The sequence below is a fragment of the Rhodovulum kholense genome (assembly GCF_003053725.1).
GTDB lineage: Bacteria > Pseudomonadota > Alphaproteobacteria > Rhodobacterales > Rhodobacteraceae > Rhodovulum > Rhodovulum kholense.
In genome coordinates this window covers 1-56,711 of sequence record NZ_QAYC01000008.1, presented here as the reverse complement: position 1 = coordinate 56,711, position 56,711 = coordinate 1, and the positions used below count along the sequence as shown (strand labels likewise).

Below are 56,711 nucleotides of genomic sequence, written 5' to 3'. Positions count from 1 at the left end.
AGGTCGCGGATCATATCGACCCCGCGATCCTGACCGAGCCGCCGATGAAGGCCCATACCTCGGGCGACCGTCAGCTCGACCGGCGGAACCTGCGCCAGGCCTCGCAACTTCTGGACGAGGCGGGCTGGGTCGCGGGCGATGACGGGATGCGCCGCAACGCCGATGGCCAGATGCTGAGGCTCGAGATCCTCGACGACAGCCCGGTGACCGAACGGATCGCGCTGCCCTTCGTCGACAACCTGCGCGCGCTGGGCGTCGATGCCAGCTTTTCGCGGGTGGACCCCTCGCAGTTCACCAACCGCCGCCGAGCACGCGACTACGACATGATCCTTGCAAGCTACCAGACCAACCTGGTCCCGGGGCTGGGCATGCAGCAGCGGTTCGGGTCGGCCGATGCCGAATACAGCCTCTTCAATCCGGCGGGCTTTGCCAATGAAGGCGCCGATATCCTGATGCGGCACCTCGTCTCGGCCAAATCCGAGGACGAGTTCCGCGCCGCGACCCGGGCGCTCGACCGGATCTTCCGGCACGCGTATTTCGTGGTGCCGACCTGGTACAAGGACGTCCACTGGGTGGCCTATTTCGACATGTACCGCCATCCCGACGCGCTGCCGCCCTACGATCTGGGCTATCTCGATTTCTGGTGGTACGACGCCGACCGCGCGGCCGAGCTGCGCGCGGCGGGCGCGCTGCGCTGACAGGGACAGACCGGACCAGATGGGCGCCTATATCCTCCGCCGGCTGCTGCTGATCGTGCCCACGCTGATCGGCATCATGATCATCAACTTCACCCTGACGCAATTCGTGCCGGGGGGACCGATCGAACAGATCATCGCCCAGATCGAGGGCGGCGGCGACGTCTTTCAGGGCTTTGCCGGGGGCGGAGCCGACGCCCAGAACCAGCAGATGAGCACCGCGGCGGGTGGCGGCAGCGACAAATATGTCGGCGCCCGCGGCCTGCCGCCCGAATTTATCGAGGAACTTGAAAAGGAGTTCGGCTTCGACAAGCCGCCCTTGGAACGGTTCCTGACGATGATGTGGAACTATGCCCGGTTCGATTTCGGCGAAAGCTACTTCCGGTCGGTGTCGGTCGTCGATCTGGTGCTGGAAAAGATGCCGGTCTCGATCAGCCTCGGGCTCTGGTCCACCCTGATCGCCTACATGGTCTCGATCCCGCTGGGCATCCGCAAGGCGGTCCGCGACGGGTCGGGCTTCGACACCTGGACCTCGGCCGTCATCATCGTGGGCTACGCGATCCCCGGGTTCCTGTTCGCGGTGCTGCTTCTGGTGGTCTTCGCGGGCGGGTCCTACCTGCAATGGTTCCCGCTGAGGGGGCTTGTCTCGGATAACTGGGCCGATCTCAGCTGGCCTGCAAAGATCCTCGATTATTTCTGGCACATCGCCCTGCCGGTGATCGCCACGACGATTTCCAGCTTTGCGACGCTGACGCTCTTGACCAAGAATTCCTTCCTTGACGAGATCAAGAAGCAATACGTGGTGACCGCCAAGGCCAAGGGCCTGTCCGAGTCGCGGGTGCTGTACGGGCACGTCTTCCGCAACGCCATGCTGATCGTGATCGCGGGTTTTCCGGGCATGTTCATCGGCGTCTTCTTCGGCGCCTCGATCATCATCGAGACGATCTTCTCGCTCGACGGGCTTGGGCGGCTCGGTTTCGAGGCGGCGGTCGCGCGCGACTATCCGGTGATCTTCGCGACGCTCTATGTCTTCGGGCTGATCGGGCTTCTGGTCGGCATCCTGTCGGACCTGACCTATGTGCTGGTCGATCCCCGGATCGACTTCGAAAGCCGGGAGACCTGACATGGCCTGGCTGTCTCCCCTCAATCAGCGGCGCTGGCGCAACTTCAAGCGTAACCGCCGGGCGCTCTGGTCGCTGGTCATCTTCGGCGTGCTGTTCGGCCTGTCGCTCTTTGCCGAACTGCTGGCCAACGACAAGCCGATCTATGTCAGCTATCGCGGCGAGAGCTTCTTTCCGATCTACCGGTTCTACCCCGAAACCGCCTTCGGCGGCGATCTGCGGACCGAGGCGGTCTATCGCGACATCGAGGTGCAATGCCTGATCCTGACCGGCGGGCTCGACGCCTGCTGGGACGACCCCGAGGGCCTGATCGCCGATGCCGCCGACGGCATGGTCGCGGGCGAGCCCATCGCGAAGGGTCAGATGATCTGGCCGCCGATCCGCTACAGCTACAACACCGTCAACGACATCCAGGGCACCGCGCCCTCGGCGCCGGACGCCCAACACTGGCTGGGCACCGACGATACCGCGCGGGACGTGCTGGCGCGGGTGATCTACGGGTTCCGGCTGTCGATCCTCTTCACGCTGATGGTGACCGGCATCGCCTCGGTCATCGGCATCGTGGCGGGCGCGGTTCAGGGCTTCTTCGGCGGGCTGACCGACCTGATCTTCCAGCGGGTGATCGAGATCTGGACCTCGACGCCCCAGCTTTACATCATCATCATCCTCTTTGCGGTGCTGGGGCGCAGCTTCTGGCTGCTGGTGTTCCTGACCGCGCTCTTCGGCTGGCCCGCTCTGGTGGGTGTCGTCCGGGCCGAGTTCCTGCGCGCGCGCAACTTCGAATATGTCCGCGCCGCCAAGGCGCTGGGCGTATCGAACTGGACGATCATGTTCCGCCACATGCTGCCCAACGCCATGGTCGCCACGCTGACCATGCTGCCCTTCATCATCACCGGCACCATCGGCACGCTGGCCTCGCTCGACTTCCTGGGCTTCGGGCTGCCGTCCTCGGCGCCGTCGCTGGGCGAACTGACGCTGCAGGCCAAACAGAACCTGCAGGCGCCCTGGCTGGGCTTCACCGCCTTCTTCACCTTCGCGATCATGCTGTCGCTGCTGGTGTTCATCTTCGAGGGCGTCCGCGATGCCTTCGACCCGAGAAAGACGTTCCAATGGGCCCGGTCCTGAAGGTCGAGAACCTGCATGTGTCCTTCCAGCAGGATGGCCGGCAGGCCCCAGCCGTCCGGGGCGTCAGCTTCGAGATCGGGCGCGGCGAGACGGTGGCGCTGGTGGGCGAATCCGGGTCGGGCAAGTCGGTGACGGCGCTGTCGACGGTCGGGCTCTTGCCCGGGTCGGCGACGGTGTCGGGCGCGATCGTCTATGAGGGCGAGGATCTGGCGGGTGCTCCGGAAAAGCGGCTGAGGCAGGTCCGGGGCAACGATATCAGCTTCATCTTCCAGGAGCCGATGACCTCGCTCAATCCGCTGCACACGCTGGAAAAGCAGATCGCGGAAAGCCTGGCGCTGCATCAGGGGCTGACCGGGGCGGCGGCGCGGACGCGCATCCTGGAACTTCTGACCCGGGTCGGCATCCGCGATCCCGAAAGCCGCCTGGGCGCCTATCCACACCAGCTGTCGGGCGGCCAGCGGCAGCGGGTGATGATCGCCATGGCGCTGGCCAACGGGCCCGACCTGCTGATCGCGGATGAACCCACCACGGCGCTCGACGTGACCATCGAGGCGCAGATCCTCGACCTGCTGGCCGAACTCAAGCGCGAAGAGACCATGAGCCTTCTCTTCATCACCCACGATTTGAACGTGGTGCGCCGGATCGCCGACCGGGTCTGCGTGATGAAGGATGGCGAGATCGTAGAGACCGGCCCCACGGCCGAAATCTTCCGTGCGCCGCAGCACCCCTATACCCAGAAGCTTCTGGCCGCCGCCGCCGTGGGCGGGCCCGATCCGGTCAAGCCCGACGCGGCCGAGATCGTGCGCACCGACGCGCTGAAGGTCTGGTTCCCGATCCAGCGCGGCTTCATGCGCAAGACCGTGGGCCATGTGAAGGCCGTCGACGGCGCCGACATCTCGGTCCGGGCGGGCGAGACGCTGGGGGTCGTGGGCGAGTCGGGGTCCGGCAAGACGACGCTGGCCCTGGCGGTCATGCGGCTGATTTCCTCGGAGGGGCGGATCGTCTTTCAGGGGCAGGGCATCGACGGGCTGAAATCGCGGCAGATCCGGCCGCTGAGGCGCGACATGCAGATCGTCTTTCAGGACCCGTTCGGCAGCCTCAGCCCGCGGATGACGGTCGAACAGATCGTGGCCGAGGGGCTCGGGGTGCACGGGGTCCGGCCGGGGCGGACGGCGCGCGAGGATGTCGCGCAGATCCTGACCGAGGTCGGGCTCGATCCGGCGATGATGCACCGCTATCCGCACGAGTTTTCGGGCGGGCAGCGCCAGCGGATCGCGATCGCGCGGGCGATGATCCTGCGGCCGCGCATGGTGGTGCTGGACGAACCCACCTCGGCCTTGGACATGACGGTGCAGGTGCAGATCGTCGACCTGCTGCGCAGCCTGCAGCGCAAATACGACCTGGCCTATCTGTTCATCAGCCACGATTTGCGCGTGGTGCGGGCGATGTCCCACAAGGTCGTGGTCATGCGGATGGGCCAGATTGTCGAGGCGGGAGAGGTCGAGGCGGTCTTCGAGGCGCCGAAGACGGACTATACCCGCACCCTGATGCGGGCGGCTTTTGCGGCGTCCGGGGAAACCCCGGGCGCCGCCTGAAAGCGTCAGATCGCCGAGCTGTGGCCGGCTTTCGACAGGTCGTAGGCGTCGAAGCCGCGGGCGATCATCCGGGTCAGCGGCTTGCCGTGTTCCGGCACCGTCAGCCCGTCATTGTTCAGATCGATGAACCCGGCGAAGCGGTCGGCGACTTCCTGGAACATCGCGTTCAGGTCGGCCTTCGAGATGCCGAAGGTTTCGGTGATCTCGGCGGTCGAGATGTGGAAATCGCACATCAAGGCCTCGATCATCCGCGAGCGCATCTTGTCCTCGTCGCTGAAGACATGGCCCCGGCCGGTCGCGAAGCGCCCGTCGCGGACCCGCGCGGTATAATCCGAGGTGCCCGAGAGGTTCTGGGCATAGCCCTGCGGGAAGCGCGAGATCGACGAGGCGCCCAGACCGATCAGCGCGGCTGCGGTGTCGTCGGTATAGCCCTGGAAGTTCCGGCGCAGCTTGCCCGCGTCCAGCGCCCGGGCCAGCCCGTCATCGGGCCGCGCGAAGTGGTCGATGCCGATTTCGCGGTAGCCGTCCCACAGGAACAGTTCCTTGGCGGTCTCGTAAAGCTTCAGCCGGGTTTCCGGGGTCGGCAGCGCCTCGGCCGGGATCATCGACTGGCGCCGGGCCATCCACGGCACGTGGGCATAGCCGTAAAGCGCGACCCGGTCGGGCGACAGCGACATCAGCTTCTGCACCGATTCGGCGATCCGTTCGTTCGACTGGTGCGGCAGGCCGTACAGGATGTCGGCGTTCAGCGAGGTGATACCCTTGGACCGGATCAGATCGACCGCGTCGCGGGTGATGTCATAGCTCTGGATCCGCCCGATCACCGACTGGATCTGCGGGTCGAAGTCCTGGATGCCGATCGAGGCGCGGTTCATGCCCGCTCGGGCCAGCACGTCCAGCCGGGCCTCGTCGATCTCGTTCGGGTCGATCTCGACCGAGAACTCGCCCTTTTCGTGCATCGGCGCGACGGCGAAGATCGCCTCGGTCAGCTGTTTCATCATGTCGGCCGACATCAGCGTCGGCGTTCCCCCGCCCCAATGCAGGCGCGACAGCGTCACGCCCTCGGGCAGCCGCTTGCCCAGCATCGCGATCTCGGTCTTCAGCGTCTCGAGATACGCTTCGACCGGCGCGTCGGACCGGGTGCCCTGGGTGCGGCAAGCGCAGAACCAGCACAGCCGGCGGCAGAACGGCACGTGGATATACAGGGAAATCTGCGAACCGGGCTCGATCTGGCCGATCCAGCCGGCGAAGTCTCCATCGTCCACCGACGCATTGAAATGGGGTGCCGTCGGGTAACTGGTGTACCGGGGCACCTTGGCGTCGAATAGACCGAGACGGGTGAGTTGCGATTCTGTGCTCATTCGACTAGCGTTAGGTCCACCCAAGGAACCTCTCCTTGATCGAAGTCAAAATTGGAAACGGAATGGCCGTTACCGACACGCCCGTTGCTCATATCGAGTGCTTTGATTGTCCGATTCGTCACCGCGCGGTCTGTGCCCGCTGCGAGACGGACGAACTCGAGGCGCTCGAGGCCATCAAGTACTACCGTACCTTCGACGCCGGTCAGACCGTGATCTGGTCCGGCGACCGGATGGATTTCGTCGGCTCGGTCATGGAAGGCATCGCCACGCTCAGCCAGACGATGGAGGACGGCCGCACCCAGATGGTGGGGTTGCTGCTGCCGTCCGATTTCGTGGGGCGCCCGGGGCGCGAAAGCGCGGCCTATGACGTGACCGCGACGACTCAGCTCACGATGTGCTGCTTCCGGCGCAAGCCGTTCGAAGAGCTGATGATCCGCACGCCGCATATCGGCCAGCGGCTTCTGGAAATGACGCTGGACGAACTGGACGCGGCGCGGGAATGGATGCTGCTTCTGGGCCGCAAGACCGCGCGCGAGAAGATCGCGAGCCTGCTGGCCATCATCGCCCGGCGCGACGCCACGCTGAAGCTCGGGCCGACCCGAGGGCGGATCGTGTTCGACCTGCCGCTGACCCGCGAGGCGATGGCCGACTATCTGGGCCTGACGCTGGAAACCGTCAGCCGCCAGATCTCGGCGCTGAAGCGCGACGGCGTGATCGTGCTGGAAGGCAAGCGCCATGTGACGGTTCCGGATTTCGATCGGTTGCTGGGCGAGACCGGCGATGACAGCGACGGCGGCATGCCGGCCTGAGGGCGTCCCCCAGGCCGGGCCGTCCGCGGCGCGTCAATGCGCCATCAGGACCGGGATCGTGGTCTTTTCAAGCATGCTGCGGGTCGCGCCGCCAAGGATCGCCTCGCGGAAGCGCGAATGGCCGTAGGCCCCCATGATCATCATGTCGGCGCCGATATCCATCGCATGGCGCTGCAGCACGTCCGAGACCCGCGGCGTGGTCTTGGCCAGTACCGAGATTTCGGTCTTGACGCCATGGCGCGACAGCATCTGCGACAGCGCACCGCCGGGGTCCGACCGGTCGGGGCCGTGCTTCGGCGGATCGACCACCGCGATATTGACCACCTCGGCGGCCTGCATCAGCGGCATCGCCTCTTTCAGCGCGGCCATCGCCTCGTCGCTCTGGTTCCAGGCGATCACGATCTTGCGCCCGATATGGGCGGTGTCGGCCCCGGCCGGCACCACCAGAAGCGGCGCATGCCCGTCGAACAGAACCGCCTCGGTCGCCGCCTCGTCCTCGATGCCGCGGCCCTCGCCATAGGGGCGGGGCATGATCACCAGATCCGAGAACCGCGCGCGCTGCGCCACCAGATGGCTGAGCCCGGCGATCTGCGCCACCGCGGCCTCGCTGCTCCAGGCGACGGTTTCGCGGCCCATGCGGGCCTTCACGGCGCTCTCGATGGCGGCGGCATCTTCCTGGGCCTTGTGCAGGGTCTCCTGCTGGATGAAGGCGTTGGTGCCCGCGTAGTAATACCCGGTCTGGGTGCGGTCCACGCCGAGGCAGAGGATGTCCAGATGCCCCTCTTCGCGGGCGGCGAGGGTGATCGCCGGTTCGAGCGCCGAGTCGGAGATATCCGTGTCGGTGATGATGGTCAGGATGGTCTTGTAGCCCACCGCAATACTCCTTCGCGTCGTTGGTGACGTTGCGCAGACCATAAATGACCACGATGTTCCAAGGCTTTGACCAAGATCAAGCTTGAATTGGACAAGCTAAAGAGAGATTGACTTGGATCAATGCATATCTGTGCATACCATAGAATACGTCACGGCATCGTGAGGGAGTCGGCCGAAGGCGGTTCGGTCGGTGAAAGACGAAGGGACTATCAATGTGGGACTACGTTAAGATCGCCGTCCTGGGCGTGATTGCGGTGTTCGCCGCGGTCGCCGCGTTCATGGCACGCGACATGGCATACATGGTGCACGCGGTGATCATCCTGCTCGTCACGGGCGGCCTCGCCGCCTGGACGGTGCGGGGGCTCGGCGCGCCGAAACCGGCGGTCGACAGGACCGGCTACATGGACGATGTCATCCGGGCGGGTGTCATCGCGACCTGCTTCTGGGGCGTGGTCGGCTTTGCCGCCGGCACGTTCATCGCCAGCCAGCTGGCCTTTCCCGGCCTGAACTTCGAATGGGCCAGCGGGTACATGAACTTCGGCCGGTTGCGTCCGCTGCACACCTCGGCCGTGATCTTCGCCTTCGGCGGCAACGCCCTGATCGCCACCTCGTTCTACGTGGTCCAGCGCACGAGCGCGGCGCGGCTCTGGGGCGGCAACCTCGCCTGGTTCGTGTTCTGGGGCTATCAGCTGTTCATCGTGCTGGCGGCGACCGGCTACCTGCTGGGGTCCACCCAGTCCAAGGAATATGCCGAGCCCGAATGGTACACCGACATCTGGCTGACGGTTATCTGGGTGACCTACCTGGCGATCTTCATGGGCACGATCTTCAAGCGCAAAGAGCCCCATATCTACGTCGCCAACTGGTTCTACCTCAGCTTCATCGTCACCGTGGCGATGCTGCACCTGATCAACAACCTCAGCCTGCCGGTCTCGATCTGGGGCTCGAAATCCGTGCAGGTCTTCTCGGGCGTGCAGGACGCCATGACCCAGTGGTGGTACGGCCATAACGCGGTGGGCTTCTTCCTGACCGCGGGCTTCCTGGGCATGATGTACTACTTCGTGCCGAAACAGGCCGAACGCCCGGTCTACAGCTACAAGCTCAGCATCATCCACTTCTGGGCGCTGATCTTCCTCTACATCTGGGCGGGTCCGCACCACCTGCACTATACCGCGCTGCCCGACTGGGCCGGCACGCTGGGCATGGTCTTCTCGGTCATGCTGTGGATGCCCTCCTGGGGCGGCATGATCAACGGCCTGATGACGCTGTCGGGCGCCTGGGACAAGATCCGCACCGACCCGGTCATCCGCATGATGGTCGTGGCCGTCGGCTTCTACGGCATGTCGACCTTCGAAGGCCCGATGATGTCGATCCGCGCGGTCAACTCGCTGTCGCACTACACCGACTGGACCATCGGCCACGTCCATTCCGGCGCTCTGGGCTGGAACGGAATGATCACCTTCGGCGCGCTCTACTTCCTCGCGCCGCGGCTGTGGAACCGCGAGCGGCTCTATTCGACCACGCTCGTCTCCTGGCACTTCTGGCTCGCCACCATCGGGATCGTGCTTTACGCCGCCTCGATGTGGGTCACCGGGATCATGGAAGGCCTGATGTGGCGCGAAGTCGACGCGCAAGGGTTCCTGGTGAACTCCTTCGCGGACACCGTCGCGGCCAAGCATCCGATGTATATCGTCCGCGCGCTTGGCGGGGGCATGTACGTCACCGGGGCCCTGATCATGTGCTACAACATCTGGAAGACCGCGACCTCCGCGCCCGCCAAGCAGGCGACGCCGGTTGCGGCCCCTGCTGAATAAGGACGGAAGCCATGTCCATTCTCGAAAAACACAAGATCCTTGAGAAGAACGCATCGCTTCTGCTGGTGTTCAGCTTCCTCGTCGTGACCATCGGCGGTCTGGTCGAGATCGCCCCGCTGTTCTACCTTCAGAACACCATCGAGAAGGTCGAGGGCATGCGCCCCTACTCGCCGATGGAACTGGCGGGGCGCGACATCTACATCCGCGAAGGCTGCTATGTCTGCCACAGCCAGATGATCCGCCCGATGCGCGATGAGGTGGAACGCTACGGCCATTACAGCCTGGCGGCCGAATCGATGTACGACCACCCGTTCCAGTGGGGGTCCAAGCGGACCGGGCCCGACCTGGCGCGGGTCGGCGGGCGCTATTCCGACGCCTGGCATGTCCACCACCTGCGCAACCCGCAATCGGTGGTGCCGGAATCGGTGATGCCCAAATACGCCTTCCTCGAACGGCGCATGGTCGACCCGACCTACATGGCCGACAAGATGCGCACCCATGTCGCGGTGGGCGTGCCCTATACCGACGAGATGATCGAGAACGCGGTCGCGGATTTCAACGCCCAGATCGACCCCTATGCCGATGGCGTGGACGGTCTTCTGGAACGCTATCCGGGGGCGCAGGTGCGCAACTTCGACGGCAATGAGGGCATCTCGGAAATGGATGCGCTGATCGCCTATCTGCAGATGCTGGGCACGCTGGTCGACTTCTCGACCTTCGAGCCGGATGCGAGCCGCTGAGGACGGGGGCATGGATACCTATTCCGTCATGCGCGAGTTCGCCGACAGCTGGATGTTGCTGGCACTCACGGTGTTCTTCGTCGGCGTGATCGTCTGGGCCCTGCGCCCGGGCAGCGCCAAGGACCACCGCGACACGGCCAACATCCCGTTCCGGCATGAAGACAAACCTGCAGGCACCGAGGATGGTGCGACGTGCCGAAAGGAGGCGCGGACATGAGTTCGAGCGATCACAACACCAAGCCCGGCGAAGTCGGCACCACCGGTCACAGCTGGGACGGCATCGAAGAGCTGAACAATCCCTTGCCGCGCTGGTGGCTCTGGACCTTCTACGCCTGCATCGCCTTCGCCTTCATCTACTCGATGCTCTATCCGGCCTGGCCGCTGGTGACCGGGGCGACCCCGGGGCTTCTGGGCTATTCGACCCGGCATGCGGTCGAGGCCGAGATCAAGGACTACGAGGACCGCAATGCCGAACTTATTGCCCGGGTCGCGGCGGCGCCGATGGAGGACCCGGCGGCGATCGAGGCGGACCCCGCGCTTTACAACTACGCGGTTCAGGGCGGCGGCGCGGTGTTCCGCACCTATTGCGCCCAGTGCCACGGGTCGGGCGCGGCCGGCGTGCAGGGGCAGGGCTATCCCAGCCTGCTGGACGACGACTGGCTCTGGGGCGGCAAGCTCGAGGACATCTACTACACCGTGACCAACGGCGTGCGGAACGAGGACAACCCCGACGCGCGCTGGTCGCAGATGCCCTCCTTCGGCACCGACGGGCTTCTGTCCGGCGAGGAGATCGACCAGGTGGTCCAGTACGTCCGGAAAATCTCCGGGCAGGAACACGATGCCGCATTGGCAAGTCAGGGCGAAACGGTGTTCCTTGATAACTGTGCTGCATGCCATGGCGAGGATGGCCGCGGCGACCGCACCGTGGGCGCGCCCAATCTGACGGACGCGATCTGGCTTTACGGTGGGGACGTCGCGACGCTGACCGAGACTGTGACGAAGGCGCGCTTCGGGGTCATGCCGACCTGGCAGGACCGTCTGAGCGAGGCGGAGCGCAAGTCGGTCGCGGTCTATGTCCACCAGTTGGGTGGCGGCGAATGATCAAACGACTTCCGGGGGCCAATGGCCCCCGGTCGATGGCACCGGCCCCCATCCTGTTCGCGCGTTTCCACGGGGGCCGGTGTCTATCCTCGCCCAAAACCTCCCCCATCGTCCAGCGCGCTATCTAAGAGAGCACTGTGCGTTCGCGCGCAGAATTAGAGTTTTTCCAGTTCTCACCCTGCGACCTGTGCGATTCGTCGTCAAAGACTCCGCAATCCGCCTCAGAAGTGAACGCCTCGTCGGTTTCCTTGTGAGGATGCAGGTTCTAGCTATCGAAGAACGAGGGCCCACGTCGCGACGCGACCGCAAAGGCACGCCGGACCCGGCCCGCAGCCCGAACGGAGTGAGCGTGTGAGCTCGACTGACCAGAATCCCGACCGCCTGTATTCCGCCCGCGAACCGATCTTTCCCCGGCGCGTCTCGGGCAAGTTCCGCAGCCTGAAATGGTGGCTCCTGGCGATCTGCCTCGGCATCTATTACCTGCTGCCCTGGGTCCGCTGGGATCGCGGACCGAACCTGCCCGATCAGGCGGTCCTGATCGACCTCGCCAACCGGCGCTTCTTCTTCTTCTGGATCGAGATCTGGCCGCACGAATTCTACTTCGTCGCCGGGCTGCTGATCATGGCCGGGCTGGGGCTTTTCCTCTTCACCTCGGCGCTGGGCCGGGTCTGGTGCGGCTATTTCTGCCCGCAAACGGTCTGGACCGATCTCTTCATTCTGGTCGAGCGCTGGGTCGAGGGCGACCGCAACAAGCGCGTGCGTCTGTGGAACGCGCGCTGGGACGCCACCAAATGGCGGCTCAGGCTGACCAAATGGGGGCTCTGGCTTGCCATCGCGGTGGCCACGGGCGGCGCCTGGGTCTTCTATTTCGCCGATGCGCCGACGCTTCTGTGGAACCTGATCACCTTCCAGGCCCATGCGGTGGCCTATTCCACGATCCTGGTGCTGACGCTGACGACCTTCATCCTGGGCGGCTTCATGCGCGAACAGGTCTGCGTCTACATGTGCCCCTGGCCGCGCATCCAGGCCGCGATGATGGACGAGGACACCATCACCATCGGCTATCGCGAATGGCGGGGCGAACCGCGCGGCAAGCACCGCAAGGCCGAGGGCGCCGAGCGGCTGGGCGACTGCATCGACTGCAATGCCTGCGTCAATGTCTGCCCGATGGGCATCGACATCCGCGACGGCCAGCAACTGGCCTGCATCACCTGCGGGCTGTGCATCGACGCTTGCGACGAGGTGATGGACAAGGTCGGCAAGCCACGCGGTCTGGTCGACTACATGGCGCTGTCGGACGAGGCGCGCGAACGCGCCGGCAACCGGCCGAAATCGATCTGGAAGCATGTGTTCCGGGTCCGCACCATCCTTTACACGGCGCTCTGGTCGGCCGTCGGCATCGGCCTTCTGGTGGCGCTCTTCGTGCGGTCTGACATCGACATGACGGTCGCGCCGGTCCGCAACCCGATCTTCGTCACCATGTCGGACGGCTCGATCCGCAACACCTATGACGTGCGGGTGCGCAACATGCATGGTGACGAACGGGCGTTCCGCCTGACCGTGACCCCGGACGAGGCCTATGCCATTTCGGTCGAAGGCTCGGAAGACGGGACCTTCACGGTGCCGCCCGATGCGACCCTGCTCAAGCGGGTCTACATCGTGGCGCCCGCGGGCAGCCCCCCGGCCAATGCGACGACCTCGGATGTGCGGATCTGGCTCGAGGATCCCGCGGCCGCCGAGCGGACCTATGACGACACGGTCTTCAACGGGAAAGGGATGAAGTGATGGGCAGCGAACTGACGGGCCGGAAGGTCCTGATCTTCACGGTTTCGGCCTTCGCCGTGGTGGTCGGCGTCAACCTGACGCTGGCCTATCAGGCGGTGCATACCTTCCCCGGCCTGGAAGTCGCCAATTCCTATGTCGCGAGCCAGGAGTTCAACACCCATCTGCACGAACAGCAGGCGCTGGGCTGGACCACCAGCATCGATTATGACGAGGCCGAACGGGTGCTGGCGCTGCGCTTCGAGGGGGCGGACGGCAAGCCGGTCGAGGTGCGCGACCTCGACGTTCTGGTCGGCCGCGCGACCAGCGTGCGCGACGACAAGAGGCCGGCGATGCTGTATTACAACGGCACCTTCTCGTCGCCGCTCGATCTGGGGCCGGGCTTCTGGACGATCCGCGTGACGGCCGCCTCCGAGGACGGCACGCCGTTCCGGCAACGGCTGCAACTTCACGTGGACGGCTGACCCATGGGCGCCGAGATGCAGATGCGTCCGGCGGCCTGCCCGGCCTGCGCGGTCGCGCCCTCGGCCGAGGCGCTGGCCGATGCCGAGGCCCCCAAGGACGCGCGGCTGTTCCTGTCCCTGCCGACGATCCATTGCGCGGCCTGTATTTCGGCGGTCGAACGGGCGCTGAACGGCACCGAGGGCGTCCGGAACGCCCGGGTGAACCTGACGCTGAAACGCGTCGCCATCGAGGCCGCGCCCGCCGTCACCGCCGACCGGCTGGTCGGGGTGCTGGAGGCCATCGGCTACGAGGCGCATGAACTCGACCCCGGTGTGATCGCGGCCACCGCGACCGACAAGGCCGGGCGCGATATCCTGATGCGGATCGCCGTCTCGGGCTTTGCGATGATGAACGTGATGCTGCTGTCGGTGGCGGTCTGGTCGGGCGCGGCGGATGCCACGCGCGACCTTTTCCACTGGGTCTCGGCGATGATCGCGCTGCCGACCATCGTCTTCGCCGCCCAGCCTTTCTTCCGGAACGCCTTTGCGGTCTTGCGGCACGGGCGGCTCAACATGGATGTGCCGATTTCGCTGGCCATCGCGCTGGCCGCGGGCATGTCACTGTATGAAACCGCCCAGCACGGGCCGCATGCCTATTTCGACGCGGCGCTGTCGCTGACCTTCTTCCTGCTGGCGGGCCGCTATCTCGACCACCGCACCCGCGCCGTCGCGCGTTCGGCCGCCGAGGAACTGGCCGCGCTCGAGGTGCCGCGCGCGCAGCGCCGAACGGCAACGGGCGAAGAGACGGTGCCGATTGCCGGGATCGCGGTCGGCGACGTGGTGCTGGTGCGCCCCGGCGCCCGGGTGCCGGTCGACGGGATCGTGGCCGAGGGCCAGTCGGAAATCGACCGCTCGCTGCTGACCGGCGAGAGCCTGCCCGCCTTTGCCGGACCGGGCATGGCGCTGAGCGCGGGCGAGGTGAACCTGACCGGGCCGCTGGCCATGACCGTGACCGCGGCCGGGCAGGACAGCTCGCTGCACCGCATGGCCGATCTGGTCGCCATCGCCGAAAGCTCGAAGAACCGCTACACCTCGCTCGCCGACCGGGCCGCGCGGATCTATGCCCCCGGCGTGCATCTTCTGGCTCTGGCGGCGTTTCTGGCCTGGCTCTGGATTTCCGGCGGCGACATCCGGCTGGCGCTGAACATCGCGGTCGCCGTGCTGATCATCACCTGCCCATGTGCGCTGGGGCTGGCCGTGCCCGCCGTCACCACCGCCGCGTCGGGGCGGCTGTTCCGGCGCGGGCTGCTGATCAAGGACGGCACCGCGCTCGAACGTCTGGCCGAGGTCGATGCGGTCGTCTTCGACAAGACCGGCACGCTGACGCTCGGCGCGCCCGAGCCGACCAATCTGGGCGATCATCCCCGCCGCGATCTGGAAATCGCGCTGGCGCTGGCGGAGGGCTCGGCCCATCCGCTGGCCCGCGCGCTGGCCGAGGCGGGGCGCAAGGCCGGGCTTCACCCGGCCCGGGTCGCCGACATCCGCGAGGTGCCGGGCTACGGGATCGAGGGTGCCTTCGGCGGCGAGCGCGTACGCTTTGGCCGGGCCGCCTGGGTCGGCGCGCGGTCCGGGGCCGAGACCGCCTCCTGGCTGCAGGTGGGGGCGCGGGCGCCGGTGGCCTTCACCTTCGCCGACCGGCTGCGCCCGGGGGCCGAAGAGGCGGTGGCGGGGCTTTTGGCGCTGGGGCTGTCGGTGCGGCTGGTGTCGGGCGACGCGCCCGGTCCGGTGGCGGATCTGGCCGCGCGGCTCGGGATCGCCGACTGGCAGGCCGAGGCGCTGCCCGAGGACAAGGCCGCCACCGTGCAGGCGCTCAGCCGCGAGGGACGGCGCGTGCTGATGGTGGGCGACGGGCTGAACGACACCGCCGCGCTGGCCGCGGCGCATGTCTCGATCTCGCCCGCCAGCGCGCTGGATGCGGCGCGGGTGGCCTCGGACATCGTGCTGCTGGGCAAGGACCTGTCGGCGTTGTCGGGGGCCGTGACGACGGCGCGCAAGGCCACCCGGCGCATCCGCGAGAACTTCGCGATCTCGGCGCTTTACAACCTGATCGCGGTGCCGATCGCGCTGGTCGGGCTGGCCACGCCGCTGGCGGCCGCGCTGGCGATGTCGGCCTCGTCGATCACCGTCTCGCTGAACGCGCTGAGGGTAAGGTAGGCCCCATGCAGATCATCGCCTATCTCATCCCGATTTCGCTCTTCCTCGGAGGTCTGGGGCTTGGCGCCTTTTTTTGGGCGCTGCGCTCACACCAGTTCGAGGACCCCGAGGGCGACGCCCGGCGGATCCTGAACGAGGACTGGGACGACCACCCCAAGCCCTGAAACCGGGCGCCTAGCTGACCCGCCGCGTGGTCAGCTTCAGAAACTTGCGCCGGTAATACTCCGCCCGCAGATACCGCCCCAGCCGCAGGCCCCGCCTGTTCGTCCGCCCCGCCGCCAGCAGCGACTGGCCCGGGTCCGCGATCCGGTCGGGATGGCCAACCAGTTGCGGCACGACGACCAGGGCGCCCAGCGCCGCGATGTCCATCGGCCAGTCGGCCTTGCGCACCACCGGCGTCTGCGCCGCCAGAAGCGCCTTTGCCGCGGCGCGGTCCAGACTGTAGGCCACCGCCCCGTTCGCGGGCAGCGCCAGCCGGAACAGCCGATGGTCGCCAAGCGCGGGCACGCCCGGCTTCCGCAGGACGCGGGCACCCGAATGATAATACAGGATCATCGGATGCTTGAGGTGCCCGCCCGCGCCCAGGAACGCGGCGAAGGCGGGCGAGGGGATCGCATCGTCCTCCAGGATCACCGCATGGCTGTCATCGCTGGCCAGAAAGGTTTCATAGGCCTTGCGGTGGCTGAGCGCGCAGGCCTTTTCCCCGTCGCTCATGTCGCGCTCCATCGCGGCGCGGATCCGGGCGGCCGGGGCGACCGGCGTCAGGGCATCGCGGCGCGCATCGACCGCGTCGACGAAGCGGAAAGCCAGCCCGAGGGCATCCATGGCGGCGGTGACGGCCTGCCTCCGCTCGTGCGAGCGGTCAAGCGAGATGACGAGGATCATGTGCCCCCCGAACGGGTGTTTCTGTGCGGTTCGGGACGCCATAGCACGGGCGACAAGGACAGGCGAGCGGCCTCGCGTCAGGTCCGCTCTGCCAGTCCGGGCCAGGTCCGGTCGGCCTCGGACATCACCTCGGGGGGCGCTGGCCAGGCGATGGCCAGATCCGGGTCGTCCCAGCGGATGCCCCGGGCCTGCCCCGGAACATGGGCCGCGCCCATGTGGTACAGAACGACCGCGCCCGGTGTCAGCGTCAGAAAGCCGTGCGCCAGACCTTCGGGCAGGAACAGCGCGTTGGCGCGCTCGGCCGACAGCTCGACCGCCTGCCAGCGGCCGTAGCCGGGGCCGGGGCGCAAATCGACCGCGACATCCCAGATCCGCCCGGCCACGCAGCGCACCAGCTTGGCCTCGGCATAAGGCGGGTCCTGATAATGCAGCCCGCGCAGGGTGTGCCGCGCGGTGTTAGTCGACAGGTTCGCCTGCACCGGATCGAAGTCGAGCCCCGCCGCGCGGAACGTGTCGCGGCACCAGGCGCGCGCGAAGCTGCCGCGCGCATCGGCATGAACCGGGCTTTCGACCAGATACAGGCCGGGAAGATCGCCCTCGGTCAGCCTCACCGGACGATCAGTTCCGGCACGGCGGTCACGAAGCGCCCGCCCCAGTCGCGGATCGCGGCCTGCTGGTCCATCACTTCCTCGGCGATGTTCCAGGGCAGGATGACGAGGTAATCGGGCCTCTGCCGCGCGATTTCCTCGGGCGCCAAGACCGGGATGTGGCTGCCCGGCAGCAGGCGGTCCTGCTTTTGCGGGTTGCGGTCGACGACGAAGGCGATGTCGTCCGGCCCGATCCCCGCGACGTTCAGGAAGGTGTTGCCCTTGGCCGCCGCGCCATAGCCCGCGACCGTCTTGCCCTCGGCCCGGGCGCGGGCGACGAAGGCGCGGAAATCGGCCACGACCCGCGCGACCCTGGCGGCAAGGCCCGCATAGCCCTCGGGCCGGTCAAGCTGCAGCGCCGCCTCTTCGGCCCTCAGGGCCGCCACCGCCTCGGTCTCGGCATGGGCGCCCGGATGGCCCACGAAGACCCGAAGCGAGCCGCCATGGGTCGGCAGCCGCTCGATATCGAAGACCGAAAGCCCGACCTCGCGCATCAGCCGCTCGACGAAGGTCAGCGACAGATAGGAATAATGCTCGTGATAGATCGTGTCGAACTGGACCTGCTCGATCAGCCGGGCCAGATGCGGAAACTCGAAGGTCGCGACGCCCTCGGGCTTCAGCAGCACCCGGAACCCGGCGGCAAAGCTGCGGATGTCGGGCACATGGGCCAGCACGTTGTTGGCGGCCATCAGATCGGCGGCGAAGCCCTCGTCGCGCAGCGCCGCCGCCGACGTTTCGTCGAAAAACATCACCCGGGTCGGCACGCCGATGCTCTCGGCCACCTCGGCGGCATGGCCCGCAGGCTCGACCCCCAGAACCGGCACGCCCATAGCCACGAAGTGCTGCAGCAGGTAGCCGTCATTCGAGGCGATCTCGACCACCCGCGACCCGGCCCCCAGGCCGAAGCGGTCGGCCATGGCCTCGGCATAGCGGCGGGCATGGGCGACCCAGCCAGCCGAATAGGACGAGAGATAAGCATAGTCATGGGCGAAGATCGCATCGGCCGGTACCGTCTCGGTCGTCTGCGCCAGCCAGCAGGTCGTGCAGACCATCACATGCAGCGGAAAGCGGCGTTCCGCGGCGATGGCCTCGGGGCTGTCGGGCAGAAAGCTGTTGGCCAGCGGCGTCTCGCCCAGATCGACGAGGGTCTGCTCCAGCGGGGCCTGGCAAAAGCGGCAATGGCGGGTCACGGCGTCCTGTCCTGATACTGGTCGATCTGCTGATCGGTCAGGCGGGCCGCGTCTTCGCCCGCCAGAAAGCCCGCATACCAGCGGGCGGTAAGATCGAGCGTCTCGGCGCCCGACAACCGGGGCCGCCAGCCCAGCGTCCGGGCGGCAAGCCCCGCGTCGATGGCAAGATGGGCCATCTCGTGCGGGCCGCTTTCGGCCGGGGTGGCAAGCGTGGGCTTGCGCCCGAGTGCCGCATAAAGCCCCTCGGCAAGGTCCGCGACGGTCACGGCGGGCGTGTCGGGGGCGGGGCCGAAATTCAGCGCCTCGGGCAGGGCGCGGCCCTCGGCCAGCGCCTGCACGAAGGTGAGATATCCGTCGAGACAGTCCAGCACATGCTGCCAGGGCCGGGTGGCGCCGGGATTGCGGATCTCGGGCGGGGTATCGGCCATCAGCGCGCGCACGATGTCGGGCACCAGCCGGTCGGCCGAGAAATCGCCGCCGCCGATCACGTTGCCGCCCCGCGCGGTCGCCAGCGGAATGCCGGCCTCGGCGAAGAAGGCGCGGCGGAACGAGGCGACCGCGATCTCGGTCGCGGCCTTCGAGGCGGAATAGGGGTCATGGCCGCCCAGCCGGTCGGTCTCGGCAAAGGCGCGGCCGGAATTGTCGTTCTCGTAGACCTTGTCCGAGGTCACCACCAGCACGGCCTCCGGCCGGGCCTCGCGGCGCAGCGCGTCCAGCAGGTGAACCGTGCCCATCACGTTGCTGCCGAAGGTCAGCACCGGGTCGGCATAGGACAGCCGCACCAGCGGCTGCGCGGCCAGATGCAGAACGATCTCGGGCCGCGCCGCGCGCACCAGTTCCGCGGTCCGCCCGGCATCGCGCAGGTCGGCCATATGCGAGGCCGCAAGGTGGTCCTGCCCGAGGATGTCGTAAAGCGCAGGCCCCGGCTCGGGCGGCAGCGCGATCCCGGTGACCTCGGCCCCGCGCCGCGCCAGCCAGCGGCCCGCCCAGGCGCCCTTGAACCCGGTATGCCCGGTCAGCAGCACCCGTTTTCCGGCCCAGAAGCTCACGCCCAGATCTTCCAGGGCGCCGTGCCCGAGGCCCAGAGGTTTTCCAGGTGGTTGCGGTCGCGCAGCGTGTCCATCGCATGCCAGAAGCCGGGATGGCGCCAGGCCATCAGCTGGCCATCGCGGGCAAGACCTTCCAGCGGCGCGGCCTCGAACGGCGTCGGATCGCCCTCGATCCGGTCGAGCACGCTGTGATCGAGCACGAAAAAGCCCCCGTTGATCCGGCCCTCGTCGCCCGGCGGCTTTTCGGTAAAGCGCCGGACCTCGGCCTCGTCGGTCATCTCGAGCGCGCCATAGCGGCCCGGAGGGATCACCGCGGCGACCGTCGCCTCGCGCCCGTGGCGGATGTGAAACTCGATCTCGGCGCGGATGTCGATATCGGCCAGCCCGTCGCCATAGGTCATGCAGAACCGCTCGCCCAGATAGGGCCGGACGCGCCTGAGCCGCCCGCCGGTCATCGAGTCGGCGCCGGTATCGACAAGGGTCACCCGCCAGGGCTCGGCGACCGAGTTGTGATAGGTGATCTCGCCGGTGCGGGTATCGACGGTGATGTCCGAGGAATGCAGCACCAGATTGGCGAAATATTCCTTGATCATGTAGCCGCGATAGCCGCAGCAGATCACGAAATCGGTGATGCCATGGGCGGCGTAGATCTTGAGGATGTGCCACAGGATCGGGCGGCCGCCGATCTCGATCATGGGTTTCGGCCGCAGATGGCTTTCCTCCGAGATCCGTGTCCCGAAGCCGCCGGCCAGAATGACTGCCTGCATGCCGCTGCCGCGCCCCCGTCGCCCGTTCATTGCCTCGGCCCTCGCCGTATCCTATCAAGGCGTGGGGCGCAATTCCGAAGCCCCCGTGCCGCGCCAGGCGGCCTGTCGAAAAGTGACCCCGCGATGTCCACACCCTCCGACACCTCTGCCGTTTCCGGCCGCCAGACCGGCATCGTCCTTCTGGCCGAGGGCCGCAGCGGGTCGAGCTGGCTCGGGCAGCTGACCGACGCGACCGGCGTGATGGGGCGGTCCTCGGAATGGATCGAGCCGAAGCTTCTGGGCGTCGATCCCCGCCGCACCGACGCGGAAGGATATGTCGCGGCGGTTGTTGCCGCGGCCAGCGGCGCGAACGGGCGCTTCGCGCTCAAGATCTTTCCGCGGCATCTTCTGTGGTTCGGCGAAACCTATGGGGCCGATTTCCTGACGCTCTGCGCCCGGGCGCACGAGATTCATCTGGCGCGTCTCACCCGGCAGGACCGGCTGCGCCAGGCGATCTCGCTGGTCAAGGCGCGGCAGACCGGCCGCTGGTCGAGCGAATTGCGCGGCAACGACCGCCACACCGTTTTCGACCGGGCCGAGATCGCGCGGGCCATCCATTTCCTCGAACGCAGCGATGCCTTTTGGAATGCCTACGAGACGATCACCGGGCTGGCGCCCAAGGCGTTCGTCTATGAGCCGCTGCTTGGGGACCCGACCCCCTATCTCGACTGGGCCGCGTCGGCCCTTGGGGTCAGATGCGACGCCACGCCCGACGCGCGCTACGCGGTCCAGCGCAATGCCGAGACCGAGGACTGGGTCGCGCGGTTCCGCGGCGAGGCCGTTGACGCGGAGGTCACGGCACTCAGGGTCTGCAGCGGACGCCGGAGCCGGGTCCAGACGATGTTCCGTGCGCTGCGCGGCGACCCCTCGTTCGGGCGCGATCTCTATCGGTTCTGACCCCCTGTCCGATCCGGTCCCGGCCGGTCCCGGATCGGCCTCTGCCGCGCCCGCGCGCCGTCCGGGCGCCAGGGTCCCTCTCGTCGATCCCGGCGCCATCCTCCCGTTGTGACAGGTCGCGCTTTCGGATAGGTGGGGCGCGCGGCTCTCATACGTTGTGCCGCCACGAGGACAGTCCCATGACGACCGAAGACCTGCCCCGCATCCCTGTCGCTGCCCCCTCGATCACCGAGCGCGAAGGCGATCTGGCGCGAGAGGCGGCGATGAATGCCTGGGGCCCCGGGCACTACGCCTACAATGCGCGGTTCGAGGCGATGATGGCCGGCCATGTCGGCGTCGCCCATGCCGCCAGCCTGCCGCACGCGACCTCGGGGCTGCATCTGGCGCTGGTCGCGGCCGGGATCGGGCCGGGCGACGAGGTGATCGGTCCCGACGTGACCTGGATCGCCTCGATGGCGCCGGTCAGCTATGTCGGCGCGACGCCCGTTTTCGTCGACATCCTGCCCGATACCTGGTGCCTCGACCCCGCCGCCGTCGAGGCTGCGATCACGCCGCGCACCCGGGCGATCATCGGGGTCGATCTGTACGGGTCGATGTGCGACTGGACGCGCCTGCGCGACATCGCCGACCGCCATGGGCTGGTGCTGATCGAGGACGCGGCCGAGGCGCTGGGCTCGACCTTTCAGGGCCGGGCGGCGGGTGCCTTCGGCGACATGGCGGTGTTTTCGTTCCACGGCTCGAAGACGATCACCACCGGCGAGGGCGGCATGATCGTGACCGACGATGCCGCGCTGTTCGCCCGCATCCAGAAACTGCGCGACCATGGCCGCCCGCCGGGGGACCGGTTCTTCCAGAACGACGAGGTCGCGTTCAAGTACAAGATGAGCGGGGTGCAGGCCGCGCTTGGCATCGCCCAGATGGAGCGGCTGGACGACCTGATCGCGCAGAAACGTCAGATCTTCCAGTGGTATGCCGAACGGCTGGCCGGTTTCGACGGGATCGCGCTGAACGCCCAGCCGCAATCGGTGTGCAATTCCTACTGGATGGTGACGGTCGTGCCGCAGGACCCGGAGGGTCCCGACAAGTTCGCGCTGCAGGCGGCGCTGTCCGAGCAGGCGATCGACAGCCGGCCGTTCTTTTCCAGGCTGACGACGCTGAAGGCCTATCGCGGCCGCACCGACTGCGCGCGGTTCCTGCCAGAGCATCCCCGCGGTGAGTTGATGGCCCGCAACGGCGTCAACCTGCCCTCGGGCTACAACATGACCGAAGCCCTGGTGGACCGGGTGTCGGGTGCGCTGATCCGCAGTCTCGGCCTCTAGCGGCCCGGCAGACGCCGGGAGGACGCGGGCGCCGCGATCGGCCGGTGCCCGATAATCCCTCAATCCGTCCAATTCGGCGGCATGTCCCCGGCAGCCCGGCCCGTGCCGCCGGTGCGGGCAAAGGCGACGACAGTCCTAAGGTTTTCCGGCTTGATGCCCGGGGCCCCGCGGCTATCGTCGCGCCCGTCGTTGGCGTTCGGACGGGCGGTGCGCGGGCCGCTGGTCCCTGCCCGGTCGGGACGCCGGTTTCCGGGGGGGGGGCGATGGCCGATTCGAAGACTGTTCGCGCGATGCCCGAGGCGCCGCGTCCCGAGGCCGCCGCCGATCCGCTCGGCGCGCTGGTCTGCGAAATCTACGGAACCGCGCTGTGGCCCGAAGCCTATGAACGGCTGGTCGATGCCTGGGACCGCGCCATGGCGCGGCCGGGGACGCTGGCCGCGCCGCTTCTCGATCCCGAGGCGGCGCGGCGCCATGTGGACCAGGCCCTGCAGATCCTCGATACCGGCACGGCCTTTCCCGACATCGACCGGCTCTTCGCGCTTTATGCGCATCTGCCCGCCCTGCTGGTCTCGGCCGAAGGCGTGGTGCTGCGCGCCAATGGCGAGGCCGACGCCCTTCTGGGGGCCGATGCGGCCTGTCCCGGCCGGGACGGTGCCTCGGGTCCGGCCTGTGCGACCGCCGGACCCGGGCGCCGGGCGCAGGCGCAGCGGCTGCTGCAGGGGCGGCTTCCGGGGTCGCTGGTGCGCCGCATCCCGGTCACGCTCGAAGGTACCCAGCCCTGCGATTTCGTCATTCTCTTCGACCGTGCCGTGAATACCCGGGTGGCGCGTGACATCGCCGCTGCCTTCGATCTCAGCGAGGCTGAAACCGAGGTCCTCGGCCTGTCGCTGCAATGCCTCAGCCGCAAGGAGATCGCCGCCCGGCGCGGGGTCTCGCCCGAAACGGTCAAGAAACAGTCCGAACGGATCTTCGCCAAGACCGGCGCCCGGTCGCAGCTGGAACTGACCCTGATCAGCGCCTCCATGTATCGCGACCCGGCGGCGCCGGCCCGGCCCGGCCGCCCCGACTTTCGCGCCTGCGCCTTGCCCTATTTTCCGGACGAACGGGTGCTGTGCGACGGCCGCCGCACCGTGACCTATCGCGTCTTCGGCGATGCCGAGGGTCAGCCGGTTCTCTTCCTTCACGGCACCTACGGCTTCTGCCTCTGGCCCGAGCAGGCCGAACGCGAGGCGGCGCGGCGCGGCTACCGGGTGATCGTCCCGATCCGACCGGGCTATGGCAACACCACTGGCACCGCTCCGGGCGACGGCGTCCTGCCCCGGATCTTCGACGACATCCGCCAGATCCTCGACCGCGAAGGCGTGCGGGCCGCCTCGGTGGTGACGCTGGAAAACGACAGCTTTCTGGGCTTTGCCTTCGCCAACCGCTGCCCCTACCGGGTCCGTGCGCTGATCGCCTTCGCGGGGGTGCTGCCGATGACCCGCGAGGTTCAGTACCGCCGCATGGACAAGTGGCATCGCTTCGTGGTCGGCACGGCGCATTACACGCCCGCGCTGATCCCGCTGGTCGCCCGGGCCGGGTTTCACTACGCCGCCCGGATCGGGCGCGAGGACTTCGTGCGGCAGGTCTATGGCGACTCGCCGCCCGACCTGCGGGTGATGGCCGACGCGGCCACGCGCGAGGTCATTCTGGCCGGCACCCGGGTCGCCCTGTCGCCGCGCCATCTGGCCCACCGGGCCTATGCCCAGGAGATGCGCGAATTCGCCCGGGGCGACTGGACCGAGGCGGTCGAGGCCGCCCGCAACCGCCGCTTGCCGGTGCGCTTTGTCAACGGCACCACCGACCCCATTGCGCCGCCGGAAACCGTGCAGGAGTTTCGCGAGGACTACCCCTGGATCGACTTCGAACTGCATGACGATGCGGGGCAGTTCATCTTCTTCAGCCATTGGCCGCGACTTTTCCACGCCCTCGAAAGCCTTCCCGGCCGCGCTGGCCCAGGAGCCTGATCCGGGTATCATCGCCGGTCCTGTCCTGCACCGTCCATTCCCCAACGGGGGAATTGCGCGGGCCGCGCGCGGACCATAACGTGCAAGGCAACCGCCGGATATGCGGCGGGATCCGGTCGGTGTCCGGTCGGGTGCAAGCCCGGGGCAAGCCGCAAGGCCGTCGTCCCCGCCCCGCGGCCGACCGCCTTGCCCGGGAAGCCCGGACGGTCCCGGCTCGCTTCCGTCAAAGCCGCTTCGGGGCGCGTCCGGCCCGCCCCGGGGCCCGTTTCAAGTCCAAAGACAGAGAGAGACGATGACCACCTGTTTTCCGCTTCCGCTGGCGGCCCTGCTGCTTGCCGCGCCGCCGCTTGCCGCCGAGATGACGCTTGGTTCGCCCGACCTGACCCCGGGCGAGGCCATCGGGCCCGAGTTCGTCTTCGACGGCTTCGGCTGTTCCGGGCCGAACCTGTCGCCCGCGCTAAACTGGTCCGGTGCGCCCGAGGGCACCGGAAGCTTCATCCTGACCGTCTACGACCCGGATGCGCCGACGGGATCGGGGTTCTGGCACTGGTCGCTGTTCAACCTGCCCGCGGACATCGTGGCGCTGCCGCGCGGCGCGGGCAAGGCGGCCGACCTGCCCGTCGGCGCGGTTCAGGCCCGCAACGACTATTCGCAGAACGCCTATAGCGGCCCGTGCCCGCCCGAAGGCGACGCCCCGCATCGCTACGTCTTCACGATCTATGCGATGCCGCAGGACGCGCTGCCCATCGACGAAACCGCCTCGGGCGCGGTCGTGGGCTTCTTCGCCCATACCGGCGCGCTGGACAGCGCAAGCCTGACCGCCACCTACGGGCGCTGATCCTGAAGCGGAGGGGGGGGCGGCCTGGCCCAAGGGCGCTCCGGTGTCTTCGGGGCCAGGATGCCTCTCCGGTGCCACGCGGGCGGCGCGGCGCCGGGATTCCTTCCTGCTGGAACGAGGAAAATCGCAGTGAAAGCCAGCGTTTTCGCCACGATTGCCCCAGCCACGCTGCCTGCTTTCGCGGTCCCGGCCGCCACCGTTTCCTGCACCACCGTCGCCCATGTCAGCGTCAGCGGCCATTTCGCCGACTTCGATCGGAAGCGGTTGGGAGACAGCGATAGGCTTCAGGACCCGTCCCTGCTTTCCGGCGCCTCCGGGTCCGAGGCTTTCATCGACATGTCCGGCGAAGGGCCGTTTTGCGATCTGGACCCGATCACCGGTCTGCCGCGCGCCCAAAGCGCGTCCGCAAGCCTCTGCTGGGACCTGACAACCGGCACCTTCCGGGTCGAGACCTTCGCCTGTTCCACCAGCGACGCCCACGCGTCGAGTTCGATGGCCGCGGTCCGCACCTCGGAGCGGGTGACCGTTCAGAACGACGGCGCGCTTTTCGCCAATATGGGGCCAGCGGCACCTATGCGACGACGGGCCCCTCCCACAATCTCGAATACTCGGTCCATCTGATCAACCTGAGCGCTCTTGCGAGGGGTGAGGCCGACCTGGCCAGCGACATCGATCAGATCGACCAGGACGGGACGAACGCGCCGCTGAGCGATACGATCGATCGTTACCTGATCGCTTCCGTGCCGGTCCTTGCCGGAGACGTGGTCGATGCCATCTTCACGTATCGTTTCGGCACGCCGGTGAGTGACGGGATGGCCAGCTACGACTTCAACCACACCGTCCTGGCGGGGATCGGCGCGAGCGAGGGCGTCGGCTACAGCTTTTCCGACCCGGTCTTCCTGTCGAACCAGGCGCTCGGGTTCGACCCCGCGCCGGCCCCTCCGCCGGCATCGGCAGCTTTGCCGCTGGGCGGGCTCGCGGGGCTTGACCTTGCGCGCCGCCGCCGGATATCGGTGGCCCGACCGGCCCTTGCGCTTTCGCTTGCCGGGCGTCCGGGGGTCGCATGCCCCGACAGGCGCGGCAACGTGCCCTTTGGCGGCGGAGGCGCGCCGCATTGAGGGCGACGCGCGGTCCTTCCCTGTCGGAGGGGCATGGAGGCCCGACAAGGCCGACGGGTCGCGCCCTCGCTTCACCCGGCCTGGGCGACAGATCCGCCGTTCGGCAAGGACACGGCGCGGGCCGTCAAGCGCGCAGGACCGCGATGGAAAGGTCCGACGGCCCCCGATCATTGCCGCGAGGACGGCGTTCCGGATCGCCACGCCGGAACGTGTCGGACCGGCGGCTCCGCCGCAGCATCGCCGTTGCTCGTCAGGCCGGACAGGACGCTTGCAGGCAGGGCGCCAAGCGGCGTCTGCCCGGTGGCGCGCGCGGCCGCCCCGTCGGCGAACAGTACCTCGTCGGCCGGGCGCAGGCGGGTGAGGCGCTCGGCTTCGTCCAGGGTCGAGAAGTCTTCCAGCAGTCGGGCGGCGTTCCGGCGCGCCCCGACGGCGTCTCCGGCCCGGACTTGCCTGCGCAGCCGGATCTCCAGGGCGCGCCGGCGCCAGCGACGGCCCATTCGCACGGCAAGGTGTCCGGCAGGGCTGCGGCCTCGCGACGCGAGCGCCGCCGTGGCCAGGGCCGACAGCCCGGCCAGTCCCCAGAACGCCCAGCCCGGAGGGCCGACGGGCCGCGCCCGGGGACCCGCGCTGGCGGAAAAGCTGGCATAGCCGATGGGGGCGGCGGGGATCGTGGCCGACCGCGCTGTCCTGTCGCCGGTATCGAACCAGGGCAGGGTGATGGCCGGAATGACGCCCGGCTCGCCCGTGACCGGACGCAGGTGCCACGTCCAGACCACCGTCGCGACCGGCCCCTCCGGCGTGACCTGGAAATCGCGCTCTTCGGGCGGGGCGAAGACGATCAGCCAGGGCTGTCGCAGGTCCGGCTGCGGCGGCATCCTCTCGGGCGTGGCGCCGAAGGCGCGCAGCACGACCCGGCGTGTGGCGCCTTGTCCGTCGGCCAGCCGCGCCGGATCGACATCCCAGCTGTCGGAAATCTCCAGCGCGCGCAGCGGAAGCCAGCGCTCGGTGCCCGTCGCGGGTTTCGTGCGCACGTTCAGCGCGACGGGGGCCGAGCGGACCGTGACCGTCTTGCGCCCGCCATCCGGCCCCAGAACCTCCAGCGCATGGGCAACGGGAAGGATGCGCAGCGCGCCCGCCCGGCGCGGATAAAAGGCGATCCGCCGCTCGAACACCCGCGCCGGACGCCCGTCGATACGCTCTTCCTTCCAGCGGTCCTGCCCCAGCCTCACCCAGTCGAAATCGGTCATCGGCCGCAGCTTGACCTCCTCGCGCGTGATGACCTGCCGGTAGATGCCGCGCAGGGTCGCAAGCACCATCTCGCCCTCGAAGGGCGCGACCGCGCGCGGATCGAGGATCAGCTCGAGCCGGGGGGCGTCGCGATCCTGCGCCCGGTTCTGCGCCCGGTTCTGCGCATGTGCGGGAAGCGCGATCAGAAGCAGGAGAACGAGAAGCCTCACCATCTGTCGGCCTCGATTTCCTGCGCCTCGCCCGCGGCCTGGCGGCGCGCCATCTCGGCGGCCAGCCGGGCCCTGAGATACGCGCCGGGGGCATCCTCGAGTGTGTCGAGCCAGGCACTGTCGGCTGCGGCGCTGCGCTCGCCGGTGACCGGGCGCCGGTTCGAGTCACGCTGCGGATCGGTCTCGCGCTCCAGGACCGGCCGGTCCGGCGCGTCCGGGTCGAAGGCGACGGTGCGCAGCCCCGCCTCGGCCAGGATCGTCTCGATGCGCCCGTGGCCCATGGCCTCGCCGACGACCGGCGGCACCAGCGCCTGGACGATGTCGCGGTTCCGGCGCGCCGCGTCGTCGTTGCGGTTGGCGAAGAGGACGGCGTCGAAATAGGCGACGGAAAGGGCATAGTCTCCGGTCGCGGCCAGCGTCAGCCCCCGGTTATAGGTGGCGCCGCGCCCGAGGGCCGCGACGGCCGCATCGGCCTCGGCATGGCGACCGGCGTCGTAAAGGGCCGCCGCCCGCGCCGCCGGATCGCCGATCAGCGGCAGCGCGAGCGACGGAAAGCCCGCGCGCCACAAGAACTTGCCCCAGGCCTGCGGACCGGCAAGCAAAGCGCAGGCCAGCGCGCAGGCCAGCGCCGTGGCTGTGGGATGGCGCGGTTTCATGTCGATGGCCGCCGGAACAGGGCCGCAAGCGGCAGCAGCGCCAGAGCGGCCAGCCACGGGCCGTGATCGCGGTATTGCAGGGCCCGCAGGTCGGGGGCGTCGGTCTGGCGGTCGCGCCGCCGGGGCAGAAGGCGGTCGATCCCGGCCGGTGCGGTGGCGTCCGCGAGCCGCCCGCCGCCGGCCTCCGCCACGGCGGCCAGCGCCGTGCGCGAGGCGGAGGGCATCCCGTAGGGCGGGGCATCCTCTGGCACGAAGATCGCCGAGACCCGGCTTCCCTCGGCAGCCATCCGGCGGGCGATCTCCGCCGCCTCGGGCCCCATCCCGCCGCCATCCGACACGAGGACCACATCGGGTGCCCGGGCCCCGGCATCGGCCAGGGCACGCCGTGCGAGGGTCAGGGCGCGGTCGGGCCGGGTGCCGCCGACCGGCATGGTCTCGCCATCGGCCACGGCGATCAGGCCTTGCACAAGGCCGGGGTCGTCGGTGGGCACGCTGGCCAGAAAGCTTTCGCCCGCATAGACGATCAGCCCGGTGGGGCGGTCGGCCTCGATGTCGATCAGGCGGGCAAGGGCCGCCTGCGCATCGTCCAAGCTGCCGCCCTCGGTCATCGAGGGCGAGAGGTCGAGCAGGATCATCAGCCTGTCGGTGTTGCGCGGAACGGGCGCGTTCGGCGCGCGGCTGGCCGGTCCCGCCAGCCCGGCAAGAAGCAGCGCCATCGCAAGGCTCATCAGCCAGGGGGCGGCGCCATTGCGGGGGGCCGACACCCAGCCGCGCCCGCGCATCGCGTCCAGCAGATCGGCGTCGATCACGGCGCGCCAGGCGCCCAGCCCGTCGGCCCGGCGAGCGACCAGCGCGCCGACGACCAGCGCCAGCGGCAGGCCTGCCAGCCACAAGGGCCGCAGCAGAAGGACCTCCGGGCCGGTCATGCCGTGTCCCGCGCCTGCAGAACCATCGCGCCCCCGAGGCAGAGCGCCGCGAAGGCCGCGGGCCAGGGCCAGAGCCCCCGCCAGGTCCGCAGCGGGGGCAGGGCGGCAAGGCTCGGCTCCAGCCGGTCGACGGCCTCGGCGACGGCCTCAAGGTCGTCGGTGGTCCGGACCCGGAACGTCTTGCCCCCGGCGGCCTCGGCGATGCGGCGCAGGGTATCCGCATCGACCGCGTCGCGGGACACCGGGTCATCGGTCAGGTCCGCCGGTCCCAGGGCGATGGTGTAGACCCGCATGCCAAGGTCGCGCGCGGCCCGGGCCGCCGCCACCGGATCGACCGGCCCGGTCGTGTCGCGCCCGTCGGACAACAGCAGGATCACGCGGCTTCCGCCGTCGCGATCCCGCAGGCGGCGGATCGCAAGGCCCAGTCCGTCGGCAATCGCCGTGGCCTTGCCCGAAACGCCGATCTGCAGGCCCTCGATCACATCGGCCACCGCGGCCAGGTCATGGGTGGGTGCCGCCGCCACATAGGCGCGCTCGCCAAAGACGACGAGCCCCACCCGGTCGCCGACGCGCCCCCGGACGAACGCCGCCGCGACGGCCTGCACCGCGGCCAGCCGCGACACCGTCTGCCCGTTCAACCGGAAATCCTCGCGCTCCATCGACCCGGACAGATCCAGCGCCAGAACGATGTCGCGCCCCGAGGCCGGGAGGATATCCAGAACACGCTCCTGCCTCGGCCCGGCCAGCGCGGCCACCAGGGCGATCCAGGCCACGCCCAGCGCGATCAGCCGCGCATGGCGGCGGACCGGGGCCGTTCCCGCCGGGTGGAACGCCGTGGCGAGCGCCGGAGGCAGGGCCAGCGCGCCCGCACCCGGCCTTTGTGGCGGCAGAAGGCGCAACAGAAGCAGCGGCAGCGGCAGAAGGACCAGCAGCCAGGGGGCGGCGAGGCTCATCGCTCAGCCCTCCGCGCGGCCGCGATCACCGCGGCTTCAAGCGACGCGGGATCGGGCGCCGTCCCGGGGTCGTAGAGCGCCTGCCGCATCGACGGCGGTGCCGTCCCGCCCAGGTCGCGCAGCAGCAGGGCAAGACCCGCCAGCCGCTCCTGCGGCGGCAGGCCGGCCAGCGCGGCGATGGCGGCGCGGGCCTCGTCCAGGGGCCGGGCGCGCGGCGCCGTCACCGCCCGCCAAAGGGCCGACAGGATCGCCCCGGCCAGCAGCCCCAGCGCCAGCGCGACGCAGGCGTCCTGCCCCCCGAACCGGGCGAAATCGGCCGGAACGCGGACCGGCGCCAGACGGGAGACAAGCTCGTCGGGGGTCATGCCGGCAGGACCTCCGCCGCATCGGCCCGGACGACCCGGACCGCAATCCCGCGGTCCGTCAGAAACGCCGCCGTGCCCGAGGGGCCAAAGCGCCCGCGGATCAGGGCATGACCGATCCGGGCGGTCAGACGTACCCGCGGCGGGGCGGTTTCGACGGCATCCTGAACCAGCAGAACCTCGAAAGGATTGCGACACATCAGGTCGGTGGCGATGTTCGCGAACGCTGCGCCGGGGTTGTCCATCCCGGTCGCGAGGACAACCGCCGTGCCCGAGGGCACGCGCGCGGCAACCGCCGCGAGCCCGTCGCAAAGCGGGGCCGCCTCGCCCGCGGCCTGCGCTATCGCCTCGGCATGGCTGCGCGCGAGACCGGCCGCGATCTCCAGCATCGCCGCCTGCCGGGGGCGGGAGGGCCACCAGTCGATGCCACTATCGCGCAGGATCGCCAGCCCGACCCGTCCGCCCGCCAGCACGCAGGCCCAGCCCTCGACCGCCGCCGCCTCGGCCGCAGCGACCGACCGGAACCGCCCCCGCGTGCCCCAGAACATCGGGCCGCGCAGATCGACGACCAACAGCAGGCTGCGCTCGACCTCCTCGTGGCGCCGCCGCAACTGCGGCCGCCCGCTGCGCGCGGTGGCGGCCGGATCGACCAGCCGCGGATCGTCGCCCTCGAGGAAGGGCCGCAGGTCGTAAAGATCGCCGCCCTCGCCGCGCCGCGGCCCGGACAGCGCCGCGACCCGTCCGCGCGCGAGCCCCGAAGCGGCGTTCGGCCCGACCCGTGAGGCCAGCGCCACAAGCCGGTCCCGCGACAGCGCGGCCCCCGATATCGCCTCGCCGCCCATCACAAGGGCTCCACCGCCGCGAGGATCTCGGCCATCAGACCGCGCGAGGTCTCGCCCGCGGCCCGGGCCCGCCAGGTCGGGGCCATGCGGTGGCACAGCACATCGGGTGCCAGCGCCGCCACGTCCTCGGGGACCGCGTAATCGCGCCCGTTCAGCCAGGCCCGCGCCCGCGCCGCCGCCGCCAGAGACAGGGTGCCGCGCGGACTGACCGCATGCTGGATGCGCCCGGTCACCGCCAGCCCCTCGACCGCCGCCCGCGTCGCCATCACCAGCGCCACGATATGGCGCCGGAGCGCGGGCGACAGGTGCACCTGCACCACCTCGGCCTTCATCGCGGCCAGCGTCGCGAGATCAAGACAGGCCGCGGCAGGACCGGAAGGAGCGCGCAATTCGCCCTCGACGAGATCGAGGATCGCCAGTTCCGTCTCGGCATCCGGCAGCTCCAGCAGGACATGAAACAGGAACCGGTCCAGCTGCGCCTCGGGCAACGGGAAGGTGCCTTCCTGTTCCAGCGGGTTCTGCGTCGCCACGACCATGAAGGGATCGGGCAGGGCGCGCGCGATGCCGCCGCTGGTCACCTGGCCCTCGGCCATGGCCTCCAGCAGGGCGGATTGCACCTTGGGCGGGGCGCGGTTGATCTCGTCCACCAGCACGAGCGAATGAAAGACCGGCCCCGGCAGGAACACCATCTGCCCGCTTTCCGGCCGCCAGGCCTGGGTGCCGGTCACGTCCGAGGGCATCAGGTCGGGCGTGCACTGGATGCGGGCAAAGCTGCCCTCGACCGCGTCGGAAAGTCGCCGCACGCACCGCGTCTTGGCCAGCCCGGGCGGTCCCTCGATCAGGATATGCCCGCCGGTCAGCAGGCAGATCACCAGCCGTTCGACAAGAGCCGCCTGTCCGATCAGCCCGGCCTCCATGCGCTGCGTCAGCCGTCGCGCCGCGTCGGCCAGCGTCTCCGCCCGTGCAAGATCTTCCATGCGCGCCTCCCGAAACTCCCGTTTCAGCAAGGCATGAAGCCGGCCGATGACAAAGCCTTTCCCGGCAAACCCGGAAAGGTCGGGCAAATTGCCCGCGACAAACAGGCAGGTTTCCCCGATCCTCGGGACAGGAGATCGGGGAGGATATCCTATGAGCTTGAGGCTGCGGCTCGTTCTGACGCTCTGGCTGGTGACGCTGCTGGCCGGCGCCCTCACGGTCGGCTTCGCGGCGACCGCCGCCTACGAGACCGCCGACCGGTCCACCCGCAACACGCTGACCCGCGCGGGCTATGCCCTCGAACGTGCCTATCACATGGAGCCGCGCGCGGGCGATCCGCTTTATACCGAGATGACGTCGATCAAGCTGCTGGGCCTGATGGCCCCGGGCACCTGCATCCGGTTCGAGCAGCGCCTGATTTCGGAACGGCGGATCTGCGCCAGCTGGCAGATGTTCGGGCCGATCGCGCCGGACGGCTTCCGCAAGGCGGTCACGCGGGTCTTCGGCCCGGTGGCGCCCGCGACCGGAGAAGGCCGCGCCCCGGGGGGCGGGATCTTCTCGGTCGAGGTGACCTTCGATCCGGTCGCCGCCGCGACGCTGGCCTGGCAGCGGGTGCGGCTCGCGCTCTGGCAGACGCTGGGCATGGCCGCGGGGGTGCTGTTCCTCGGCACGCTCGCGATCTATTCCCGGCTGGAACCGGTGGGACCCATCGTCCGGGGGCTCGACCGGCTCAGCGCGGGCGATCTCGACACCCGCGTGACGCGCTCGGGCGCGCCGGAATTCCGCAAGATCGCCGATGCGGTCAACCGGCTTGCGCAGCAGCTCACGGCCAGCACCGAGGCGCGGCGCGTCCTCACCCGCCGCCTGATCGAGGTCGAGGATGTCGAGCGGCGGCAGCTGGCGCGCGACCTGCATGACGAGTTCGGCCAGATGCTGACGGCGACGGCGGCGCTGGCCGCCTCGATCGGCCTGGCTGCGCCGCCCGGACACCCGGCGCTGGCCCGCGATGCCGAGGCCATCGGCGCCAATATCCGGGCCATGATGACCTGCCTGCGCGGCGCCTTCGCCCGGCTGCGTCCGCCCGATCTCGACGAGGTCGGGCTGGCCGCCAGCCTGCGCGGCATGCTCTCGGGCTGGCAGGCGCAAAGCGGCGCCCGGCTGCGGCTGGACAGCACGCTGGACGAGGACGGCCTGAGTGGCGCGGTCGCGCTCGATCTCTACCGGATCGTGCAGGAATGCGTCACCAATGCCATGCGCCACGGCACGCCCTCCCGGGTCGATGTCGCCCTGCATGCCGAGGGCGACGCCATCGTCCTGACCGTCGAGGACGACGGCGGCGGCCATATCGACGGGGGCGCGCCCGGCCATGGCCTGATCGGCATGGCGGAACGCACCGAGGCGATGGGCGGCAGGCTACGGCTGGAAGAGGGCGCCCGGGGGGTGCGCATCCGCGTGCGCTTGCCGATGGCGCGGGGGCGCTCTGCGGCATGAAGGACTACAGCGTCATCATCGTCGACGATCACCCGGTCGTGCGCGAGGGCTACCGCCGCCTGATCGACCTGCAACCGGGCCTCAAGATCGCCGGCGAGGCCGAGGACGCGCGCGCGGCCTATGCGCAGTTCCGCGCCTTGCGGCCCGATGTCGTGGTGATGGACGTGACCCTGCCCGGCGCCAGCGGGATCGAGGCGATCCGGCATATCCGCCAGTACGATGACAGTGCGCGGATCGTGGTCTTCACCATGCATCTCAGCGCGGCCTTCGCGCTCAAGGCCGTCCAGGCGGGGGCCATGGGTTACATCACCAAAAGCAGCGATCCCAGGCTGTTGGTCGAGGCGATCTTCGGCGCCTTGCGCGGGCAGACGGTGATTTCGCCCGACGTGATCGAGGCCATCGCCCGCGACCGCATCTCGGGCATCGGCACCGGCCTCACCGATCTCAGCCCGCGCCAGACCGAGATCCTGTGCCTGCTGGCGCGGGGCTGGTCTGCCGAGCGCATCGCCGGGGAACTGTCGATCAGCCCCAAGACGGTGCGCAACAACCACTACCAGATCAAGAGCATCCTCGGTCTCGAAACCGATGCCCAGCTGGTCTGGTTCGCGCTGGAGACGGGGTTGCTGCCCGCCATCTGACCGGAGCTCCGCGCCCGGGTGTGCCATGGGCCGAGGCCCCCGCGGACCGGATCGCCCGGGACGACGGCGCGACGCGCACGGGCAGGATGGCGCGATCGGCCCACTCAGGATCCGATCCGGCCCATCGCAGAAGACAGGGACGGTCGCACGGCGCGGGTTCGGCGCGGGCCTAGACCTCGATCGTGACCGACGGCGCGCTGCGTTTCGCCTCGCCCTGATAGACGGCCTCGATGTTGTTGCCATCGGGGTCCAGCACGAAAGCGGCATAATATTGCGGATGATAGGCCCGTATGCCCGGCGTACCGTTGTCGGTGCCCCCATGGTCCAGCGCGGCGCGGTGGAAGGCATCGACCGTCGCGCGATCCCTTGCCTGAAAGGCCAGGTGATGGCGCCCGGTCAAGGCGCCCGCGGCCGTCGGGCTGTCCGCCGACGACACGACAAGCTCATCCGCCAGGAAGCACCCCCGGTCGGTGCCGAGCACCGGGATCTCCAGCACGGCCATGACGGCCCTGTAGAAGCGTTCGCTCGCACCGAGATCCCGGACCACAAGCTGAATGTGATCGATCAGTCGTCCTCGGTGGAGCCGGATCTCTGCCATGGTCCTGGTTTCCGTCGAGCGGAAGAAGCATCTCTCCTTCGCACAGTCCCGAGCGAAAGCAAGGCCCCCGGGGCGCGGATCTGCACCTCTGCCCGGCCTCGGGAACCGGAACCGCCGGGTCCCGGGCTCAACGACCCGTGGCGCGAGCCGCGCGCCCGAAACCCGGTCTCAGTCGGCCGAAGGCCCTGCCGCAGGTCGCACCACGGGACCCCTGGCGGTCCGGGCGACCGGGGTGAGGGGCGCCCGAGACGGCCGGGCGGATCGAAGTGCGGGCGCTGGGCCGCAGGAGGTAACCGCCATGAAGCGGCGAGCACGCGTCGGCCTCTCGGGGCGCGCCAGGGGCCGCGTCGCCGGGGTGTTCGCCCGGCGCCACGCGCTGTCGTACCTAGTGCATGGCGTGTTCCGTCATCGGGCGGTCGAAGCCGCCCTTGCCGTCGGGAATGGCGATCCGGACGTTCTGCATCATCCCCTCGTCCTCGTGGTCGAGGATGTGACAGTGCAGGACGAAATCGCCGATATAGCGCTCGTAGCGGGTGCGCAGCCTGACCAGATGGCCGGGCAGGATGAACAGCGTGTCCTTCCACGCGCCCTTGAGCCCCGCATATTGCGGCTCGTCGCTGTCCGGCCCGCTGACATCGACATAGGTGGCCGGGTCGTTCGGGTCGATGTCGCAATGCCGCGCGCCTGCCGCCCCCGTCGCGCAGCCCGCATCGGGCTGGTATTTCAGCACCTCGGCGATCTGGAACGGATTGACATGGATGTGGAACGGATGCCCGCCGCCCCCGAACGAGGTCAGCGTCCATTCCTCGACGCCGCCCAGCGGCAGGATGCGGTCGAACCGTGTGGCCTCGTAGGACGCGGCCCCGACCAGCGCGAAGGGCGCGCCGTTATCGACATGGGTGGGCGCGATCCGGCCGATCATGAAGGCGAAGGGCGGCCCCTGGATCGTGAAGCCCACGGTCTGCTGCCCCGACACCTCGTGATCGGCGATGTCGCGATGCTTGACGAAGGCGTCAAGCCGGCCCTCGGCCAGGTCCGCTAGGATCGCCTCGCGCGCCGCCGGGTCCTCGATCCGGGCCTCGATCGAGCGTTCCAGCATCGCCATCACCTGATCCGCCCCGCCATCGCCCGCCAGAGGCGCGTCGGCGGGCGCCACTTCGAGAAAGCCCAGAAGCGCGGTGTCGTTGTCGTTGAGGTTGATGTCGGACCCCGGCGCGGTGGCCGCGTCGACGATGCAATAGGTGCCCGCCGAGGGGAAACTGACCAGAACGTCCTCGCGATAGGCGGGTTGCAGCAGCAGTTCGGGGCCGGTCCGGATATCCGGCCGGGTCAGACCGTCGGTCGCGACCCGCACCAGATCCAGCGGCGCGCCGGAACAGACCTGCTCGACGGTCTCGGCCATGGCGTCGCGGCTCTTGCCCCCGGTACCCTCGGCCAGCCGCGCCCGCAGGTCCTCGGCGGTGGTGCCCTCGACCTTGCGGATCTCGAGCCCGATGGTCTCGCGCACGCCGCCATGGATCAGCCGCCAGCGTTCGACCCGCCCGGCCACGGCGCCCGGCTGCTGTTTCTGGATCTCGCCGTTGATCGCGGTGTGGCGACCCGAGCGCGGCCAGCTGCCGAACCCGACCTGGTCGAAGGCGTTGCCGGGGCCGGGTTCGACCATGCCGATGTCGCCTTCGTCGCAGAACCAGCCGTTCGCGTCGGCCTTGATCGCGCCCACCACCGGCAGATCGGCCGCGGGCGTGCCCCCGGCGGCCAGCGCGTCGACCTCGGCCCGGGTCCAGCGGCAGGCATAGGCGATCTGCTGAAAGAGGAAGGTGCGTTCGGGAAAGCGGACCCCGGCTGTTCCGTCATAGGCACCGGCCGGGCCTTCGGGACGGGGCAGGATCACGTCAAGATCTCCCGGCGCGGCCCAGCCGGTGGCCCCCAGCCGGGGCTGGCGGTCGCCGCGGATCAGCAGGATGCCCGCCATGCCGCTCGACACCTGCGGCGCGGTCGAGCCGTGCCGGTGGGCGTGATACCAGAAGGTGCCCGCCGGATGGTCGTCGGGGATGTTGTATTCATAGGTGAACCGGATGCCGGGATTGACCGTCAACAACACGTTGTCGCTGTTGCCCTGCGGGCTGACCCAAAGCCCGTGGGTATGCATGTTGGTCAGGTTGAAATTGGCGCAGCTGGGCTCGTTGTGATCCTCGGGTTCTCCGGTACAGCGCAGCGGATTGCCATTCGCGTCCTCGCCCGGCAGCACCATGTCCTGCGGGCGCGGCAGCGCGTTCTCGAAGGTCAGCCGGAAGGTGTCGCCCGGCGCGATCTCGACCACCGGCGCGACATAGGCATTCCGCTGCGCGACCGGGGCGCCGGTCTCGTCCAGCACCAGCCCGGCATAGGCGCGCAGCCGCACGCTGTCATAGCCGCGTGGGTCGGTTTCGGGAAAGGCCGGGTTGCGCAGCTGCCCGTCGACATAGCGCAGGGCCAGATCGTAACAGACATCGGCGCCGGCGCAGCGATCTTCGGCATCGGAGGGACCCGCGCTTTCCAGCGCTGCGCCGGGTTCGGCCCCGTCCGCTTCCGGGCGCAGCATGGCCGCGCGGGGCGGCGGTTCGGCAATGTCCTGAGCCCGGCCCGGACCGGCGCAGAGGCTGCAGGCAAAGGCGGCAAGAAGGGCGGCGGTCGGTCGGCGCGAGACGATGAAACGGTCTCCGGACATGAATTATTCCCCCGTCGATTGAGTGCTGAAAATTCTCGGAACTATTCCAGAAGTCTCTCACGGGGACCGATTCCCTTCAAGGCAGAGACCTGACGCCACGCCAACCGTCCGGGGCGAGCTTCCGTTGGGGCTTGCGATCGGGGTCGGGGACAGGGACGGGGGCGTCGACCTTTGGTGCCTTGGGGCCTGTGGCCTCCGGGGCGCGCCGCCCGGGTCCGGGCGGCAGGGTGGCGCCCGCGGGCCGTCCGCTCGGACCGCGGGGCGCATCGGCCGCGCCGGGCTCCGCGGCCCCGCGCGGGGCGGCACGGCAAGCTGCCCCGGGCGGCGGTGGGCCGCCCGAAGCTGTCGTTTCAGGATCGCGGCCGGGTCACGCCGCGTCGTAGCGGGCGAAGATCTCGGTCGATCCGTCGCGCCGGATCAGATGGACGTCATAGGCGTCGCGGCGGCTTTCCGGCCCCATGCCGGGCGATCCCATCGGCATGCCGGGCACGGCCAGACCCACGGCCTCGGGCCGCTCGTCCAGCAGACGGCGGATGTCGGCCACGGGCACGTGGCCCTCGATCATGTAGCCCTCGATAGTGCCGGTATGGCACGAGATCATGCTGCGCGGGATACCGTTGCGGGTCTTGAAGCGGGCGAGCGCGGTGCCTCTGGACGCCTCGACGGTCACCTCGAACCCCTCGGCCCTGAGGATGTCGATCCAGGCGGTGCAGCATCCGCAATTGGGGTCTTTCAGCACATGCATCCTCGGGCTGGCCGGGCTGGCCGCGCGCGCGGCCAGCGGCAGGGCGGCGGCGATCCCGAGGGCCGCGCCCCCGAACAGGACGGTGCGGCGGGTGGGTTTTGCATTGGTCATGTCAGTGCTCCTGATCCGGGGCACGGGGCCGGTCGCCCCGTGCGCGGGGGGACGATCTTCAGTTGACGGTGATGGTGCCGTGCATCCCGGCCTCCATATGGCCCATGATGAGGCAGGCGAACTGGACGCTGCCCGGTTCGGAGAAGGTCCAGACCAGCTCGCCCGCTTCGCCCGGCGCAAGCTGCAGGGCGTTCGGGTCGTGGTGCCGCATCGGGCCCATCTCGGCCATCTTCTGCATATGCGCGCGGTTGCCCTCGACGGTGCCGAGGACGATCTCGTGATCCATGTGGCCGGTGTTCTCGACCTCGAAGCGGATCGTTTCGCCCTGTTTGACGTCAAGCGCGGCGGGCTCGAAGCCCATGCCGTCGGCGGTCTCGACCATGCGGATCGTGACGCTGCGATCGGCCTCGGCGGCACTGCCGGGCTGGCCGATGGAGGACTGGCCATGGCTGTGACCAGAGGCGTTGCCGTCCGCGACGGCCGTGGTGGAGGCAAGCGCAAGAGCGGTTGCGACGAGAAGGGATTTCATGATGTTTCCTGAACGACAGCGCCTCCCGCGAGGCGCGGATGAGCGGGGTCCGCAGCCCTCCGGTCGCACCGGGCCGGGCTTGCGGCGGATGCAAGAGGTTCAGGACAGATGTCGGGGCGGTCGGTGCAGGCTTTCGGCACGGGCGGTCGGCGGTCTGGCGGTCAGCGCCGATGCATAGCTCGCCGGGGCCATCGCCAGCGGGCGGGCCACGAAGGTTTCGGGCGCCTCGATCCAGGCACAGGCGTGAAGTCCGCAAAAGAGGCAGGGAACCGAAGGGCCATGGCCCGGTCCCTGGTCCCCGAAGGCCGCGTCGGCGACATGCATGCCAGGAGACATGTCCTGCGCCGCCATCGAGGCCGCGGCCGCGCAGCCGCTGTTCCCTGCCGTCGCATGGCCCGTCTGCGCCACCATGGCGGCGGGCAGCAGGAGCGCCAGACAGAGCACCCTCAGGACTGTGAGCAGCGGTTTCATCTCGTATCCACCTAGGCAGGAGCGGCGAGTCGCGGCAAGCGGGCTTCGATCACTTCGTCGCGACCCGCCCGATGCGCGGCAAGCCCTGACCGCGTCCGTGCGGCGGCCTCCGGTCCGCCAACAGCCGGTGGCCCGGTTTTCCCGTCCTCCGGGCGCAACTGTCCCCGGGCGCGCCAGGGTCGGTCCCGGCCCCGGTCCGGTGCGGTCCCGCGGGGTACGTCCGGCAGCCGCCCCAGAGGCCCCAAAGACGCCCTGCGCCGGTCTCAGCCCGCTTTCAGAAACAGATCCGCTGTGCGGCTGTCGGTGATGCGAGTATTGACGAAACGCGCCTTGAGGCAGGCCAGGACCGCCGGTTGCTGCCGCTGCCCGCCGGCCACCATGTTCAGGCCGGGCATCGCGCGCAGCTGCGCGAGTGCGATCGACAGGGCCCGGGCGGTAAAGTCGGGCGCAACCTGCCGACTCCGTCGTCGATCACATTGGCCGGCACATCCGCGGCCGTATGAAAGGCCGCGACCATCGCCTGATCCTCGGCCGGAATAGAATCGTGGATCATCGATTCGCCGGGTTCCCAGGGTGCCGTGGTCATCAGCACCCGGGTCAGTCGCGGGAAGAACGCATGCGCGGTGGCAATGCCCGGCTCCCTGCGCAGAGTCTCGGCGGCCTCGCGCGAACTCAGCACGATCGGCGCGAAGAGCCGCCAGGAGGGCCCCGAGGCGATTTGCGCCATGCGCCGCACGGTTTCGGTCGGGTTGTCCGGGAGGCTGGTCGAACGGGCCACGTCCGCGATCCGGACCAGGGTGCAGCGCGGCCGCGACAGGATCAGCCTTGACACCCGGCTGGTGGAGCGCCCTGAGGCGACGCCAAGAATGGCGCTCTGGACCGTGTGCTCGATCAGACAGGAGGCTGCGGCCTCGGCCAGCACCTGCAGCACCCGGTCGTCGGGCTGTGCGGGTACGAAGATGCAGCGCCCGAAGCCACAGCGATCCCGTCGGGGCGGGACGGATGATGTTGACCAGGCCGGTCTCGCGCGCTTCCTGCAGCCGGCGCGCCAGCTTGAAGCTGCTGATCCCCAGAGTCTCGCCGATGGCAGAGCGCGACTCGTCATGCCGGAAATACGTCTCGGACGCTCTCAGCATCAGGGTCGCCCGCTCGGGCGACAGCGCGCGGCCGGCCCCGCGTTCTTTTCTTCGCTGATGAATCCGCCCGGCCCTCCTGCCGCGTTCCGCATCAACGGAGACGATGGGTCCGTCAAGGTTATGCCGAGGCGTGCCGGGCCGGTGAAATACTCTGCGTCCGGCCCGCAATTTCGCGCGTCCGGGCAACCGACGCGGCGACCGAGTGCCGGAACCGGGGCTTCATCTCGAGGCTCAGGATCACCTTTTCGGGGAAGTCGCAGCGCGCGAAGATGGTGTCCCGGGGAATCGAGCCCCAGTCCATCGGCAGATGCCGGTCGCCATGGCCGAAGGTCACGCGCTCGCCGTCGCTGTGCATTTCGAGGTCGTCCTGAAGACCGAAACTGTCATGCAGGTGCAGATGCCGCGCGCGCGGCGCCAGCCCGGCGATCTCGTCGAGATAGTCGGCCTGCTGTCCTTCGTAGCCCAGCTTCAGCCAGGCATGGCTTAAAATGATCGTCGCCCAGAGATTGCGGTGGTCGATCCCGGCCAGGTCCCGGGCCAGCCGCAGCGGCGAGGCTGTCAGCATCCGGACGACATAGCCGGCGAACAGCGCCTCGACGCAGGTGTTCACGCCCAGCGCGGGCCGTCTCGGCGGCTTCGGCAGGGGCGGATTGCCCGCGGGCAAAGGCGTCCTCGACGCCGGGTGCCTGCTGTTGCGGTGTCAGCCCGCCATGCAGCACGTAATTCACCGCCCCGATCTCGGCCGCCACCTCGAGCGAGGCTTCGAGCACCTGCATGTGCTGCGCAATCCGCCAGGGATCGTCCATCAGGTTGATCGCAAGGCGGCCATGGATGGAAAATACCAGATCGCGCCCTGCGCAGATCCTGCGAAGCGGGTCGAGCCGTCCGGGACGACTGCGGCCGCCGCCGACGATAATGCGCGTAGGTCTGGAAGACCATGGCGCAGCCCCGCGCGCGCGGTTCCAGGCCCTCGACCCGCCAGCCGCCGATATGGATCTCGCCCGGGGCGACGGGCTCCGGCCCGGCGGCCATGCAGGCGGGGGCACAAGGGGCGGCAAAGGGCACCGCAAGCTCGAACCGGTGCGCTTGGGGAAATCGCCCGCGGTTCACGCCGCGCCGATCTGCCCGCGGCCGCGACCTCAGCCGTTGTCCCCAGAGGAAAACGCATAGCGCGGCGGGCCGAAGATGTTGCTCAGCGGTCGGCGCGCCAGACCGGCGCTTTGCATCCAGAGCAGCCCGCGTTCGATCTCGGCCTGCTGCGGGATTTCGAGCGTTGCGGGATAAAGCCCCGTCTCGCGGGCCCTCGTCAGCCGCTCGCGCAGCTCGCGGGCGCTCTGCGCCTCGTCATGGGCGTCGATCAGCGCGGTCATGGCCAGGCGCACCCCGGTCGAAAAATCTTCCGAGGTCTCAAGCTGGCGCCGCAGCAGGAAGGCCTTCAGCACCGCGCGGGCGGCCGCGTCCCCGACATCGCCCTTGAGCCCCTTCGGATAGACCGGCCAAAGCCCCTGCCACAGGCGCTTCAGCCCCCATTGCGCGATGCCGCCCATCGCGCGGCTGTCGAAAAGATGCCCGCCGATCCGGGTCAGGCGCACGAGAAACTGGCGCCGCATCTGTTGCAGCGCGCCAAGGCCGATCTGCGGCCAGGCGGGCATCGGGATCTCGGCATCCAGTCCGGCACCGGGGCTCACGCAGGGATCGACGATGCGCAGCCCCTCGGGGATCGCCTCGCCCTTGGCCCGCGCCGCGCGGGCCGCCTGCAGGTGCGGGTGATCGGCGTCGAGCGCCAGGATCGGGTTGTCGGCATCCAGCAGGAAGTGGCTTTCGAGGAATTTCTGGCAGTTGCGCTGTCCCAGAACGAAGTCGTGCAGCCGGAAGCCGCGCGCAAAGAAGCCGCTGAACCCGTCCAGCGCACCGCAGGCGATGGCATCGGCCCCCCGGGCCGCGGGGCTGGTCCCGGTCTCTGAACGCACCGGCGCGATCATGAAGCGCGAATGCACATCGCTGTTGGTGGCATGCAGCAGCTCGTCGATCTTGAACCGTGCTTGACTGACCAGCGTCGGGAACAGCCGCATCACGCTGGGCAGCAGTCCGCCCAGTCGCAGGGTCTCGTCCATCGTCAGCGCGGCGTAATCGGGCGAGCGCGGGAACGGATCGATCATGATGACGGCGCGGTCCGCCCGGTTGCCCTCGCGGGCGTTGCTCAGAAGCGCGGCCCCCGCCGCGGACCGGCGCAGCGTGAACCGGGCGATGTCGAAGGGTTCGTTGTTGATCACCCCCCCGTCCACCGCAAGATAGGTCGCGGCCCCGGTCAGCGCCGTGCCGGTGCCGAAATAGGGGCGCGGCAGGACCATGTGATCGGGCGCGGCCTCGATGGTCAGCGCGCCGCCCTCGGTGAAGGGGTTTTCGGGGTCCCAGGCGCCAAGCTGCAGCGGCGTCGCCGCGATGGTCCGGGGCGCGAGCCCCACTGGAAAGGCCCCCGAGGCCAGCGCCGCGACGGTCATGTCATACCAGCGCGAGCCCGGGTCCGACACGAAGGGCACGGTCCCGGCGGCATCCGTCTGATCGGGGTCGAGCGCGATCCCCCGGTCGCCCCAGCGGTCGAGCCAGGCCGACGGATGCTCGGTCACGCCAAGGCCATGCACCCGGAAATGCCGCGACAGCCCGTGCTGTTGCATCCGGTATTCGCTGCCGGGAAAGCGGATCTGGTAGAGCACGCCGTTCAGCCCGGTCGTCGTCACGAAGACGTCGAGGTCCTTGGCCAGGAAGTCATAGCGCGGCTTGCCGCCCAGCGGCGGAACGCCGGTCAGCGCGGCCCGCGTCGCATCGTCGAGATGCGAGGAATCGAGCACGGAAAGAATCGGTACCGGCGCGCCCTTGGGCCGTTCGGGCGCGCCCAGAAGCGGCGCGGGATCGTCCAGATCCTTCGTCGCCAGAAACCCCGTTTCGGTCGCGGGGTCCCAGAACCGGATCTGATCGACCCAGGCGTCGAACAGCGGCTCGAGCGCCGCGCGGCACTGCGCCGTGGTCCCGTCGGCGGCGGGATAGTCGACCGGGCGCCCCTCGGACAGCCGCGCGCCCTCGCCCGCGCCTGCGTGGCCCTTCAGCAGGCCTGCCAGGGTCAGGCCCGCGCACATGCCGCCGGCCGAGGCACCGGTCATGACCTTCACCACCACCCTGTGGCGCGGAGGCGCGGGGTCCTCGGCGCTGGGACCGGCCCGGACCCGCGCGTTATGTGCGTCGATCGCCCGGAACAGATAGTCGAGCACGCCCGCCGAATAGGCCCCGGCCGACACCGCGCCCGCCATGGTCAGGCCGATCAGGAAGACCGGTGCGTCCCCGGTTGGCGTGTCTGGGGGCGGGCTGGCGGTGTCGGGCATGGCGCGGGGCTCCGGGCGGCGGCAGGGATCAGGTCAGGGTCGGAAGGGTCATGGTGATGGCATAGCGGCCGGTATCGCCGCCGAGGTTGCGGTCGAGGATCTGCTGAAGGCGCGTGGTCTTCCGGATCTCGCGCCAGCCGACCTTCGAGAAGGTGCGCGGGTTGAAGGCATGTTCGGACAGAAGCGGGTTGGTCAGCGCCTGCGAGAAGGCGTCAAGCGCCACCATCCGTCCGATCAGCGGCGGCACCGCCGCGCGCGGCGCCACGTCCTCGGCGAAGAGCCCGACGAAGAATTCGACCTTGTCGACATCGCCGTCGTAGAGCTCTTTCAAGAGGCGGATCCGTTCGGGATGGCCGGTGATCTGCTCGAACCGGCGAACCCGCCCATAGCCCACCGCCGCGCGGTAGTCGTTATAAGAGGCCAGCCGGTGCGCGCGACCCTGCGCGACCGAGGCCAGTTCGACCGGGATCAGGAACCCGGCCGTGTTCAGAAGCCCCATGTTCCAGGCCCGCTGGGTACTGGCGCGCTGCATCGCCTGGCCGAGACCCAGTTTCGTCAGATGGCTGTTGTCGAAAAGCAGCCGGTCGCTTGGCACTGGCGTATCGGCAAGGTCGAAATAGTCGGGCGTCAGGCTGTGCCAGCGGTAGAGCAGGTTGAACTCGATGGGGATCCAGTTCGGCTTGTTCCAGGGCTTGTTCCAGCAGGCCGAGGGATCGGCCGTCAGCTGGAAGTGATAGGGCGAGATGTGGTTGATGTACTCCTCGACCACGATCTTGATCAGCAGGCAGATGTTCACGTTCCGCGCGGTCTGGAACACGCGCTCGTCGTCCCAGTCGGGGTTCGCCTCCTCGATCAGCCCGGCCAGACGGTTATGCTCGCGCAGGAAGAGGATGTTCAGCATCGCGGTATAGGGCGAGGTATTGGCGCGCTCGCCCGCGAAGGCGAAGATCGTGGGCTTGATCTCGGCCGCGCGCTCCGACCCCACCAGGTTCAGGTACTCGGTCAGCCGCAACGGCGGGCGCAGCGCCTTGAATTCGGGCTTCACCTCGCCGTCGGGGCCGAAATAGCGCGGCGCCCAGACCTCGCCCGTGTCGGGGTCGGTTTCGGTCTTCAGCCGGCCCTTATGGCCCTTCTCCTCCGACTTCGCGCGGATCGCGTCGCTTTCGGCGCGGCTGAGTCCGTAAAGCGGATTGAAGTCGATATGATGCGAGGTGTGGGTCTTTCGCACATCCGACGGGTCGGTCATCAGGAAGCCGTCGGTGAACCACTGCGCGAAGGACGGAAACAGCAGGCTGCTGTTCTCGGACAGCGTCTCTTCGCCCGGCGGGGTGCGAAAGAGCGCCTCAAGCGCTTCCAGCGGCGGCAGCGGCCCGCGCTTGTCGCCCTCCTGGCCCAGCGTGCCGGGCGGCAGGTGCCGCTTGAACCAGGTGCGGTCCATCATCAGCTCCCACGAGGTGTAATCGGCCATGCCGTTGGCCGTGTCCCCATGCACCGCCATCGATCCGTAGGGCGACGGCCGGAACCGCGCGCGCCGCACGGCAAGGTCGATGATCGTCCGGTTGGCAAACCGCCGGAGCGGCTCGATCGACATCACGAAGCGCCAGAGCGCGGGGTAGTTGCTGAGGACATGGGCCTCGAACCGGTTCTCCAGCCCGTCGGCCGACTCGTCGCGCGGCGGGTGATTTCTCAGCTTCGTGGGCATGCGGTCACTTTCGGCACGGGCCGGCCCCGGACGGAGGCGGCGGTGGGGTCAGTTGTTCTGCGGCTTCTCGGCGGCGGCCCGGACGGCGCGCGCGCCGGGATAGACCAGCGCCCGGGCATGACCGAGCGAGGCATATTGCGTGGGCGAGGTCGCCAGCGGGATGCGGATGCAGGCCGGGCTGCGGTTCGGCGTCATGTCGAGCGCGCTGACCGCCTCGTTGTCGAGGATCGGCTCGTCGATCCGGATCTCGCAGAGATCGCGCCAGGGATAGTGGATCTCGTTCCAGGCCCTTGCCGGGTTCAGCACCTCGTGATCGGGGTGCACGTTCTCGGGTTGGGGATGGATCTGGCCCTGCAGGATGTAGCGCACCTCGGAATGCTTCACCTGATAGATCCATTCCTGACGCAGGAAATCGGGCGCGCGCGGATCGTCCGGGACCGGGTCCATCGAGGGCGCCCCCTCGGCGCGGAAGCCCGGTTCGGGCAGGCCGCGTTCGGGGCCGCGGTCGCCGGGGATCAGGCGGAAGCGGATATAGGACCGGGTGCCCGCGCTGTCGAAGAATTCGAAGCACTGCCAGCTGTGATAGCGGCTGTCGAGGAAGGACCCGCGAATGCGGTAGGCCTCGATCAGCTCGGGCTCCATCATCAATCCCTGGCGGACCAGTTCCTTGCGCTCGTCGGGGCTGGCATGGACGAAAGTGCTGAAATCCTGGATCGAGCGGACGAAAAGCTGGCGCCCGGCATTCATCAGGATATCGAGCACGCCGGGCCCGTCATGGCCGGTCTCGCCCGAGAAGAACTTGACCGAGGCCGCCATCCCGTCGCGCGCCCGGTCGTCCTCGCGCGCGCCGGGCGAGGAATGGCGCAGGATCACCGGCAGCACCTTGCCGAAGGTGAAGAAGTCATTGGCCGGGAAGTCGGGATCGGTGATGAACCGCGCGGTGCCACGGCCCGCGACGCCCCAGGTATGGGTGCCCCGGCCGCGCTTGGTATTGGACAGGAACCCGAAGGTCCGCGCGAGCTTGTCGATCAGCGCCTTGAACTCGTCGTCGATGCCCTCGCGCAGCTCTTCCTCGGTCAGGCGCAGGTTGTCCTGGCCCAGCGGCGCGATCTGGGCCCGTTCGGTCTGGCTTGCCGGATAGACCACCTTGCGGATCTCGTTGACCTGTCCGACCGGGCGATGGTCGGACAGCGCATGCCAGGGCGAATAGCGCAGCGCCTCGCCGAAGGCGTGACGCTCATGGGTGTCGAAGACCTGCGGCGGGATCGTGACCGTCGCCACGGGGACATAGTCGGGCGCCCATTCGACGGTCGGATTGTCTATCACCGCCGCATCCGCATCGCTGCGCAGCTGAACGCCGAAATCGAAGACGACAGGTGCCGCGCCCTCGGCCAGACCCGCCACCATCGCGTCGCGCAGGTAGTCGTGGCCCGCGCCCGCCGGCCCGGTCGCGACACCGGCGCGCGGGGTGGCGCGGTAACGGCAGGCATGGGCCGGGTCGGGACCGAAGCCATAGGGCACCTGGCTCCAGTAGTCCGCGCTCAGCGGGCTTGTCTGCACCTGCTTGTTGAACCCCTGCAGGACGGCGATGTCTTCGGGATGGGTCTTCGACAGATGTTCGATGAATTCGACCGGGGGCTGACCGCGCGGCGCATTCTTGGCCAGCGACTGCATGAAGATCGCGTAATCCTCGGCCGTGCGGATGAAGAAGACCGGGTTGTCGGCCAGGATGAAATCCTGTTCGCCCTCGGGCGCGTCGGGATGCGCCTTGTCGCCCGCCACGCCCAGCACCTTGATCGCCATGCCGTGGATGTCGGGCGTGCGGTCGTCCTTCTCCCGGCCGTTCGAAAAGCGCACCAGCGCCTTGTAGCGCCCCGGCGCGGCGAAGAGGCCGACATTCAGCGGCGGCGCCACCTCGTCCACCTCGAAGATCGCCTCGACGCAGCCATGCATCTTGAAATGCTGGCCGCGCAGCTGCGGCTGGGTCGCCCGCATCATCCCGATCTGGATGGCGGTTACCGTCTGGATACTCGTATCGGTCATCTGCTGGGTCTCCTCAACCGGCGGCGGGGATGCGCGCCCGGGCAGAAGGCGGCGGAAGGCGGGGGCCGCCTTCTACCGGGTCTTGAGGTATTCGATCAGGGCCCCGGCCTGGTCGGACAGGGCCGGGTCGCTCCAGTCGAGCCGGTGCATCCGGCCCTCGATCATCAGGTCGCGGTCATGGCCGCGATTGGACCAGCCATCGCGCGCGGTGTCGTGCAGCGAGACGGTCGGATACCTGGCCCGGTAGCTGTCCAGATCGGCCGGTTGCCACATCCAGCCGACCTCGTCCGGGTCATAGTCGATCACGCCGCGCAGGAAGACCGGCGCCCGGCTGGCCGGTTTCAGCAATTGCGCCAGCGTCGGGACCGAGCCGTTGTGCAGATAGGGCGCGCGCGCCCAGATCCCGTCGAGCGGCGGGGCCAGATAGCCCTGGTTCGCGGCCTCGGTGGTGTCGCGCAGGATGCGGTAGGCGGGCATCGTGCAAGGCTCGATCCGGCGGCCATAGGTGTCGGTATAGCCGAACTCCGGATCATGGCAGGCCGCCTGGAAGGCTGCGAGGAACATCGCGCTGCCCGCCGGGTTCAGCACCTGCGCGCGGTTCATGTCGGTGCCGATCACCGGATAGCGCGCCTCGTTGCGCGGCCGGTGGCAGGTGCCGCAATTCTCGGCGAACAGCGCCTCGCCCGCCGCGGCCTTGGCCAGATCGACCTCGAAGGGATAGGGGGCGGGCGGCAGCCGCAGCAGGAATTCGGCGCTGATCCCGGCATTCATCAGATCGACCTTGGCGGGCACGCCGATGATCGGCAGCTCGGCCGCGATGTTGCGCCAGAACCGTTCCAGCACGCTGCCGTCCCATTGCCCGACCGACCGGTCGCCCTGGTTCCAGACCGCGGGGATGTCGGTCACCGTGGCAAAGCGGGGCAGGGCCTCGGGCAGCGGGCCGGTCAGAAGCTCGGTCAGCTTGCCCTGCGCTGCGGCCTGTCCGGCCAACAGGTCCGACAAGAGATCGCCGCTGCCATCCGACTGCCCGGCGCTGTGACCGCCGAGACCCGGGGACCGGTCGCCATGGCCATAGCTCGACCCCGGCCGGGTCTGGAGCGCGACCGAGGCCGCGCGCACGCCGGTGCTTTGCGCCAGCCCCGACAGGATCGGCACGGCATTCTGCGCAAAGATCGCCCGCTGGGTCTGGTCAACGGCCTCGATCTGGTCGGCGCGGATCTGCGGCAAGCCGCGCGCGAAATAGCCCGCGGGCTTGACCGCGACGATGTCAAGCAGCTTTTTCGTGGTCTCGCCCGGAGCCTCGGCGGTGCCGATCTGGGCGTCCGACAGATAGCCCTCGCGAAGCGCCGAGAAGGCGCCGCGCCACTTGCGCACGTCGAACTGGGTGTTGGGCGCGCCATCCATCACCTGATGCCGGTCGCCCAGATCGATCTGGCCGGTATGGCAGGCGCCGCAGGCGAGCGTGACGAACAGCGGCTGCGGCTGGCTGTAATCGACCTCGCTCGAGGGGCTGCCATCGGCCGCGACCGGCCGCCCGTTGGCCCCGGTGATGCCCAGGCCCCGCGGCAGGATGCGGTCGGTCAGGTCGGGGTCGGGAAAGAGCCCGAACCCCCCGAAGAAATCCTCGGGCGTGCCCCAGATTTCCGGCGCCAGATCGGGCAGGATCTTCTGCACGACCAGAGGCACGCCGATGAACCCGTTGCCGGCATTGACGAACCAGCCATGGCCGATGGGATCGGCGGACTTTGCCGCGGCAACCGTCGCCGCACAGGCGGTGCGAAGCGCCTCCCAGGTCAGATCCGGCTGCGTGGCCAGCGCGTGCTGTAACGCGTCGCGCCGGGCGCAGGTCGCGGCATCGCTGCCGGGATCGGTCTGGGCAAGGGCCGGTGAAACTCCGGCCGTGAGCGCCAGTGCAATGGCAAATCCGGACAAAAACGTTCTCGAATTAGTCTTCATCTGATCCCCCCTGGTATCGACGAAGATGGGACGCCTTGCCGGGCAAACGATGCGCCTGGAAATTAAAACGTCGGGCCTCCCCTTGACCCAACGTTACCGCAAGGTTCGCATTTTGGAAAGATTCGAAAAAATCCGGTCAGGCGAGAGATGCGCCCCGCCCGCCTGCCGTATCGCGGGACCGGCAGGCCGATCAGCCCCAAGCTGGCGATTTCCGGTCCAGCGCCAGGGTCTTTCCCGGTGCCGCCGCAGGCCGGGGGGCGCTGCGGTCAGGTCTTGGGGACGGCGCCGGACCGTCAAGGCAGACCCGTCTCATGCGCGGAGGCAGAAGGTACTGAAAGAGTGAGGTGGAGCGGGTGAAGGGAATCGTAAAAAATAGGAATAAATTAGAAACAGCATATTGAAATGCAGGGTGCGTCCTTAACGCGGGCAAATATAGGGCTAAAATATGGGAAAATAAGAGCGATTTTCTGCTGTCCTTACCAATGGAGCGTGGCGTGACACAATTACACTTCGAACTGTTCCGCCGGGCTGGCTCGGCGCCTTCGCCTTGACATGCCCGTTGCGATTTTGGGCCAGGTTCGCCGTCACCTGGTGTCGCGGCGACCGCACCACACCGATGGCCGCGGTCCGGTTGGGATCTGCCGGGAGCGACGGCAGCCACGGCCCTCCAGGCGCAAGACACGCTGCGCCGCAGTATGACCCCTTCGAGCCCGAAGCAGAGATGCAGCCGCGCGGCAGGACCCTTGCCTAGCGCGCCAGGCCTGAGGGAGCTCCCGGCCCAAAGAAGACATTAACACCTCACTCGGGTTCTGCGGTCGCAGCCCGCTTTGCGGACATTCGCTGTGGATTCCCTAATATAGCGCTCTCCGCTTTGATCGGTCTATTTGGAAACCTTATGATTCCGGTTTTCTTTACAAGTGTTGTTCGGCAAAGTTCTGCATATCTCTTGTCACTGTTTTCAGATAGGTACCTCGCCACCTCAAATAGATCGCATGTTGCAACTAGTCCAATGGACATGGATACGGCAGAACTTACACATTTGTCCGTGAAAGAAGGCTCGCGCTCGTGAGGAGCTATCAATCTAAAGCCATTTCCGAAAAGAATCCCTTTAGCAGGAGCCTGCACCTCCTCCCTCTCCAAATCTTCATGGATATTCATTGTAAGCTGTCGAAGTTTTCCAATCGCGATTGGCTTGCTATCACGGCCTTCGGCTTCACCGAGAAGTCTTCCTTCCGGAGAAGAAAACACGGCGTCGAACTCTGAGGTTCCATCCTCGTACTGCTCAGCGTCGAAACCCATCAATTCTAGAGCTTTTAAAATAGCTGCCTCTAGCGGCCTACCAGTCTCAAAAAGAAGGTCTCTCAACTGTCCTGCTTCGACAAGTTGACTTTGGATAACCTCCTTTTTCCGCTGAGCTTTTTCCACCGCTTCCTCAGCGCGAAGCAACTTTTCCCGAAGGCCCTTTTCTGTTGTAAGACTAAAGGTTTCTTCCTTCGCCCATTGAGGTTCAGACGTCTTGGCAGAGCTTTGTCTGTATGCTTGGTCGATACTGAGCACTTCGCTGAGATACGATCCAGCAAACTGCCGAGCAGCATCGGTGAAACACATCTCGTCGTCTCGCTCTTCGAAGAACTCATCGGGACCAAAATCTAGGTCTGGCAAAAAGAGAAGACTTCCCTCAGAAGACTTGCTTGAGAAGGCTAGGCCAACCGCCCGGTTGCCATGTTTGGTCGTTATGCAAGCACCCTTGGTGCCCTCTGCAAAAACGACTTCATACACAGACTTGTCAGCGAACTTCGACCAATAGGATGAGAGCTGCTCGCGGTATTCTGGTCGCAGCGTCATGGCGCTTCCATGCGTCGCCGTCCAATCCTCGATGATCGGCAGGGCTCTGAAGTTCGAAAAAATTTCTACATGGCGAGTTGTTTGTCGATTTCGGCCGGTCCCCGAGTGCTCTTTGGTGCCGGTAGCTACATAAACTTCAGTAGGTTTAGAGAGATGAACAATAACCGTCTTTCCGTTCGAAACCGCTTCTTGTAGTTCTCGTCTCCAATGAGCGCAAGCTTCTTTTAAGCCAAAGGAATTGCGATCATTGAGCGCAGTTTTCCCCAAGTACTCAGACGGTTTGTACTCATTGTAGAGGTAACTGCTCGCGTCCGGCCTAAACAAGATGACGTCCCAGTCTAGGAGTGACGTTTTATCACGAAACTCTGCTGTTTCGGCGTTTTCAGTAGCCAGTTGAAAACCTACCGTCAGAATTTTCTTAGGCATAGTTACCTCGGGAGCAGACGAAATTCTACATATGGTAGTTGATGGTCCTCGTGACCGCAATAACGCGATAGATTCAGGAAACGGGGTTTCTTTGACGTGCGTCTCGAGGGTTCCGCGTCTATTAGCTCGCTCTGTTCAGGCTTTGGTCCTCTATTGACAGTTGGTGATGCCTCTACGGGCTGAAGCCTTTGACGTTCGCGTGGGGGCAGTGATGATTGTAGTCGTCGTGCCAGGCCTACCGCGCGTATGCCCGTCCACTCCTGCGCTGTCTCGCTACCAATGCGGCGAACTGAAAGGTCGCTTTCCTTCGCATTGCTGACGCCTGTGAAAGGCGCAGCGAACTTCCGCTGCCCGCCCCTAGCGACGGCGTCGAACTGATTGACGCGCTCGGCCGAGGCTGGGGGCGGCCGCGATGGTCATGACGGTCTCGGCCGAGGCGCGGAACAGGAGAACCACTCGGCGCGCCCGCGCCCAAGCGGAGTCATGGGGCCAGACCGTGGAAGCCCTGTGCTTGAGGGGTCGGCGTAGAATCGCCAATCTGCCGCGTTTGCGGGCGCGGCTTTTGGCCTGCGTCAAGTTTTCGCACGTTGTCGACATCGACCGCCCTTGCTAAGGCGCGCCGGGCAAAATGCGCGAAAGGCCTTAGAATGCTTCAGAAAATTCTGCGGAAACTTCCCTGGTACGTCTACACGGTCCTTGGGATTCTCGTTCTCTGTGGAACCTATCCCGCCTTCCAGCAAGCCCGTCAGGAGGCCGCCGACGTGGCCGCCATCAGCGGCGAACCGGCCCCCGCGATGCAGACGCTCGAAAGCTATGTCGCGAACCGCGGCGATGAACCGTTCCATCAGGCCGAGTTCGAGGCGAATATCGACGACTACTACTTCACGCTGGCCAAGTCGCGCCGCCGCGCGCCCGACACCCATATCGTGGTAATGCCCATCTTTACCGGCGACGACGCCCAGGAGGCCAAGCGGGCCTCGGGTGTTCTTTATTTCGACTCCGAAGAGGACATGAAGGCCTGGGACCGCAGCCATTCCGATGAGGCCTCGCAATCGCGCGGCGGGCACTGGCATCAGCGGATCCATGGTTACGAAGACCGTCATCCCGAGCTGGTCGACATGGTGCGCGACACGCTGATCGATGATGGCTACTCGCTGGAGCAGCCCTTCCTGCATGTCCGTCCCTATTCCGGTAGCCGCGAGGCCGCTCTTGCGGCGATGGCCACGCCCGATTACGGCCCCGTCTACGTGGTGCTGGGCGTCGGGGTGATCCTTCTGGTCGTCTCCTTCGGGAAGCGCCTCTCGTCCCGGAAGGCCCGCGACGCGGCCAATAGCGCTGCCTGAGGCGGATAGCCGTCCCGCACCGGTTCGACCGGCGGGGGCCGCACCTATCCGGCCCCCGCCTGGTTCATGGCTCTGTCGCCGTCCCGAAACGGGGCATCGCGCGCGCAGGCCTTGGCCCGCCGCCCCTGCAGCAAGCATCCGCCTTCGCCCCGCGCGCCTTTGCGCAATCTCATGCTGCCCCCATGAGCGGCGGTACGGGTTCATACCCGTCCTTTCCACGCGCGACACGAACGGCAGGCCGCAGATACGACACGGCAGGTCCGCGCTGCTTTGGCTGTTGGCCTTGGCGCCGGATTTTTGTATGCGAATGGTGATCCGCCCCGGGCCCGGCCTATTGCCGGGTGGTGGCTTTCAGCGCCAGTTCTCCGGACCACTGACACCCCAGACTGCCGCGCCCCCCTGCCGGAGCGTCGGCGGCCCGCCACCGGAATGACCATGAACGCACTCTACGCCTATCGCGACCAGTGGATCGGAAACGTCCGCGGTGACATCCTGGCCGGACTGGTAGTGGCGCTCGCCCTGATCCCCGAGGCCATCGCGTTCTCGATCATCGCTGGCGTCGATCCAAAGGTCGGGCTTTACGCCTCTTTCTCGATTGCGGTGATCGTGGCCATCACCGGCGGGCGGCCCGGAATGATCTCGGCCGCGACGGCGGCAACGGCCGTTCTGATGGTGACGCTCGTCAAGGAGCACGGGTTGCAATACCTGCTGGCGGCCACCGTGCTGGCGGGGCTGATCCAGATCGGAGCGGGGCTGGCCAAGCTTGGCCAGTTGATGCGGTTCGTCTCGCGCTCGGTCATCACCGGCTTCGTCAACGCACTGGCGATCCTGATCTTCCTCGCGCAGGTGCCCGAACTGATCGGCGTGACCTGGGTGACCTATGTCATGGTCGCGGCGGGGCTTGCGATCATCTACCTCTTTCCGCTGCTGACGACTTCGGTGCCCTCGCCCTTGATCACGATCATCGTTCTGACGGCGGTGACGATGGCCTTCGGGATCGATGTCCGTACCGTGTCGGACATGGGGGAGTTGCCCGACACGCTGCCGGTCTTCCTGATCCCCGACATCCCGCTGACGCTTGAGACTCTGCAGATCATCCTGCCCTATTCGATCGGGGTGGCCGCGGTGGGTCTGCTGGAAAGCCTGATGACGCAGACCATCGTCGATGACCTGACCGACACCCCCAGCGACCGGAACCAGGAATGCATCGGTCAGGGGATCGCCAATACCTGCACCGGGTTCATCGGCGGCATGGCGGGCTGCGCCATGATCGGCCAGTCGATGATCAACGTGAAATCGGGCGGACGCGGGCGGCTGTCGACCTTCACCGCGGGGGCGATGCTTCTGTTCCTGATCGTCGTGCTGGGCGATCTGGTCGGACAGATCCCGATGCCGGCGCTGGTCGCGATCATGATCATGGTGTCCATCGGCACGTTCTCATGGTCCTCGATCCGGACCTTGCGCGACCATCCGCGATCGTCCTCCATCGTGATGCTGGCGACGGTGTTCTTCGTGGTCTACACCCACAACCTCGCCATTGGCGTTCTGGTCGGCGTGCTGCTGTCGGGCATCTTCTTTTCGGCCAAGATCGCCCAGCTTTTCCGGGTCACGTCCGAGATTTCGCCCGACGGGCGCGCGCGCACCTATGTGGTCGAGGGCCAGCTTTTCTTCGCCTCGACCGAGGACTTCATGCGCGCCTTTGACTTCAAGGAGGCGCTGGAGCGCGTCACCATCGATGTCAGCCGCGCCCATATCTGGGACGTCTCGTCCGTTGCGGCGCTGGACATGGTCGTGCTCAAGTTCCGCCGCGAGGGCGCCGAGGTCGAGATCAGGGGCATGAATGCGGCATCCGAAACCATCGTCGACAAGCTGGCCGTGCATGACAAGCCCGGCGCGATGGACGATCTCTTGGGTCACTGACGGGGGTATGGGACGATGACAGGGATGCTGATGGCGCTGGTCGACGGATCGGCCTATTCCGAAAGCGTGTGCCGCCACGCGGCCTGGATCGCAAAGCGCTCGGGCGCGCAGGTCAAGCTTTACCACGTGCTGGATCCGCGCCGGGCCCAGGGGCGGCGCGATCTGTCGGGCTCGATTCGGCTGGGTGCGCGGTCGCAGTTGATGGAACAGCTTAGCGATCTGGATGAACAGCACGCCAAGCTTTCGCAGGCCCAGGGCCGCGCGATCCTGGAGGATGCCAAGGCCTTGATCGAGGCCGAAGGCGTCACCGATGTCATCACCCGGCTGCGCCACGACGACATCGTGAACACGGTCGAACAGAAGGAAGCCGCGGCCGACATGATCGTGATCGGCAAGCGGGGCGAGGCCGCCGGGCTGGAAAGCCCCCATCTCGGCTCCAACTTCGAGCGGATCGTGCGCGCCAGTCACAAGCCGGTCTTCGTCTCGAACCGCAGCTTCGCGCCGATAGACCGGGTGCTGATCGCCTATGACGGGGGTGTTTCCTCGATGAAGGCGGTCGACCATGTCGCCCGCGACCCGATGTTTGCCGGGCTCAAGGTGATCGTGGCCACCGCCGGCCAGGACACGGCCGACCTGCGCCGCGCGCTGGAAAAGGCGCGCGCCACGCTGAACGCGGGCGGGCATGAAGCCGAGGTGAAACTTCTGAAAGGCGCCCCGGACAAGGCACTGGCCGATCTGGTCGAAACGGACGGGATCGATCTTCTGGTGATGGGCGCCTACGGGCATTCGCGCATACGAACCCTGGTCATCGGCTCGACCACCACCGGGATGATCCGTTCCTGCAAGGTTCCGGTCGTGCTCATGCGCTAGACTGCGGCTGTTTCTGGCAGGAGGTCCCGAGGGGCTCCTGCCCGGCTTGCGGTGTGGCGTTGCAAACCGCGCGTTGTCTGCCTGTGCAGAAGAAAGAGTCCCTTGCGATGGGCGTTGTTGCGCAAATCCAGGGGATTCATCTCGTGAATCCAGCATGCTAGCCGGGCAGCATGAGCAGACCTCCGAAGCCGACCTGCAAGACGA

General features: G+C 68.0%; 51 protein-coding genes (1 of these 51 running past the window's edge). 24 read left to right on the top strand and 27 right to left on the bottom strand.

The annotated features are described in order from the left end of the window. The 4 genes in view from C8N38_RS11725 to C8N38_RS11710 are tightly spaced (at most 19 nt apart) and all read left to right on the top strand, a layout consistent with a single transcriptional unit that may run on beyond the window. A protein-coding gene (locus C8N38_RS11725; protein ID WP_245895704.1) for an extracellular solute-binding protein crosses the window boundary here: on the top strand, nt 1–698 show its 3' end. It extends 1,252 nt beyond the left edge of the window; the window shows 698 of its 1,950 coding nt (coding positions 1,253–1,950); its start codon lies beyond the left edge, outside the window; the stop codon is at nt 696–698. Between the two features lie 19 nt (nt 699–717). Beyond that, complete coding sequence (locus tag C8N38_RS11720; protein WP_108027368.1) at nt 718–1,818, top strand: microcin C ABC transporter permease YejB; 1,101 nt, start codon at nt 718–720, stop codon at nt 1,816–1,818. 1 nt (nt 1,819) lies between these two features. Then, a complete protein-coding gene (locus C8N38_RS11715) occupies nt 1,820–2,941 on the top strand; it encodes an ABC transporter permease (protein ID WP_108027367.1) in 1,122 nt (373 codons plus the stop codon). Continuing rightward, entirely contained in the window at nt 2,926–4,536 is a 1,611-nt protein-coding gene (locus C8N38_RS11710; protein ID WP_108027366.1) for an ABC transporter ATP-binding protein, read from the top strand. The genes C8N38_RS11715 and C8N38_RS11710 overlap by 16 nt, the downstream gene beginning before the upstream one ends. 5 nt (nt 4,537–4,541) lie before the next feature. Here the strand turns inward: C8N38_RS11710 and hemN are convergent, their stop codons facing one another. Further along, nucleotides 4,542–5,897: an oxygen-independent coproporphyrinogen III oxidase gene (gene hemN / locus C8N38_RS11705; protein ID WP_108027365.1), complete on the bottom strand. Its 1,356-nt coding sequence runs from the start codon at nt 5,895–5,897 to the stop codon at nt 4,542–4,544. A gap of 62 nt (nt 5,898–5,959) precedes the next feature. On the opposite strand from hemN, the gene fnrL reads away from it, so the two are divergent. Further along, a complete protein-coding gene (gene fnrL / locus C8N38_RS11700; protein WP_075787063.1) occupies nt 5,960–6,706 on the top strand; it encodes a transcriptional regulator FnrL in 747 nt (248 codons plus the stop codon). Nucleotides 6,707–6,739: 33 nt separating this feature from the next. Here the strand turns inward: fnrL and C8N38_RS11695 are convergent, their stop codons facing one another. Further along, a complete protein-coding gene (locus C8N38_RS11695) occupies nt 6,740–7,579 on the bottom strand; it encodes a universal stress protein (RefSeq protein ID WP_108027364.1) in 840 nt (279 codons plus the stop codon). A 212-nt stretch (nt 7,580–7,791) separates the two neighbouring features. Between C8N38_RS11695 and ccoN the strand changes: the two genes are divergently transcribed. The 8 genes from ccoN to ccoS all read left to right on the top strand — a co-directional run bounded on the left by ccoN (nt 7,792) and on the right by ccoS (nt 15,837). Beyond that, nucleotides 7,792–9,393, top strand: coding sequence for a cytochrome-c oxidase, cbb3-type subunit I (gene ccoN, locus C8N38_RS11690; RefSeq protein ID WP_108027363.1), 1,602 nt, complete (start codon nt 7,792–7,794; stop codon nt 9,391–9,393). Nucleotides 9,394–9,404: 11 nt separating this feature from the next. Further along, complete coding sequence (gene ccoO / locus C8N38_RS11685) at nt 9,405–10,133, top strand: cytochrome-c oxidase, cbb3-type subunit II (RefSeq protein ID WP_108027362.1); 729 nt, start codon at nt 9,405–9,407, stop codon at nt 10,131–10,133. A gap of 10 nt (nt 10,134–10,143) precedes the next feature. Further along, nucleotides 10,144–10,350, top strand: a complete 207-nt coding sequence (locus C8N38_RS11680; protein ID WP_108027361.1) for a cbb3-type cytochrome c oxidase subunit 3 — start codon at nt 10,144–10,146, stop codon at nt 10,348–10,350. Beyond that, on the top strand, nt 10,347–11,234 hold the full coding sequence (gene ccoP, locus C8N38_RS11675) for a cytochrome-c oxidase, cbb3-type subunit III (protein ID WP_108027360.1): 888 nt from the start codon (nt 10,347–10,349) through the stop codon (nt 11,232–11,234). Before C8N38_RS11680 ends, ccoP begins: the two co-directional genes overlap by 4 nt. 351 nt (nt 11,235–11,585) lie before the next feature. Continuing rightward, nucleotides 11,586–13,019: a cytochrome c oxidase accessory protein CcoG gene (ccoG, locus tag C8N38_RS11670; RefSeq protein ID WP_108027359.1), complete on the top strand. Its 1,434-nt coding sequence runs from the start codon at nt 11,586–11,588 to the stop codon at nt 13,017–13,019. Then, a complete protein-coding gene (locus C8N38_RS11665) occupies nt 13,019–13,480 on the top strand; it encodes a FixH family protein (protein WP_108027358.1) in 462 nt (153 codons plus the stop codon). The genes ccoG and C8N38_RS11665 overlap by 1 nt, the downstream gene beginning before the upstream one ends. Nucleotides 13,481–13,483: 3 nt before the next feature. Beyond that, a complete protein-coding gene (locus tag C8N38_RS11660; RefSeq protein WP_108027357.1) occupies nt 13,484–15,673 on the top strand; it encodes a heavy metal translocating P-type ATPase in 2,190 nt (729 codons plus the stop codon). A gap of 5 nt (nt 15,674–15,678) precedes the next feature. After that, nucleotides 15,679–15,837 carry a cbb3-type cytochrome oxidase assembly protein CcoS gene (gene ccoS / locus C8N38_RS11655; protein ID WP_108027356.1) on the top strand — a complete coding sequence of 53 codons (159 nt, stop codon included), beginning with the start codon at nt 15,679–15,681 and terminating at the stop codon, nt 15,835–15,837. 10 nt (nt 15,838–15,847) lie between these two features. On the opposite strand, the gene C8N38_RS11650 is transcribed toward ccoS, so the two are convergent. The 5 genes from C8N38_RS11650 to rfbF all read right to left on the bottom strand — a co-directional run bounded on the left by C8N38_RS11650 (nt 15,848) and on the right by rfbF (nt 20,211). Then, on the bottom strand, nt 15,848–16,558 hold the full coding sequence (locus tag C8N38_RS11650) for a glycosyltransferase family 25 protein (RefSeq protein WP_158272343.1): 711 nt from the start codon (nt 16,556–16,558) through the stop codon (nt 15,848–15,850). A gap of 77 nt (nt 16,559–16,635) precedes the next feature. After that, a complete protein-coding gene (rfbC, locus tag C8N38_RS11645; protein ID WP_108027354.1) occupies nt 16,636–17,169 on the bottom strand; it encodes a dTDP-4-dehydrorhamnose 3,5-epimerase in 534 nt (177 codons plus the stop codon). After that, entirely contained in the window at nt 17,166–18,395 is a 1,230-nt protein-coding gene (locus C8N38_RS11640) for a class I SAM-dependent methyltransferase (protein ID WP_108027353.1), read from the bottom strand. The genes rfbC and C8N38_RS11640 overlap by 4 nt, the downstream gene beginning before the upstream one ends. Beyond that, complete coding sequence (gene rfbG / locus C8N38_RS11635; protein WP_215731133.1) at nt 18,392–19,444, bottom strand: CDP-glucose 4,6-dehydratase; 1,053 nt, start codon at nt 19,442–19,444, stop codon at nt 18,392–18,394. The genes C8N38_RS11640 and rfbG overlap by 4 nt, the downstream gene beginning before the upstream one ends. Then, the gene (rfbF, locus tag C8N38_RS11630; RefSeq protein WP_108027499.1) at nt 19,441–20,211 is read right to left on the bottom strand and encodes a glucose-1-phosphate cytidylyltransferase; all 771 of its coding nucleotides are present in this window, start codon (nt 20,209–20,211) and stop codon (nt 19,441–19,443) included. The genes rfbG and rfbF overlap by 4 nt, the downstream gene beginning before the upstream one ends. Nucleotides 20,212–20,334: 123 nt before the next feature. Here rfbF and C8N38_RS11625 point away from each other — a divergent pair, with 123 nt between their 5' ends. The 6 genes from C8N38_RS11625 to C8N38_RS11600 all read left to right on the top strand — a co-directional run bounded on the left by C8N38_RS11625 (nt 20,335) and on the right by C8N38_RS11600 (nt 26,428). Continuing rightward, complete coding sequence (locus C8N38_RS11625; protein ID WP_158272342.1) at nt 20,335–21,147, top strand: Stf0 family sulfotransferase; 813 nt, start codon at nt 20,335–20,337, stop codon at nt 21,145–21,147. A gap of 179 nt (nt 21,148–21,326) precedes the next feature. Further along, nucleotides 21,327–22,466 carry a DegT/DnrJ/EryC1/StrS family aminotransferase gene (locus tag C8N38_RS11620; RefSeq protein WP_108027351.1) on the top strand — a complete coding sequence of 380 codons (1,140 nt, stop codon included), beginning with the start codon at nt 21,327–21,329 and terminating at the stop codon, nt 22,464–22,466. 263 nt (nt 22,467–22,729) lie between these two features. Further along, nucleotides 22,730–24,472: an alpha/beta fold hydrolase gene (locus C8N38_RS11615; RefSeq protein ID WP_146176263.1), complete on the top strand. Its 1,743-nt coding sequence runs from the start codon at nt 22,730–22,732 to the stop codon at nt 24,470–24,472. Between the two features lie 292 nt (nt 24,473–24,764). Beyond that, the gene (locus C8N38_RS11610; RefSeq protein ID WP_108027349.1) at nt 24,765–25,310 is read left to right on the top strand and encodes a YbhB/YbcL family Raf kinase inhibitor-like protein; all 546 of its coding nucleotides are present in this window, start codon (nt 24,765–24,767) and stop codon (nt 25,308–25,310) included. Between the two features lie 129 nt (nt 25,311–25,439). Further along, nucleotides 25,440–25,931 carry a thiamin pyrophosphokinase gene (locus C8N38_RS11605; RefSeq protein ID WP_108027348.1) on the top strand — a complete coding sequence of 164 codons (492 nt, stop codon included), beginning with the start codon at nt 25,440–25,442 and terminating at the stop codon, nt 25,929–25,931. Nucleotides 25,932–26,050: 119 nt separating this feature from the next. Then, nucleotides 26,051–26,428: a hypothetical protein gene (locus tag C8N38_RS11600; RefSeq protein WP_146176262.1), complete on the top strand. Its 378-nt coding sequence runs from the start codon at nt 26,051–26,053 to the stop codon at nt 26,426–26,428. 167 nt (nt 26,429–26,595) lie between these two features. Here the strand turns inward: C8N38_RS11600 and C8N38_RS11595 are convergent, their stop codons facing one another. The 7 genes from C8N38_RS11595 to C8N38_RS11565 are packed head-to-tail and all read right to left on the bottom strand — an operon-like array spanning nt 26,596 to nt 32,601. Next, nucleotides 26,596–27,888 (bottom strand): BatD family protein, encoded by a 1,293-nt coding sequence (locus tag C8N38_RS11595; protein WP_108027346.1) that lies wholly within the window; start codon nt 27,886–27,888, stop codon nt 26,596–26,598. Next, entirely contained in the window at nt 27,882–28,541 is a 660-nt protein-coding gene (locus C8N38_RS11590) for a hypothetical protein (protein WP_108027345.1), read from the bottom strand. The genes C8N38_RS11595 and C8N38_RS11590 overlap by 7 nt, the downstream gene beginning before the upstream one ends. Beyond that, the gene (locus C8N38_RS11585) at nt 28,538–29,467 is read right to left on the bottom strand and encodes a vWA domain-containing protein (protein WP_108027344.1); all 930 of its coding nucleotides are present in this window, start codon (nt 29,465–29,467) and stop codon (nt 28,538–28,540) included. Before C8N38_RS11585 ends, C8N38_RS11590 begins: the two co-directional genes overlap by 4 nt. After that, a complete protein-coding gene (locus tag C8N38_RS11580) occupies nt 29,464–30,420 on the bottom strand; it encodes a VWA domain-containing protein (RefSeq protein WP_108027343.1) in 957 nt (318 codons plus the stop codon). The genes C8N38_RS11585 and C8N38_RS11580 overlap by 4 nt, the downstream gene beginning before the upstream one ends. After that, nucleotides 30,417–30,785, bottom strand: a complete 369-nt coding sequence (locus C8N38_RS11575; protein WP_108027342.1) for a hypothetical protein — start codon at nt 30,783–30,785, stop codon at nt 30,417–30,419. The genes C8N38_RS11580 and C8N38_RS11575 overlap by 4 nt, the downstream gene beginning before the upstream one ends. Beyond that, nucleotides 30,782–31,624: a DUF58 domain-containing protein gene (locus C8N38_RS11570; RefSeq protein WP_108027341.1), complete on the bottom strand. Its 843-nt coding sequence runs from the start codon at nt 31,622–31,624 to the stop codon at nt 30,782–30,784. Before C8N38_RS11570 ends, C8N38_RS11575 begins: the two co-directional genes overlap by 4 nt. Further along, complete coding sequence (locus tag C8N38_RS11565) at nt 31,624–32,601, bottom strand: AAA family ATPase (RefSeq protein WP_108027498.1); 978 nt, start codon at nt 32,599–32,601, stop codon at nt 31,624–31,626. The genes C8N38_RS11570 and C8N38_RS11565 overlap by 1 nt, the downstream gene beginning before the upstream one ends. 151 nt (nt 32,602–32,752) lie before the next feature. Here C8N38_RS11565 and C8N38_RS11560 point away from each other — a divergent pair, with 151 nt between their 5' ends. Further along, nucleotides 32,753–34,090: an ATP-binding protein gene (locus C8N38_RS11560; RefSeq protein WP_108027340.1), complete on the top strand. Its 1,338-nt coding sequence runs from the start codon at nt 32,753–32,755 to the stop codon at nt 34,088–34,090. Next, nucleotides 34,087–34,728, top strand: coding sequence for a response regulator transcription factor (locus C8N38_RS11555; RefSeq protein WP_108027339.1), 642 nt, complete (start codon nt 34,087–34,089; stop codon nt 34,726–34,728). The genes C8N38_RS11560 and C8N38_RS11555 overlap by 4 nt, the downstream gene beginning before the upstream one ends. A gap of 169 nt (nt 34,729–34,897) precedes the next feature. Here the strand turns inward: C8N38_RS11555 and C8N38_RS11550 are convergent, their stop codons facing one another. The 13 genes from C8N38_RS11550 to C8N38_RS11490 form a co-directional block, all read right to left on the bottom strand. Then, nucleotides 34,898–35,317: a VOC family protein gene (locus C8N38_RS11550; RefSeq protein ID WP_215731137.1), complete on the bottom strand. Its 420-nt coding sequence runs from the start codon at nt 35,315–35,317 to the stop codon at nt 34,898–34,900. Between the two features lie 394 nt (nt 35,318–35,711). Beyond that, on the bottom strand, nt 35,712–38,033 hold the full coding sequence (locus tag C8N38_RS11545) for a multicopper oxidase family protein (RefSeq protein WP_245895702.1): 2,322 nt from the start codon (nt 38,031–38,033) through the stop codon (nt 35,712–35,714). Nucleotides 38,034–38,400: 367 nt separating this feature from the next. After that, entirely contained in the window at nt 38,401–38,889 is a 489-nt protein-coding gene (locus C8N38_RS11540; protein WP_108027337.1) for a DUF411 domain-containing protein, read from the bottom strand. Between the two features lie 58 nt (nt 38,890–38,947). After that, complete coding sequence (locus C8N38_RS11535; RefSeq protein ID WP_108027336.1) at nt 38,948–39,418, bottom strand: cupredoxin domain-containing protein; 471 nt, start codon at nt 39,416–39,418, stop codon at nt 38,948–38,950. 99 nt (nt 39,419–39,517) lie between these two features. After that, the gene (locus C8N38_RS11530; RefSeq protein WP_108027335.1) at nt 39,518–39,889 is read right to left on the bottom strand and encodes a hypothetical protein; all 372 of its coding nucleotides are present in this window, start codon (nt 39,887–39,889) and stop codon (nt 39,518–39,520) included. A gap of 263 nt (nt 39,890–40,152) precedes the next feature. Next, nucleotides 40,153–40,284 carry a sugar-binding domain-containing protein gene (locus C8N38_RS22145; RefSeq protein ID WP_215731138.1) on the bottom strand — a complete coding sequence of 44 codons (132 nt, stop codon included), beginning with the start codon at nt 40,282–40,284 and terminating at the stop codon, nt 40,153–40,155. Beyond that, nucleotides 40,272–40,994, bottom strand: a complete 723-nt coding sequence (locus C8N38_RS11520; RefSeq protein WP_108027334.1) for a sugar-binding domain-containing protein — start codon at nt 40,992–40,994, stop codon at nt 40,272–40,274. Before C8N38_RS11520 ends, C8N38_RS22145 begins: the two co-directional genes overlap by 13 nt. A gap of 149 nt (nt 40,995–41,143) precedes the next feature. Then, nucleotides 41,144–41,689 (bottom strand): TIM barrel protein, encoded by a 546-nt coding sequence (locus tag C8N38_RS11515; RefSeq protein ID WP_108027333.1) that lies wholly within the window; start codon nt 41,687–41,689, stop codon nt 41,144–41,146. A gap of 475 nt (nt 41,690–42,164) precedes the next feature. Further along, nucleotides 42,165–44,402: a patatin-like phospholipase family protein gene (locus C8N38_RS11510; protein ID WP_108027332.1), complete on the bottom strand. Its 2,238-nt coding sequence runs from the start codon at nt 44,400–44,402 to the stop codon at nt 42,165–42,167. Nucleotides 44,403–44,430: 28 nt separating this feature from the next. Further along, nucleotides 44,431–46,104, bottom strand: coding sequence for a peroxidase family protein (locus C8N38_RS11505; RefSeq protein ID WP_108027331.1), 1,674 nt, complete (start codon nt 46,102–46,104; stop codon nt 44,431–44,433). A gap of 48 nt (nt 46,105–46,152) precedes the next feature. Further along, complete coding sequence (locus C8N38_RS21665; protein WP_215731132.1) at nt 46,153–48,147, bottom strand: catalase family protein; 1,995 nt, start codon at nt 48,145–48,147, stop codon at nt 46,153–46,155. A 72-nt stretch (nt 48,148–48,219) separates the two neighbouring features. Further along, entirely contained in the window at nt 48,220–50,103 is a 1,884-nt protein-coding gene (locus tag C8N38_RS11495) for a c-type cytochrome (RefSeq protein WP_146176261.1), read from the bottom strand. Between the two features lie 798 nt (nt 50,104–50,901). After that, complete coding sequence (locus tag C8N38_RS11490; protein ID WP_215731131.1) at nt 50,902–52,374, bottom strand: hypothetical protein; 1,473 nt, start codon at nt 52,372–52,374, stop codon at nt 50,902–50,904. 647 nt (nt 52,375–53,021) lie between these two features. Between C8N38_RS11490 and C8N38_RS11485 the strand changes: the two genes are divergently transcribed. The 3 genes from C8N38_RS11485 to C8N38_RS11475 all read left to right on the top strand — a co-directional run bounded on the left by C8N38_RS11485 (nt 53,022) and on the right by C8N38_RS11475 (nt 56,507). Continuing rightward, nucleotides 53,022–53,717 (top strand): hypothetical protein, encoded by a 696-nt coding sequence (locus C8N38_RS11485; protein ID WP_108027328.1) that lies wholly within the window; start codon nt 53,022–53,024, stop codon nt 53,715–53,717. Between the two features lie 435 nt (nt 53,718–54,152). Further along, the gene (locus tag C8N38_RS11480; RefSeq protein ID WP_108027327.1) at nt 54,153–55,637 is read left to right on the top strand and encodes a SulP family inorganic anion transporter; all 1,485 of its coding nucleotides are present in this window, start codon (nt 54,153–54,155) and stop codon (nt 55,635–55,637) included. A 15-nt stretch (nt 55,638–55,652) separates the two neighbouring features. After that, a complete protein-coding gene (locus tag C8N38_RS11475; protein ID WP_108027326.1) occupies nt 55,653–56,507 on the top strand; it encodes a universal stress protein in 855 nt (284 codons plus the stop codon). Nucleotides 56,508–56,711 lie beyond the last annotated feature (204 nt).

Bases quoted from the DNA above. Each gene is read 5' to 3' on its own strand.
- C8N38_RS11720 (WP_108027368.1), top strand. From the start codon at position 718: ATGGGCGCCTATATCCTCCGCCGGCTGCTGCTGATCGTGCCCACGCTG.
- C8N38_RS11715 (WP_108027367.1), top strand. From the start codon at position 1,820: ATGGCCTGGCTGTCTCCCCTCAATCAGCGGCGCTGGCGCAACTTCAAG.
- C8N38_RS11710 (WP_108027366.1), top strand. From the start codon at position 2,926: ATGGGCCCGGTCCTGAAGGTCGAGAACCTGCATGTGTCCTTCCAGCAG.
- hemN (WP_108027365.1), bottom strand. From the start codon at position 5,897: ATGAGCACAGAATCGCAACTCACCCGTCTCGGTCTATTCGACGCCAAG.
- fnrL (WP_075787063.1), top strand. From the start codon at position 5,960: ATGGCCGTTACCGACACGCCCGTTGCTCATATCGAGTGCTTTGATTGT.
- ccoN (WP_108027363.1), top strand. From the start codon at position 7,792: ATGTGGGACTACGTTAAGATCGCCGTCCTGGGCGTGATTGCGGTGTTC.
- ccoO (WP_108027362.1), top strand. From the start codon at position 9,405: ATGTCCATTCTCGAAAAACACAAGATCCTTGAGAAGAACGCATCGCTT.
- C8N38_RS11680 (WP_108027361.1), top strand. From the start codon at position 10,144: ATGGATACCTATTCCGTCATGCGCGAGTTCGCCGACAGCTGGATGTTG.
- ccoP (WP_108027360.1), top strand. From the start codon at position 10,347: ATGAGTTCGAGCGATCACAACACCAAGCCCGGCGAAGTCGGCACCACC.
- C8N38_RS11665 (WP_108027358.1), top strand. From the start codon at position 13,019: ATGGGCAGCGAACTGACGGGCCGGAAGGTCCTGATCTTCACGGTTTCG.
- C8N38_RS11660 (WP_108027357.1), top strand. From the start codon at position 13,484: ATGGGCGCCGAGATGCAGATGCGTCCGGCGGCCTGCCCGGCCTGCGCG.
- ccoS (WP_108027356.1), top strand. From the start codon at position 15,679: ATGCAGATCATCGCCTATCTCATCCCGATTTCGCTCTTCCTCGGAGGT.
- C8N38_RS11650 (WP_158272343.1), bottom strand. From the start codon at position 16,558: ATGATCCTCGTCATCTCGCTTGACCGCTCGCACGAGCGGAGGCAGGCC.
- rfbF (WP_108027499.1), bottom strand. From the start codon at position 20,211: ATGCAGGCAGTCATTCTGGCCGGCGGCTTCGGGACACGGATCTCGGAG.
- C8N38_RS11625 (WP_158272342.1), top strand. From the start codon at position 20,335: ATGTCCACACCCTCCGACACCTCTGCCGTTTCCGGCCGCCAGACCGGC.
- C8N38_RS11620 (WP_108027351.1), top strand. From the start codon at position 21,327: ATGACGACCGAAGACCTGCCCCGCATCCCTGTCGCTGCCCCCTCGATC.
- C8N38_RS11615 (WP_146176263.1), top strand. From the start codon at position 22,730: ATGGCCGATTCGAAGACTGTTCGCGCGATGCCCGAGGCGCCGCGTCCC.
- C8N38_RS11610 (WP_108027349.1), top strand. From the start codon at position 24,765: ATGACCACCTGTTTTCCGCTTCCGCTGGCGGCCCTGCTGCTTGCCGCG.
- C8N38_RS11595 (WP_108027346.1), bottom strand. From the start codon at position 27,888: ATGGTGAGGCTTCTCGTTCTCCTGCTTCTGATCGCGCTTCCCGCACAT.
- C8N38_RS11590 (WP_108027345.1), bottom strand. From the start codon at position 28,541: ATGAAACCGCGCCATCCCACAGCCACGGCGCTGGCCTGCGCGCTGGCC.
- C8N38_RS11585 (WP_108027344.1), bottom strand. From the start codon at position 29,467: ATGACCGGCCCGGAGGTCCTTCTGCTGCGGCCCTTGTGGCTGGCAGGC.
- C8N38_RS11580 (WP_108027343.1), bottom strand. From the start codon at position 30,420: ATGAGCCTCGCCGCCCCCTGGCTGCTGGTCCTTCTGCCGCTGCCGCTG.
- C8N38_RS11575 (WP_108027342.1), bottom strand. From the start codon at position 30,785: ATGACCCCCGACGAGCTTGTCTCCCGTCTGGCGCCGGTCCGCGTTCCG.
- C8N38_RS11570 (WP_108027341.1), bottom strand. From the start codon at position 31,624: ATGGGCGGCGAGGCGATATCGGGGGCCGCGCTGTCGCGGGACCGGCTT.
- C8N38_RS11565 (WP_108027498.1), bottom strand. From the start codon at position 32,601: ATGGAAGATCTTGCACGGGCGGAGACGCTGGCCGACGCGGCGCGACGG.
- C8N38_RS11560 (WP_108027340.1), top strand. From the start codon at position 32,753: ATGAGCTTGAGGCTGCGGCTCGTTCTGACGCTCTGGCTGGTGACGCTG.
- C8N38_RS11555 (WP_108027339.1), top strand. From the start codon at position 34,087: ATGAAGGACTACAGCGTCATCATCGTCGACGATCACCCGGTCGTGCGC.
- C8N38_RS11545 (WP_245895702.1), bottom strand. From the start codon at position 38,033: ATGTCCGGAGACCGTTTCATCGTCTCGCGCCGACCGACCGCCGCCCTT.
- C8N38_RS11540 (WP_108027337.1), bottom strand. From the start codon at position 38,889: ATGACCAATGCAAAACCCACCCGCCGCACCGTCCTGTTCGGGGGCGCG.
- C8N38_RS11535 (WP_108027336.1), bottom strand. From the start codon at position 39,418: ATGAAATCCCTTCTCGTCGCAACCGCTCTTGCGCTTGCCTCCACCACG.
- C8N38_RS11530 (WP_108027335.1), bottom strand. From the start codon at position 39,889: ATGAAACCGCTGCTCACAGTCCTGAGGGTGCTCTGTCTGGCGCTCCTG.
- C8N38_RS22145 (WP_215731138.1), bottom strand. From the start codon at position 40,284: ATGCCCGGCCTGAACATGGTGGCCGGCGGGCAGCGGCAGCAACCGGCG.
- C8N38_RS11520 (WP_108027334.1), bottom strand. From the start codon at position 40,994: ATGACGAGTCGCGCTCTGCCATCGGCGAGACTCTGGGGATCAGCAGCT.
- C8N38_RS11510 (WP_108027332.1), bottom strand. From the start codon at position 44,402: ATGCCCGACACCGCCAGCCCGCCCCCAGACACGCCAACCGGGGACGCA.
- C8N38_RS11505 (WP_108027331.1), bottom strand. From the start codon at position 46,104: ATGCCCACGAAGCTGAGAAATCACCCGCCGCGCGACGAGTCGGCCGAC.
- C8N38_RS21665 (WP_215731132.1), bottom strand. From the start codon at position 48,147: ATGACCGATACGAGTATCCAGACGGTAACCGCCATCCAGATCGGGATG.
- C8N38_RS11495 (WP_146176261.1), bottom strand. From the start codon at position 50,103: ATGAAGACTAATTCGAGAACGTTTTTGTCCGGATTTGCCATTGCACTG.
- C8N38_RS11490 (WP_215731131.1), bottom strand. From the start codon at position 52,374: ATGCCTAAGAAAATTCTGACGGTAGGTTTTCAACTGGCTACTGAAAAC.
- C8N38_RS11485 (WP_108027328.1), top strand. From the start codon at position 53,022: ATGCTTCAGAAAATTCTGCGGAAACTTCCCTGGTACGTCTACACGGTC.
- C8N38_RS11480 (WP_108027327.1), top strand. From the start codon at position 54,153: ATGAACGCACTCTACGCCTATCGCGACCAGTGGATCGGAAACGTCCGC.
- C8N38_RS11475 (WP_108027326.1), top strand. From the start codon at position 55,653: ATGACAGGGATGCTGATGGCGCTGGTCGACGGATCGGCCTATTCCGAA.